Origin of the sequence: Pseudophaeobacter sp. TrK17 (genome assembly GCF_042192375.1) — a bacterium.
Classification (GTDB): Bacteria; Pseudomonadota; Alphaproteobacteria; order Rhodobacterales; family Rhodobacteraceae; genus Pseudophaeobacter.
This window is the reverse complement of the sequence record NZ_CP071700.1, coordinates 570,071-627,741: the sequence shown is the minus strand read 5'-3', so window position 1 is coordinate 627,741 and position 57,671 is coordinate 570,071. Positions and strand designations below refer to the sequence as shown.

General features: G+C 57.4%; 45 protein-coding genes, 3 tRNA genes, 3 rRNA genes and 2 pseudogenes (2 of these 53 running past the window's edge). 25 read left to right on the top strand and 28 right to left on the bottom strand.

Going from position 1 to position 57,671, the window contains the following annotated elements:
• The 3 genes in view from JZI28_RS03005 to JZI28_RS02995 are tightly spaced (at most 32 nt apart) and all read right to left on the bottom strand, a layout consistent with a single transcriptional unit that may run on beyond the window.
• On the bottom strand, window positions 1-337 hold the start of the coding sequence (locus JZI28_RS03005; RefSeq protein ID WP_375699196.1) for an aldehyde dehydrogenase family protein. It extends 1,094 nt beyond the left edge of the window; the window shows 337 of its 1,431 coding nt (coding positions 1-337); the start codon lies at window positions 335-337; its stop codon lies off the left edge, out of view.
• 32 nt (window positions 338-369) lie between these two features.
• Window positions 370-1,302, bottom strand: a complete 933-nt coding sequence (locus JZI28_RS03000; protein WP_375700069.1) for a proline racemase family protein — start codon at window positions 1,300-1,302, stop codon at window positions 370-372.
• A gap of 2 nt (window positions 1,303-1,304) precedes the next feature.
• The gene (locus JZI28_RS02995) at window positions 1,305-2,255 is read right to left on the bottom strand and encodes a dihydrodipicolinate synthase family protein (protein ID WP_375699195.1); all 951 of its coding nucleotides are present in this window, start codon (window positions 2,253-2,255) and stop codon (window positions 1,305-1,307) included.
• A 233-nt stretch (window positions 2,256-2,488) separates the two neighbouring features.
• On the opposite strand from JZI28_RS02995, the gene JZI28_RS02990 reads away from it, so the two are divergent.
• Window positions 2,489-3,151, top strand: a complete 663-nt coding sequence (locus JZI28_RS02990; RefSeq protein ID WP_375699194.1) for a GntR family transcriptional regulator — start codon at window positions 2,489-2,491, stop codon at window positions 3,149-3,151.
• 95 nt (window positions 3,152-3,246) lie between these two features.
• Here JZI28_RS02990 and JZI28_RS02985 read toward each other — a convergent pair whose 3' ends face one another.
• The gene (locus JZI28_RS02985; RefSeq protein ID WP_027239253.1) at window positions 3,247-3,453 is read right to left on the bottom strand and encodes a cold-shock protein; all 207 of its coding nucleotides are present in this window, start codon (window positions 3,451-3,453) and stop codon (window positions 3,247-3,249) included.
• 352 nt (window positions 3,454-3,805) lie between these two features.
• Here JZI28_RS02985 and JZI28_RS02980 point away from each other — a divergent pair, with 352 nt between their 5' ends.
• From JZI28_RS02980 to JZI28_RS02970, 3 genes are all read left to right on the top strand, one after another.
• Entirely contained in the window at window positions 3,806-4,759 is a 954-nt protein-coding gene (locus tag JZI28_RS02980) for a helix-turn-helix domain-containing protein (protein ID WP_295447421.1), read from the top strand.
• Between the two features lie 135 nt (window positions 4,760-4,894).
• Window positions 4,895-6,418 (top strand): aldehyde dehydrogenase family protein, encoded by a 1,524-nt coding sequence (locus JZI28_RS02975; protein WP_295447419.1) that lies wholly within the window; start codon window positions 4,895-4,897, stop codon window positions 6,416-6,418.
• Window positions 6,419-6,494: 76 nt separating this feature from the next.
• Window positions 6,495-7,361, top strand: a complete 867-nt coding sequence (locus tag JZI28_RS02970; protein ID WP_375699193.1) for an EAL domain-containing protein — start codon at window positions 6,495-6,497, stop codon at window positions 7,359-7,361.
• A gap of 389 nt (window positions 7,362-7,750) precedes the next feature.
• Here JZI28_RS02970 and JZI28_RS02965 read toward each other — a convergent pair whose 3' ends face one another.
• A complete protein-coding gene (locus JZI28_RS02965; protein WP_375699192.1) occupies window positions 7,751-8,680 on the bottom strand; it encodes a LysR family transcriptional regulator in 930 nt (309 codons plus the stop codon).
• Window positions 8,681-8,771: 91 nt separating this feature from the next.
• Between JZI28_RS02965 and JZI28_RS02960 the strand changes: the two genes are divergently transcribed.
• The 5 genes from JZI28_RS02960 (at window position 8,772) to JZI28_RS02940 (ending at window position 14,000) form a co-directional block, all read left to right on the top strand.
• Window positions 8,772-9,731 carry a TAXI family TRAP transporter solute-binding subunit gene (locus JZI28_RS02960; protein ID WP_348153620.1) on the top strand — a complete coding sequence of 320 codons (960 nt, stop codon included), beginning with the start codon at window positions 8,772-8,774 and terminating at the stop codon, window positions 9,729-9,731.
• A gap of 1 nt (window position 9,732) precedes the next feature.
• Window positions 9,733-11,592, top strand: a complete 1,860-nt coding sequence (locus JZI28_RS02955; RefSeq protein ID WP_375699191.1) for a TRAP transporter permease — start codon at window positions 9,733-9,735, stop codon at window positions 11,590-11,592.
• Window positions 11,589-12,887, top strand: a complete 1,299-nt coding sequence (locus tag JZI28_RS02950) for an acyclic terpene utilization AtuA family protein (RefSeq protein ID WP_375699190.1) — start codon at window positions 11,589-11,591, stop codon at window positions 12,885-12,887. Before JZI28_RS02955 ends, JZI28_RS02950 begins: the two co-directional genes overlap by 4 nt.
• Complete coding sequence (locus JZI28_RS02945; protein WP_297340618.1) at window positions 12,874-13,185, top strand: hypothetical protein; 312 nt, start codon at window positions 12,874-12,876, stop codon at window positions 13,183-13,185. Before JZI28_RS02950 ends, JZI28_RS02945 begins: the two co-directional genes overlap by 14 nt.
• A gap of 386 nt (window positions 13,186-13,571) precedes the next feature.
• Window positions 13,572-14,000, top strand: coding sequence for a DUF4399 domain-containing protein (locus JZI28_RS02940; RefSeq protein WP_375699189.1), 429 nt, complete (start codon window positions 13,572-13,574; stop codon window positions 13,998-14,000).
• 363 nt (window positions 14,001-14,363) lie between these two features.
• On the opposite strand, the gene JZI28_RS02935 is transcribed toward JZI28_RS02940, so the two are convergent.
• The 4 genes from JZI28_RS02935 to JZI28_RS02920 all read right to left on the bottom strand — a co-directional run bounded on the left by JZI28_RS02935 (window position 14,364) and on the right by JZI28_RS02920 (window position 17,228).
• A complete protein-coding gene (locus tag JZI28_RS02935) occupies window positions 14,364-15,266 on the bottom strand; it encodes a hypothetical protein (RefSeq protein WP_375699188.1) in 903 nt (300 codons plus the stop codon).
• Window positions 15,267-15,329: 63 nt separating this feature from the next.
• A complete protein-coding gene (locus JZI28_RS02930; RefSeq protein ID WP_375699187.1) occupies window positions 15,330-15,857 on the bottom strand; it encodes a hypothetical protein in 528 nt (175 codons plus the stop codon).
• 25 nt (window positions 15,858-15,882) lie between these two features.
• Entirely contained in the window at window positions 15,883-16,704 is an 822-nt protein-coding gene (locus JZI28_RS02925; RefSeq protein ID WP_375699186.1) for a hypothetical protein, read from the bottom strand.
• Window positions 16,701-17,228 (bottom strand): hypothetical protein, encoded by a 528-nt coding sequence (locus JZI28_RS02920; RefSeq protein ID WP_297341297.1) that lies wholly within the window; start codon window positions 17,226-17,228, stop codon window positions 16,701-16,703. The genes JZI28_RS02925 and JZI28_RS02920 overlap by 4 nt, the downstream gene beginning before the upstream one ends.
• 255 nt (window positions 17,229-17,483) lie before the next feature.
• Between JZI28_RS02920 and JZI28_RS02915 the strand changes: the two genes are divergently transcribed.
• From JZI28_RS02915 to JZI28_RS02900, 4 genes are all read left to right on the top strand, one after another.
• Window positions 17,484-19,217, top strand: coding sequence for a hypothetical protein (locus JZI28_RS02915; RefSeq protein ID WP_375699185.1), 1,734 nt, complete (start codon window positions 17,484-17,486; stop codon window positions 19,215-19,217).
• Between the two features lie 164 nt (window positions 19,218-19,381).
• A protein-coding gene (locus tag JZI28_RS02910; RefSeq protein WP_375697739.1) for an IS3 family transposase occupies window positions 19,382-20,469 on the top strand; the annotation gives its coding sequence in 2 pieces (ribosomal slippage) (window positions 19,382-19,643 and window positions 19,643-20,469; 1,089 coding nt in all).
• Between the two features lie 41 nt (window positions 20,470-20,510).
• On the top strand, window positions 20,511-20,732 hold the full coding sequence (locus JZI28_RS02905) for a hypothetical protein (protein WP_232404765.1): 222 nt from the start codon (window positions 20,511-20,513) through the stop codon (window positions 20,730-20,732).
• A 172-nt stretch (window positions 20,733-20,904) separates the two neighbouring features.
• Complete coding sequence (locus JZI28_RS02900; RefSeq protein ID WP_375699184.1) at window positions 20,905-22,053, top strand: hypothetical protein; 1,149 nt, start codon at window positions 20,905-20,907, stop codon at window positions 22,051-22,053.
• Between the two features lie 437 nt (window positions 22,054-22,490).
• Here JZI28_RS02900 and JZI28_RS02895 read toward each other — a convergent pair whose 3' ends face one another.
• Entirely contained in the window at window positions 22,491-23,042 is a 552-nt protein-coding gene (locus JZI28_RS02895) for a 2OG-Fe(II) oxygenase (RefSeq protein WP_375699183.1), read from the bottom strand.
• A gap of 482 nt (window positions 23,043-23,524) precedes the next feature.
• Here JZI28_RS02895 and JZI28_RS02890 point away from each other — a divergent pair, with 482 nt between their 5' ends.
• From JZI28_RS02890 to JZI28_RS02875, 4 genes and pseudogenes are all read left to right on the top strand, one after another.
• On the top strand, window positions 23,525-24,910 hold the full coding sequence (locus JZI28_RS02890; RefSeq protein ID WP_375699182.1) for an IS1182 family transposase: 1,386 nt from the start codon (window positions 23,525-23,527) through the stop codon (window positions 24,908-24,910).
• 380 nt (window positions 24,911-25,290) lie between these two features.
• Window positions 25,291-25,890, top strand: a complete 600-nt coding sequence (gene pnuC / locus JZI28_RS02885; RefSeq protein WP_375699181.1) for a nicotinamide riboside transporter PnuC — start codon at window positions 25,291-25,293, stop codon at window positions 25,888-25,890.
• Entirely contained in the window at window positions 25,854-26,876 is a 1,023-nt protein-coding gene (locus tag JZI28_RS02880; protein WP_375699180.1) for an AAA family ATPase, read from the top strand. Before pnuC ends, JZI28_RS02880 begins: the two co-directional genes overlap by 37 nt.
• A gap of 520 nt (window positions 26,877-27,396) precedes the next feature.
• Window positions 27,397-28,358, top strand: a pseudogene (locus JZI28_RS02875) (IS256 family transposase); the annotation flags it as partial.
• A gap of 40 nt (window positions 28,359-28,398) precedes the next feature.
• Here the strand turns inward: JZI28_RS02875 and JZI28_RS02870 are convergent.
• The gene (locus JZI28_RS02870) at window positions 28,399-29,622 is read right to left on the bottom strand and encodes an IS256 family transposase (protein WP_107818396.1); all 1,224 of its coding nucleotides are present in this window, start codon (window positions 29,620-29,622) and stop codon (window positions 28,399-28,401) included.
• Between the two features lie 67 nt (window positions 29,623-29,689).
• Between JZI28_RS02870 and JZI28_RS02865 the strand changes: the two are divergent.
• Window positions 29,690-30,034 (top strand): annotated as a pseudogene (locus JZI28_RS02865) (transposase); the annotation flags it as partial.
• 714 nt (window positions 30,035-30,748) lie between these two features.
• Here JZI28_RS02865 and JZI28_RS02860 read toward each other — a convergent pair.
• From JZI28_RS02860 to JZI28_RS02820, 9 genes are all read right to left on the bottom strand, one after another.
• Window positions 30,749-30,825 (bottom strand) — tRNA-Met (locus JZI28_RS02860).
• 94 nt (window positions 30,826-30,919) lie between these two features.
• Window positions 30,920-31,034 (bottom strand): 5S ribosomal RNA (gene rrf / locus JZI28_RS02855).
• 262 nt (window positions 31,035-31,296) lie between these two features.
• Window positions 31,297-34,124 (bottom strand): 23S ribosomal RNA (locus JZI28_RS02850).
• Window positions 34,125-34,575: 451 nt separating this feature from the next.
• A tRNA-Ala gene (locus JZI28_RS02845) sits at window positions 34,576-34,651 on the bottom strand.
• Between the two features lie 21 nt (window positions 34,652-34,672).
• Window positions 34,673-34,749, bottom strand: a tRNA-Ile gene (locus tag JZI28_RS02840).
• A gap of 259 nt (window positions 34,750-35,008) precedes the next feature.
• Window positions 35,009-36,468: ribosomal RNA gene (locus tag JZI28_RS02835) — 16S ribosomal RNA — on the bottom strand.
• The 16S, 23S and 5S rRNA genes sit together here with 3 tRNA genes alongside, the layout of an rRNA operon.
• 805 nt (window positions 36,469-37,273) lie before the next feature.
• Window positions 37,274-37,999 carry an NAD(P)-binding domain-containing protein gene (locus tag JZI28_RS02830; protein ID WP_375699179.1) on the bottom strand — a complete coding sequence of 242 codons (726 nt, stop codon included), beginning with the start codon at window positions 37,997-37,999 and terminating at the stop codon, window positions 37,274-37,276.
• A gap of 1 nt (window position 38,000) precedes the next feature.
• Window positions 38,001-40,046, bottom strand: a complete 2,046-nt coding sequence (locus tag JZI28_RS02825) for an FAD-dependent oxidoreductase (protein ID WP_375699178.1) — start codon at window positions 40,044-40,046, stop codon at window positions 38,001-38,003.
• 90 nt (window positions 40,047-40,136) lie between these two features.
• Complete coding sequence (locus JZI28_RS02820) at window positions 40,137-41,699, bottom strand: trimethylamine methyltransferase family protein (protein WP_375699177.1); 1,563 nt, start codon at window positions 41,697-41,699, stop codon at window positions 40,137-40,139.
• A gap of 105 nt (window positions 41,700-41,804) precedes the next feature.
• On the opposite strand from JZI28_RS02820, the gene JZI28_RS02815 reads away from it, so the two are divergent.
• Window positions 41,805-42,446, top strand: coding sequence for a TetR/AcrR family transcriptional regulator (locus JZI28_RS02815; protein ID WP_375699176.1), 642 nt, complete (start codon window positions 41,805-41,807; stop codon window positions 42,444-42,446).
• Here JZI28_RS02815 and JZI28_RS02810 read toward each other — a convergent pair.
• Complete coding sequence (locus tag JZI28_RS02810) at window positions 42,433-43,344, bottom strand: LysR family transcriptional regulator (RefSeq protein ID WP_375699175.1); 912 nt, start codon at window positions 43,342-43,344, stop codon at window positions 42,433-42,435. The two genes, JZI28_RS02815 and JZI28_RS02810, sit on opposite strands and share 14 nt — an antisense overlap.
• A 60-nt stretch (window positions 43,345-43,404) precedes the next feature.
• On the opposite strand from JZI28_RS02810, the gene JZI28_RS02805 reads away from it, so the two are divergent.
• Window positions 43,405-43,686 (top strand): DUF1330 domain-containing protein, encoded by a 282-nt coding sequence (locus tag JZI28_RS02805; RefSeq protein WP_375699174.1) that lies wholly within the window; start codon window positions 43,405-43,407, stop codon window positions 43,684-43,686.
• Window positions 43,687-44,016: 330 nt separating this feature from the next.
• On the opposite strand, the gene fdhF is transcribed toward JZI28_RS02805, so the two are convergent.
• From fdhF to JZI28_RS02785, 4 genes are all read right to left on the bottom strand, one after another.
• Complete coding sequence (gene fdhF / locus JZI28_RS02800) at window positions 44,017-46,791, bottom strand: formate dehydrogenase subunit alpha (protein WP_375699173.1); 2,775 nt, start codon at window positions 46,789-46,791, stop codon at window positions 44,017-44,019.
• Between the two features lie 3 nt (window positions 46,792-46,794).
• Window positions 46,795-46,932: a hypothetical protein gene (locus tag JZI28_RS02795; protein ID WP_295447372.1), complete on the bottom strand. Its 138-nt coding sequence runs from the start codon at window positions 46,930-46,932 to the stop codon at window positions 46,795-46,797.
• Between the two features lies 1 nt (window position 46,933).
• Entirely contained in the window at window positions 46,934-48,622 is a 1,689-nt protein-coding gene (locus JZI28_RS02790; protein ID WP_375699172.1) for an NAD(P)H-dependent oxidoreductase subunit E, read from the bottom strand.
• Window positions 48,623-48,720: 98 nt separating this feature from the next.
• Window positions 48,721-49,620: a LysR family transcriptional regulator gene (locus tag JZI28_RS02785; RefSeq protein WP_348156306.1), complete on the bottom strand. Its 900-nt coding sequence runs from the start codon at window positions 49,618-49,620 to the stop codon at window positions 48,721-48,723.
• A 568-nt stretch (window positions 49,621-50,188) separates the two neighbouring features.
• On the opposite strand from JZI28_RS02785, the gene JZI28_RS02780 reads away from it, so the two are divergent.
• The 3 genes from JZI28_RS02780 to JZI28_RS02770 all read left to right on the top strand — a co-directional run bounded on the left by JZI28_RS02780 (window position 50,189) and on the right by JZI28_RS02770 (window position 53,588).
• The gene (locus JZI28_RS02780) at window positions 50,189-50,758 is read left to right on the top strand and encodes a hypothetical protein (protein ID WP_348156310.1); all 570 of its coding nucleotides are present in this window, start codon (window positions 50,189-50,191) and stop codon (window positions 50,756-50,758) included.
• Between the two features lie 49 nt (window positions 50,759-50,807).
• Window positions 50,808-52,652 (top strand): methyl-accepting chemotaxis protein, encoded by a 1,845-nt coding sequence (locus JZI28_RS02775; protein WP_375699171.1) that lies wholly within the window; start codon window positions 50,808-50,810, stop codon window positions 52,650-52,652.
• Window positions 52,653-52,898: 246 nt separating this feature from the next.
• Window positions 52,899-53,588 carry a DsbA family protein gene (locus JZI28_RS02770; RefSeq protein WP_375699170.1) on the top strand — a complete coding sequence of 230 codons (690 nt, stop codon included), beginning with the start codon at window positions 52,899-52,901 and terminating at the stop codon, window positions 53,586-53,588.
• Between the two features lie 41 nt (window positions 53,589-53,629).
• On the opposite strand, the gene JZI28_RS02765 is transcribed toward JZI28_RS02770, so the two are convergent.
• Window positions 53,630-54,523, bottom strand: a complete 894-nt coding sequence (locus JZI28_RS02765; RefSeq protein WP_375699169.1) for a LysR substrate-binding domain-containing protein — start codon at window positions 54,521-54,523, stop codon at window positions 53,630-53,632.
• 97 nt (window positions 54,524-54,620) lie between these two features.
• Between JZI28_RS02765 and JZI28_RS02760 the strand changes: the two genes are divergently transcribed.
• Window positions 54,621-55,325: an SDR family oxidoreductase gene (locus JZI28_RS02760; protein ID WP_375699168.1), complete on the top strand. Its 705-nt coding sequence runs from the start codon at window positions 54,621-54,623 to the stop codon at window positions 55,323-55,325.
• A gap of 180 nt (window positions 55,326-55,505) precedes the next feature.
• The gene (locus tag JZI28_RS02755; RefSeq protein ID WP_348156325.1) at window positions 55,506-55,895 is read left to right on the top strand and encodes a hypothetical protein; all 390 of its coding nucleotides are present in this window, start codon (window positions 55,506-55,508) and stop codon (window positions 55,893-55,895) included.
• Here JZI28_RS02755 and JZI28_RS02750 read toward each other — a convergent pair.
• Both JZI28_RS02750 and uvrB read right to left on the bottom strand, forming a co-directional pair.
• Window positions 55,885-56,418, bottom strand: coding sequence for a YdcF family protein (locus JZI28_RS02750; protein ID WP_375699167.1), 534 nt, complete (start codon window positions 56,416-56,418; stop codon window positions 55,885-55,887). The genes JZI28_RS02755 and JZI28_RS02750 overlap by 11 nt on opposite strands.
• A protein-coding gene (gene uvrB / locus JZI28_RS02745; RefSeq protein WP_375699166.1) for an excinuclease ABC subunit UvrB crosses the window boundary here: on the bottom strand, window positions 56,415-57,671 show its 3' portion. Its footprint extends 969 nt past the window's final position; only the last 1,257 of its 2,226 coding nucleotides appear in the window; the start codon falls outside the window, past its right edge — the gene reads right to left on this strand; its stop codon occupies window positions 56,415-56,417. Before uvrB ends, JZI28_RS02750 begins: the two co-directional genes overlap by 4 nt.

Here is a 57,671-nt window from a genome sequence, read left to right as displayed (position 1 = left end):
CGCCGGCAAAGAATTTAAAGATCTGTCCCGCACGCGCAGCCTCGCCAATACCTTCGGGCAGGGTCTTGCCCTCTTCGCGTGACAACAGCTGCCCCAGCTCAGCCTGGCGGGCCAGGATCTCGCTGCCGATGAAATCCAGCACGTCAAACCGCATCTGCGGCGTGGCCTGCGCCCAATCGGCGGCGGCAGTTCGGGCACTGGCAACGGCGCGATCCATGTCGGCTGTCTCGCTGAGTGCCGCCATACCAATAACGTCGGTAATATCCGACGGGTTTACATTGGCGCTGCCATCACTGGTGTTTTCCCAGCTACCGGCAATCAGATTTGTGTAGTCCATAGTCATACGTCCTTTGAGTTTTTGACCTGTTTTCAGAGCTGAATGCCGCTGCGATAGGGGTCGTTTTCTGCAAAAATCAGGGTTGTGTCAGCGGTGACATGCGCCGCGCCCTCGATCTGTGGGATCACCTGACCCGCGCCATTGCGGCGATACCTGAGGGTGTAAGTGCTGCCGATGATGCTCTCTTGAATCCAGGCGGTTCCTGGTTCCAGCAGGCCATCCTCAGCAAGACAGGCCAGTTTGGCAGAACAGCCGGTCCCGCAGGGCGAGCGATCATAGGCCCCACCGGGGCACAGCACAAAGTTGCGCCCATGGCTTTGCGGGGATTGTGGCGCGGAGATAAATTCCACATGGTCGATCCTGGCGCCCCTGGCCCCGGTGATCCCACCCGTCCAGAGGGCGTCGCGAATAGCCAAGGCCGCTGAGGTCAGCGCTGCGATGTTTGTCGCCTCCAGGGCCACCGGGCAATCAGGGGTGAGAAAAAACCAATTGCCGCCCCAGGCGACATCCCCGATGATCCACCCCAGCCTTGGCAGCTCTAGCGAGACGGATTTGAACTGGCGATAGCTGGCGACATTTTCCACCACCGCCCGATTTGGGGAAATCAGGTCCACCTCGACCACGCCGACCGGGGTTTCAAGACGGTGCAGGCCCAGATCAATCCGTCCCAAATGGTACAGCGTCACCAAGGTTCCAATGGTGGCATGGCCACACATGCCCAGAGTGCCAGCCGGGTTGAAGTAGATCACCGCCGCGACACAGTCCCGGTCCTGTGGAGGCAGCAACAGCGCCCCCACCATGGCGTCGTGGCCGCGCGGCTCCAGCAGGACGGAGGCGCAGAAATCGCTGTGGTCTCGCCACAACCTTGCGGCGCGATCCGCCAGCGACCCGGATCCAAGCTCCGGGCCACCGCTCAGGATCACACGCGTTGGTTCTCCGGCGGTGTGACTGTCGATCACCCGCATGGTCAGGCGGCAGTATCGGGCTGCAGGGCCCAGTCTGCATACCATGTCTTGAACAGGGTATATTGCGTCTCGACATAGCTGCGCTGGCTCTCGGTGAGCGCGTCGCTCTCGTTGAAGTGCAGGCCGTAGGCGCTGTCACCGTTCAGCACCATGAGGTGTTTATAATAGAGCACCAGATCCGGTCCTTCATCAAAGGACGACAACACGCCAAGCGCCGCTTCCAGCTCTTTCGCCCGCTGCCGCGCCCCGACATCGCCCGCAGCGGCCCGCTGACACAGCGCCACCAGATGCAGCACTTCGCGCGGCAGGGCGTTGCCAATCCCGGTAATGGCCCCGGCGGCACCGCAGTTCACAAACCCATGGAAAACGGTGGTATCCACCCCAATCATCAGAGTGACGCTGTCATCATGTCCGGTGATGTTTTCAGCCGCATAGCGCAGATCATCTGCGCCGCCAAATTCCTTGAATCCCACCAGGTTGGCGTGCTCTGCGCGCAGAGCAAAGAACAACTCCGCCCGGGTGGCAAAGCCGTAGTAGGGGCTGTTGTAGATCACCGCCGGCAAGTCCGGGGCCGCTGCAAGAACCGCCTTGAAATGGGCCTTTTGTGCAGCGCTGGAGGATCCCCGTGACAGAACGCGCGGGATAACCATCAGCCCCTGGGCGCCAACCTCCGCCGCATGGGCGGCATGCGCTGCTGCCAGTTTACTGTTCACCGCGCCGGTGCCGACGATTGTGGGCACCCCGGCAGCCACCAGACGCGCCACACCCTGCATGCGGTCCGCATCCGTCAGCAGTGGCCAATCGCCCATGGAACCACAATACACCACCGCCGACATGCCTGCCGCAATCAGCTCCTGCCCCGAGCGCACCAGCGCATCAAAGTCCGGGCGGCGATCCGCAGTACAGGGGGTCATCAGGGCCGGGATACAGCCGGAGAAGATATTTTTGCTCATGGTCTTTTCCTTTCAGAACCAGCCTCTGCGGCCGAAGAGTGACAGGCACCAAAGCCCCCCTGCCCTGCTCTGGCCCCAGCCTTGAGGGCCGTGAATGGAGCAGGAAAGCGACGGTTGCTGTGGTGGCGCCTGCGCGGTTCTATTTCATATTGGATCCAATTTACAATATATTTTCTTACGCAACTTTCCTCAGCAAAGAAATAGCGCTATGAACACTGCAGGAGGAGTGCCCTATGAAGTTGAATTCCGTCGATATTTCAAAAACCGCTTCGGTGTCCTCGATCGTGTTTGAGGCCCTGCGCAAAGCCATCATCGAGGGCGACGTCAAAGAGGGGGAGCCCCTGCGCCAGGATGAAATTGCCCGGCTGTTCAACACCAGTCGAATCCCCGTGCGCGAGGCGATCTCCCGGCTGGAAGAACAGGGTCTGGTCAAAACCCAGCGCTACAAAGGCGCTGTTGTTTCTGGGCTTTCTGCCACCGAAGCCGAGGAAATATTTGATTTCCGGGCCTTGATCGAACCCGAGGTGATCCGCCGCGCCGTGCCCTTGATGTCGGCAGAAACACTCGAAACCGCCCGCGCCTCCTGGGCGGCGTTTTCGGCCTCGGCGGACCCGATGAGCTGGGGAGATCTCAACCGGGATTTCCATTCAACCCTCTACCGGGCCAGCGGGCTGCAATACCATCTGGATGTCATCGACAATGCCATGGACCGGATTGACCGCTACCTGCGGGCGCAGCTGGTGATGTCGAACGGGATGGAACGCGCCAACCAAGAACATATCGCCATCTGGGAGGCCTGCCTGGCCGGCAATGCCACCCAAGCTGCCGAACTGACGCGGCTTCATATCTCCGGCGCCCGGGAATCGCTGATTCAGAACATAAACAGCCTGCGCTGAACCCGCCGACACTGAATGGCCCGCGCAAAGAAAAACGCGCCCCCTGTTCCCAGAGAGCGCGTTTCACAGTCTTCACCCCTTGGTGGGGGATCAGGTCAGAGCAGTGCCAGATTGACCGCAGCCTCACGACCATCCCGGCCGGGCTCGATGTCGAAGGACACTTTTTGATTGTCGGCCAGACCAGTCAGGCCAGAGCGCTCAACCGCAGAGATGTGCACAAACACATCCTTGCTGCCGCCATCGGGCGCGATAAAGCCAAAGCCTTTGGTAGAGTTGAACCATTTTACGGTGCCAGTAGCCATTCCGTATACTCCCTAAAAATTGCTGTCCGCAGGAGTGCGACAGCCCGGCGTTGTTGAGTCTGGATCGAAGACTGAACGCCGTTATTCCGGAGGCAGCAGGTCGACATAGAGAAACACAAGCACTCAAAATATGCGACTGCTCTCGTTTCGTTTCAAGAGTACATTTCCGGTTTCACTCGATAGAGGCAATTTTTTGCAAGGCCAGCACCCCGCCCCATGTGCAATCTATCCGTGCAGGCCAAATCCCCCTTTCCCCCGCTCAAATGTAGCCGCGGGCACAGAGATTGTCGCGGCGGGCAAGTTGACGTAGTTTATAAAAGAATTCCGACATTCCGAGGGGGGGGGAGGCACCATGCTTGGCAAGTTGGCACATGTTGAAAAAGTCTTGGGCGTCACAAATTCCGCCTCGGCTGCTGCCCGCTCTCGGCTGGCGGCAAGCTGGAGACGTTCGGCAGACAAACACGGACTCGACCCTGCTGAAAACCGGGGGCCAGAACGCATTGATAGCACCCACCTTCGCGAACGGCAGGAAGTGCTCGAGACATTCATGACCGTATCAGCGCCAAGGCTGGACAGTCTGTTCTCGCTGGTTGGGCAATCCGGCTGCGCTGTGCTGTTGACCGATGATGATGGGGTGGTTCTGGATCAGCGGGTTGCCGAGGCAGACGCCCCGGTCTTTGAATCCTGGGGGCTGTGCATCGGCGCCGATTGGAGCGAAGAGCGCGAAGGCACCAATGGCATCGGCACCTGTCTGACAGAACAGCGGCGGGTGATTATCCATCGCGACGAACATTTCTATGCGCGAAACACTGCCATGAGCTGCATTGATGCCCCGATCTATGGGCCAGAGGGGCAGATTGTGGCGGCGCTAGATGTCTCCTCTGCCCGGGCCGATCAAACAGAGGCCTTTAACCGGCTGATCGCAGCCCAGGTTTGCCAGACTGCACGGGCCATTGAAGAGGCTAATTTTCGCGCAGCCTACGACCGCACCCGCATCATTGTTGCCGAAAGCGACGATGCCGAGGCTGCGACGCTGTTGGCGGTTGATGCCCATGACCTGATTGTCGGCGCCACCCGCGAGGCCCGCCGGGTGTTTGGTCTGGCGATGACAGGCGCCCTGACACCCCGCCCCGCCGCAGATATTCTTGGACGCGAGGACGGGCCCACAGGCTTTGAAAAAGCCGAACACGCCGCTGTGGTGCGGGCACTGGCGCGCTCTGACGGCAATGTCTCACAGGCGGCCCGCCAGCTAGGCATTGGCCGCGCGACGCTGTATCGGCGAATGAAACGGCTGGGTTTGGAGTAAAGTATCGCCAACCTGTCTCACTCCTGAGACACCTTTGGTCCTCCGGCTTTTCCAGCTGGCAGACAAACGCCCCCCAGCAGGGGCAGTGTCCTGAGCAATCCGGGAGGAGGTCCCGGTATTTGTGGAGGATACCAAATGAACGACATGACCCATACCGAGAAAGGCACCTATGTCTCGCCTTTCAAACCGCGCTATGACAACTTCATCGGCGGTAAATTCACCCCACCTGTAAACGGTCGCTACTTTGACAATGTGACCCCGATCACCGGCGAAATAATCACCGAATGCGCCCGCTCGGATGCCGCCGATGTCGATTTGGCCCTGGATGCGGCCCATGCCGCCAAAGACAGCTGGGGCAAGACCTCAGCATCTGAGCGCTCCAACCTGCTGTTGAAAATTGCCGATGCCATTGATGCCAATCTAGAGCGTCTGGCGCAGGCAGAAACCTGGGACAACGGCAAACCAATTCGCGAAACCATGGCCGCTGATATTCCTCTGTCCGCTGATCATTTCCGCTATTTTGCCGGGGTCCTGCGGGGCCAGGAAGGTAATATGAGCGAGATCGACGCCGACACGGTGGCCTATCACTTCCACGAACCCCTGGGCGTTGTTGGCCAGATCATTCCCTGGAACTTCTCCATTCTCATGGCGGCCTGGAAGCTGGCCCCTGCCCTGGCGGCGGGCAACTGCATCGTGCTGAAACCTGCGGAACAGACCCCGGCTGCGATCATGATCCTGGCCGAAATCATGGCGGACTATCTGCCCGCAGGTGTGTTGAACATCGTCAATGGCTACGGCGCCGAGGTCGGTGCGCCTTTGGCCAGCTCCCCGCGCATCGCCAAGATCGCCTTCACCGGCTCAACCGCGACCGGGCGCAAGATCATGGAAGCTGCGACCGCCAACCTGATCCCGGTGACGCTGGAACTGGGCGGCAAAAGTCCAAACATCTTTTTCTCTGATGTGATGGCCAAGGATGACGCTTTCCTGGACAAGGCCGTCGAAGGCTTTGTGCTGTTTGCCTTCAACCAAGGGGAAGTCTGCACCTGTCCCTCGCGTGCCCTGATCCAGGAAGACATCTACGAGGCCTTCATCGAGCGCTGCATTGAGCGGGTCAAAGCCATTAAACAGGGCGACCCGCGCAATCCGGAAACCATGGTGGGGGCGCAGGCTAGCACCGAGCAACAGGAAAAGATCCTGTCCTACCTGACCATTGGCCGCGAAGAGGGCGCACAGGTTCTGGCTGGCGGCGGCGCGGCGCGCTTCAATGGCGAATTGTCCGGGGGCAACTACATCCAGCCCACCATCCTCAAGGGTCACAACAAGATGCGGGTGTTCCAGGAAGAAATCTTTGGCCCGGTGGTCTCGGTCACCACCTTCAAGGACGAAGCCGAAGCCTTGGCGATTGCCAATGACACCATGTATGGGCTTGGCGCTGGCGTCTGGTCCCGCGATGCCAATACCTGTTACCGCTTTGGCCGCGCAATCGAGGCCGGTCGCGTCTGGGTCAACAACTACCACGCCTACCCGGCCCATGCCGCCTTTGGTGGCTACAAGCAGTCCGGCATCGGCCGGGAAAACCACAAGATGATGCTGGATCACTACCAGCAAACCAAAAACATCCTGATGAGCTACAACCCAAACAAGCTCGGTTTTTTCTAGACCTCACCCCCGGCGGTGGCAGCTCGCTGCCATCGCCTCTTCCCAAGCCATCCCGCGTTGCGGTTGGCATGGTCTTTTGGGAGGCACTGTTGCCCAAAAAGAATTTTTTCACAATTTGCACTTAGAACTACCGGGAGTAAGCAAGAAGGCAATTACAGTGGCTGATCTGGAAAAGTGTAAGGCTTGTCGAAACGGTAACGGCTTTGAAATCCCCATTTCGATGGCGTTCCAGCCTATTGTTTCCGTTGGATCTGGAAAAGTGTTTGCCTATGAAGCACTTGTGCGGGGACAAGATGGATGCGGCGCGGGCCAGGTGTTCGAGCAGGTAACCGATGACAACCTCTATGCCTTCGACCAGAAATGTCGAAAAACCGCTATTGAACACGCCAGTCGTCTAGATCTTGGTGAAACTGGGTCGCTGTTGTCGATCAATTTCCTGCCCAACGCGGTCTATGATCCAAAGGCCTGCATTCGCCTGACACTGGAAACGGCCAAGAAGACAGGCTTTCCGCTTTCGCAGATCATGTTTGAGTTCACCGAGGTTGAACGCATTTCTGTGCCGCATCTTTTGAACATTCTCAACACCTACCGCCGCCTTGGCTTCTTGACCGCGATTGACGATTTTGGCGCCGGATATGCAGGGCTTGATCTGCTGTCGCGGTTCCAGCCAGATGTTGTGAAGCTGGATGCTGAGCTGATCAGGGAGATTGACAGCTCAAGTGTCAAACAAACGATTGTGCGGCATGTGGTGTCGATGTTGGAGCAACTTGGGATTATTGTTGTTGCGGAGGGCATCGAGACTGAGGGCGAATTCTCCTGTCTCTACGACCTTGGAATTGATTTGATGCAGGGTTGGTTGTTCGCCAAGCCAGGTTTTGAAAGCCTGCCCGGCGTTCGCTGGCCGCAAGCACTTGTAAAGCCAGACAGCAGTCGGTCCGCCTGACGCAGGCACTGCATCAGGTGTAAAAACACTTCACTGGTGTAGAGACACAGCCACATGAGCTACCGCCCAAAGTTGGGACACTGGCGTAAGCTGAGATTTGTTATCTGCTGGTCTTCAATACGAAGAAGGAGGTCGACGCTGACCGGCCCCCCCCTTGCGTCCGCTCACTTAGGTTCTGCTGCATTTGTTTGCTGTGGCGCGTAGCATCATTGTAGCACTGCGCATAGTCTCTGCGATATTTGCGACCTTGACCCTAGCGGCTTGCTGCGACAGGTCAAAGGGGTTCGCTACGCTGATCGTGGGACCACCTTGCGATCTGCGTTTGGCTGTAAGGAATTAGACTTTAGTGGCTATGATCTGGTTAGAAAGACATACTCGGTAAGGCCGTGTTACCCGAATGTCGGCGCCGAAGGTTTGGATTTGACCGGCGTTTCCGACAGAACCTCCAGAAAAGCCTTGGCTGCGGGGGAGAGTGATCTCCCGGTTTGACGCACCAGCCCAATGCGCCGCCGGGCCCCGAACCCTATGATTGATCGCTGGACCAGGCGTTCAGTTGGCAAAACCGGAAGTGTCAGTTCCGGCAAAGCCGTAATGCCCAGCCCCTCGGCCACCAGTGCACCCGCAGTTGCAAGATGTGCGACTTCAAACCGCGGCGAAAGCGGCCGATTTAACCGAAGGCAAGCGCTGTCCAGTAATTCACGTACGGACGTGCCATGTGCCATTGCTATGAACGGCATCTCCACCAGTTCTGACCAATCATATGCCCGATCTTCCTGAAGCGGTCCGTCGGGTGCGCCTATCGCAACAAATGCATCATCCATCACCGGTTGAAAGGCAAGCCGTGACCGCGTCGACAAAGTCCCCGACGTAAACCCGATTTCCGCACGCCCCGTTTCAATAACCTCGATCACACTTTCGGATAGCGCATCAATGATCTTCAAGTCGATGTCCGGATACTTGGCGGTGAAACGGCGCAAAATTCGCGGCAATAAGGCCGCCGTGACAGAAGGCAGGCCGGCGATTGTCAGCTGTCCATTGCGCGCAGACAGATGAGCGTCGAATTCCGCATGTGCGTCCTGTGCCGTGTTGACCATCCGCGCCGCGATTCGGGCAAGCACTGCGCCGCTGGCCGTAAGTCTGACGTTTCGGGTGTCACGGTCAAAAAGCCGTGTGCTAAGTTGGTCCTCAAGGGCCGATACCTGGCGCGAGAGCGCCGATGGCGACATGCGCAAAGTTTCAGCGGCTGCGCGGAACGATCCGGCGTCCTGCAATGTGAGGACGGCCATATAATCAGCCAAGGACATATTGTTGCGTTTCATGCATCAATTATCCCAAAGTCAAATATTTTCGCAACAAGCAATCCGTTGCATGCTCAACGCGTCCCCAAAAGGGCATCCAAGGGAGGAAAACATGAAACATACATTCGCCGCGCTTTTGGGCGCAACTTTGCTCGCATCGCCACTGGCAGCGCAGGAAACCGACCTACTCATCGGCTCGACCTCGGCATCGTCCAGTCATTACGGCTATTTCGTTGCGGTAGGCCAACTGATCAACGAAAACAGCGAAGGGCTGAAAGCCTCGGTTGTCGAGACAGGCGCAACGCTGGACAATATCCGGCGCATGGGGCGGGGCCAGATTGACCTTGGGCTTGTGACGACGAATGCCGTTCAGCATGCCGTGTCCGGCACCAACGCCTTTGAGGGCAACGCACAAGATCTGCGGTTGCTCTGGGTCTACACCAACGCGCCACAAAACGTTGTCGTTCGCGCTGATTCCGATGTGGCCAACCTCGGCGGGTTGGCGGGAAAACGCTTTAATCCAGGTATCAAAGGCGGCTCTACAGAAGCCACGACCGAGGCGGTGTTCAACACACTCGGCCTCAGCGCCGATTATGTCCGCGGCTCGACAACGGATATCGTAGGCGCAATCAAGGACAATCGCCTTGTTGGCTATGTCAAATCCGGCTCGGGCCTCAAGCTTGACGGCTCCACAATGGATATCGCGGTTTCGACAGATATTTCGGTTCTTGGACTAAGCTCGGAACAGGCCGAGACGCTGCGCGCAGAAATGCCAGACATTTCCGTCGTAGATATTCCCGCAGGCGCTGCTGATGGTATCCCGGCTTACAGCACCTGGGCCTTTGGTGTTGGTGTTGCCGCACCGGCGTCAATGGATGATGAAACGGCGTACCAAATCGTTTCGGCCATTATGGCCGACGATACGGCACAGGCCAATGCAATGGCCGCGCTCAAGGGGGCCAACTTGGCTCAGATGACTTTGGATTATGGCACTGTTCCTCTGCATCCGGGCGCTGCGCGCTGGTTCGAAGAACAGGGCATGGAAATCCCTGCCAAGCTGAAAGCCAACTAAAATGAGCCTCGCGAATATCCAAAAAGGGCTTGCCATATTGGTCGGAGCCTTCGTTTTCTATACAGCGGCAAGCGGGCCGTTCGAAGGGCTGATTCAGCGCGCGCTTTTCCTTGCGCTTGTGTCCTCTTTGGGTTTCGCACTCTACCCTTTGGGCGCTGGCAGTCGCTGGCGCCCGATCGGCATCGTAATTGATCTCGTGCTTTGTGTGCTTGTCCTGATCGCTTGCGGCTATGTCGTCTGGAACTACGACGACATAATGACATCCCTGCCCTGGGCCACATCCATAGACAAGGCGCTGACCGTAGGGCTTGTGCTGGCGGTGCTTGAGCTAGGGCGGCGCACTGTGGGACTGATCTTTCCGGTCCTCGTTCTGCTGGGGCTAAGCTATGCGCTGTTCGGAAATTTGCTGCCCGGAGCCCTACGGCATCGCGGCTTTGACACTGCCTTTGTGACCGAAACGATTTTTCTCGGGGATCTCGGGATCTGGGGTATGTTGACGGGCGTGGCGGCAACGGTCATAGCGGCATTTGTCTTGTTCGGGGCGCTCTTGCTTCACACCGGCGGTGGCCAGGCCTTCATGGATCTGGCCATGCGCCTTGGCGGACGTCAGCCCGGTGGCGCTGCCAAGATCGCTACCATTGCAAGCGGATTGTTCGGGATGATTTCGGGCTCTGCGGTGGCGAATGTCGCGACCACAGGCAACTTTACCATCCCGATGATGATCCGGTTGGGCTATCCCCGGCCCTTCGCTGCAGCGGTCGAGGCAGTGGCATCGACAGGCGGCCAGATTGCACCGCCAATCATGGGGGCTGCTGCCTTTGTCATGGCTGAAATTCTGGGCTTGCCCTACACCACAATTATCCTTGGGGCGATCATCCCGGCTGTCCTGTTCTATGCCTCTGTCTTTGTGACCGTGCATTTTGTGGCACTCCGCCGTGGTCTTGCCGTTGTCCCTGAGGACGAGTTGCCTGCATGGGCAACCATCGTGTCACCGCGACGCGTCGCACCGATCCTTTGTGCGCTTGGCGGGCTGGGCATCGGCATCTGGCTTGGCCGCTCTATTGCCACCGCTGCGTTTTACGGCGTCATTGGTCTGCTGATCGCATTTGTTGCGACCGAAGCGGGCAGACTGTCACCACGTGATATGATCGGCAAGATCATCAACGGGTTGGAAGACGCCGGAAAAGGCATGGTCATCATTGGCGTGCTTTTGGCGGGGGCGCAAGTGCTGGTGTCGATGATCAACCTGACGGGCATTGGCGTGACCCTGTCATCGCTGATTGTGTCGATGGCTGGCGATAGTGTGCCTCTGGTTGCGTTTATCGTGGGCTTTGTCTGCCTGATCATGGGCATGGGCCTGCCGACCACTGCCGCCTATGTCCTGGTTGCAGCGGTGCTGGCCCCCGCCATGACAGCCGTCGGTGTTGACCCTCTGGCCGCGCATCTTTTTGTGTTCTACTTCGCCACGATTTCCGTGATCACGCCGCCCGTCTGCGTGGCAGTCTTTGTCGGTGCAGGTATCGCGAAAACGAACTGGCTGCCTGCGGCCGGGCATGCGGTTCGCCTCGGAGCGGTGACCTATCTGGTGCCATTTTTGCTGCTGCTCTTTCCCGGCATGCTGCTTCAGGGTGGGCCCTTGGCAATCGCCGAAGCGATATTGGCCGGGGCGGTGCTTGTGCTTGCGGTGCCGACATTGCTCACTGGGTCGCCGCTTGTCGGAAACCGGCTGATCGACACGGTTTTGCTTATTGCTGTGATCATTCTGGCGGTCTGGCCGCACCCGATCACCCCTGTCATTGCCTTTGCCGTGTACTTCGGCGCCCGCAAACTGGGCCAAAATCACAGGGAGGTCGTAGCATGAACCCGTTCAGAATTGGCTGTGGTGCCGGGTTTCAAGGGGACCGGATCGAACCGGCTGCCGATCTCGCCAATCGCGGAGCGTTGGATGTGCTGGTCTTCGAATGTCTGGCAGAACGCACCATCGCACTGGCGCAAAAGGCACGGCTTGACGATCCCAACGGTGGGTATGATCCACTACTTGAGCGCCGCCTTCGCGCGACCTTGCCAGGCTGTGCAAGACACGGCACTAAGATTGTCACGAACATGGGGGCGGCCAACCCGCGCGCAGCTGCACAAAAAGCGCGCGCTATTGTGGCTGACCTTGGCTTGTCATTAAAAGTCGCAACGGTGACGGGTGACGATGTTTCCGACCAGATCGCGGATTACGTGCTCGACGAAATCAATCAACCCGCCTCTTCCCTGGGGCAACGCATGGTTTCGGCAAATGCCTATATCGGCATTTCAGCCATCGTTGAAGCCCTCACACACGGGGCTGACATCGTAATATGTGGACGTGCGTCCGATCCTGCCTTGTTCTTGGCACCTTTGGTGCATCATTTTGGCTGGGCAATGGACGACTACGAAAAACTCGGACGCGGTACATTAATCGGGCACCTTCTTGAGTGTTCCGCGCAAATTACAGGCGGGTACTTTGCGGATCCCGGCGTCAAGGATGTGCCTGATCTCGCCAATCTCGGCTTTCCTATTGCCGAGGTAACGGCAGACGGAAATGCCGTCGTGACCAAGCTTGAAAACACCGGCGGGATTGTCACGCCGGCCACCTGCACCGAGCAACTGCTGTATGAAATACACGACCCCGCGCGGTACTTCCAGCCGGACGTTGTAGCAGATTTCTCGCAGGTTACGTTCGAAGCCATTGGCAAAAACCGTGTGGCCGTGCGCGGTGCCACAGGCCAGCCCCCGACCGGGCAGCTCAAGGTCTCGGTTGCTTATCGGGACGGCTGGCAAGGAGAGGGACAAATCTCTTACATGGGTGTCAATGCCCGCGCCCGCGCCGAACTGGCGAGATCTATTCTGGACCAACGGCTTCAGGCATCGGACATCGGCGAACGTCTGGGCCAGCTGATCGGCAGCGCAGAAGATACCCGCCTGCGCTACACCGCCCGCTGCACCAGTGCCGCCACGGCCCGTTTGATCGGCGAGGAAGTAGAGTCGCTTTACCTATGCGGCCCGGCAGCAGGCGGCGGCGTTTCGAAATCAGTGCGGGAAATCATCGCCATTGCTTCGACATTGGTGCCGTCTGATAGCGTCCTCTTGCGCTCTGATATCTTGGGAGAGACCCATGAAGCTGCATGAACTTGCCCACGGCCGAACCGGCGACAAAGGCGATACCTCCAACATCTCCGTTATCGCCTATCATGCGAAGGATTTTGATCGGTTGCTTGTCGATATTACAACCGACCGTGTCGCTGCCCACCTCAACCAGCCGGCCAGTGCGGTGACTCGCTACGTGCTACCTCAGCTTTACGCTATGAATTTTGTTCTTAAAGGTGCTCTTAAAGGGGGGGTCACAAGATCCTTGGAACTGGACGCCCATGGCAAATGCTTATCTTCGGTCCTTCTTGAAATGTCGGTGACAACCGACCGCTCATAGCCCCCACATGAGGCACATATAATACAGGCTTTGTGTCAAAATTCTTGAGGAAAAGGTCGGTTGTTCTTGCGGGGTTCTACAACGTCGTCATAGTGATCAGAGCATATGTATCAGCGCTCTCTGCTGGAGGCATTTCGCCTCGGCCATGTTGCTGTATCCAATAGCCGTCGACCAGCGCCGCCCCCGTTTGGTGGAGCCCCCGTTGAGGTCCGTGAAATGCTGCAAGCCGCACCAATGTCGGGTTGGGGACAGCGGGATCAGGGCTGCCCTCGGTCGAAGGTCCTCTCCGGGCCGACCGGGCTGGTAAATAGCGTTTTTTGGCTAAGGGGACTGGTGTGCTATACTGTTAATAGTGGCCAATCGGCTATTTTTTTTGGGAGAATAAAATGAAGCATTTGATAATCGCTGCTACAGCAGGACTTCTGATTACCGGGACTGCGTCCGCTGACTCTCACCGGAGCCCGGCGCCCGAAGGGGCCAGCGCGTACATTGTTTCGCCGGCGGATGGATCAACAGTGTCAAATCCGGTTACCATCGTTTTTGGATTGGAGGGTATGGGCGTCGCCCCGGCCGGAACAGATGCGGACAACACCGGCCACCATCATCTTCTGATCGACACCGACCCAAGTACACTGGATATGGATTCCGGACTGCCCGCAACCGACCAGGTCGTCCATTTTGGGGGTGGCCAGACACAGGTGACCAAAGAACTGCCTGCAGGCACGCATACGCTGCAACTGTTGCTTGGTGATTGGAGTCACGTTCCACACAACCCACCTGTGATGAGCGAGGCGATTACAATCACGGTGGACTAACCGCTCCTCGAACCGCGGCATTACCCAACCGAGCACTCGTCTGAGGCCGACGAAGGTCGAACAAGTGCTACGAATGCTGGCAGCGCAGCATCACCGGCGCGTGGTCAACGATGGCTATGGCTGCGCTGCCGCCCGCAACAAGGGGGCGAGACCCGTCTCAACAGTGAATTTCAGCCCATCAAAGCCAAAATGCAGGATATCCGCGTTCATCTACTTTTGCCTACGTTTTTGTATTCGTGGAAGGCGGGAGTAGAAGCCCCCCCCCTTAATTTCGCCGTCTTGGGCAGTGGTTTGGGGAATGTTTATTGGATGTTGCCCGCCGATTATTGGTGCCTCCAGTATCTTTTGGCATAAGTTCAGCGCCTATTCCTTTGTAAGGAGGGAACTGCAATCTGTGATGTCGGCTGGGCTTTGGGGTTTGCGGATCAACCAAACTGGCCGTTCTATGCGCAGGTTTTGGTCCGCCGTGACGAGGCGACCGCGCAGGTTGAGATCTTCGTCGCATTGTAAAACAAGCGTGCGCATGGCGCCGTCACCAAAATCAAGCCCACCGGAATAGCTGCGAGGTGTTTCCCCTTGGCTGAGCAAAACGGTTTGCCCTTGGACGTTGAACGCAAGGGTATTGCGGCAATCTTGCGCGGTGACCCGACTGTCTGAAACCATGTAGTCGCCAAAGGGCATGGCAAAGCCCACGGCCGTCCCCACACCCCGCCCGATATGGGCATCGAAATCGCCAACGCACCATTGAGCTATGCCTTGCGGGTCGGGGTCTGTGTCAGGAGACGTGACCGTACCTGTCGTTGAGGCTGTGTCGGGTTGATTTGCCGTGGTCTTGCCTGTTGCAACCGTTAGCTCGCTCGACAGCGGCGCATCAGGCTCTTCGGCGCGCCTGGCGACGATGGTCAAATCCGGAACATCGATAACAACATCTCGCGGCGCCGGTTTGGTCACGATGATCAGATCCGGGACCTCAATGGTCATATCTTTGGGAATGGGCCGCGCCACAATAGTGAGGTCTGGTACGTTGATCACGATGTCCTGCGAAACGGGTTTGGCCGCAATGACGAGGTTTGGAGCATCAATGGTAATCTCCACCGATACAGGCCGCGCGATGATCGTCAGATCAGGCGCGTCTATCTCGATGGAACTCGCCCGATCGGGGATGATGGGTCGAGCGACAGGACGGGCCTCTAGGTCGCGGCGGTCTTGCGCATGTGCCGGCATCACCACCAGCGCCAAAAGGGGACTGAAAGTCAGCAATGCCACCAAAGGCAACATACAGGTTAATTGAGGTTTCACGCGACCTGGATGGTGGAATGGGGAAGCCATTTAACCACCAAGTTTTGCGCAGCGCTGTACCGGCTGATCGGTGGAGCCATCAGGACGCATTTGACCTTGGGCCGATGGGCAACTGCCAGCCTCTGCGGGCCGTATCGCAGTGCTACCTCTAACGAAATAGGGGGAGAAGGACGCGTCCACTGGCATCGCCTCACATCGCCAATAACCGTTGGTGTCGGAACTCTCTTTCAGATTTTCCGCCACATCGACATCATCAAGGACGATTGTGGCCTCTATGAAACCATCAGCAGTCTGGGGGCTGAACGTGGCACCATTCGGCACGAGGGTTACTTCCTTTTGGTAGGTGAAGGGCGTGCCATCCCACTGAACAAAAACCATTTCGCAACGTACTTTGATGCCTGTGGTAATCGTACTCGGATCACCCTCTACAGCGACCCGCACATTGAACGATATATCAGCCCGCTCGACGATACCGGGGGGCGTGTCCTGGGCGCTGATGGGGGAGGCAAGCATCGCGGTTGCAACGATAAGACCGAAAGTTTTGGATAATGGAGTCATGTTTCAAATTTCCATGTGATGGGGGTCAATCGCAGACAGCGCGGCGCTCATTGAACAGTGAAAGCGTGAAAGGCGCTGCGGAATAGTCGGCGGCACTCAGGCGGGAGCTGATGTCATCACCCGGACTGCGCGAAGCCATATAGGGAACAGCGTTATATTTAGAAAGCCCTGCCAATATGGGCCACGCGCAAGCGCAACTCGCCTCGGTGCCGCCACCGGATCGGCAGTACAAATCGAACAGCGACGCGAAGTCATCTATCTCCCATGCGGTGATGTCGCGGCCGTGGATGCGGGCCAGTTCGGCCTCATAGTCCGCAGACAGCGCACTGCGGTTGATATCGGCTCGGCTTTCTGTCGCCGCTATGGCGCCTTGCTCTGCGGCACGTTCGCGGGCTTTGCGTGCCTCAACCAAGGCCGTGTAGCGGTTCATTTCAGCGATGGTCGCGCTGGGGCCGGTGATACGCGCATAAAGCAGTTGTTCCTCAATGGTATCACCTGTCTGGGGGATCGGTGGTGGGGCGTCCCGCGCGGATAATTCCAATTCGCCCGATGCGCATTGCAGCAACACGGATGTCATGTCCTGTAGCAGCACCGTCGCGGCCATCATTTTCTGTGGGTCTTGTGGCATCTCCCCCAAAAACATCGTGATCGCAGTCGATGCGAGCGGATGCTGATCCTCGGGTAGATTGACGCGCCAGTTGTCGAAGAGGCAACCGCAAATCGGGGCGTCATTGCCACCGTCCACGCAACCCGCAATAAAATCAGGCCGCAGTTCATCTAGGCTTTGCGCGACAGCACCGAGTGGGGACAAGCCAATCGCAAGAACAAACATGACAAAACGGATCATTGAGAAGCGACCTTTTGCAGGGCTTCCATCATGCCACTTTTCATCATAGCGTCTTGGGACAATTGCTGCACGCCGCAGTCTTTGAGCAACGTCAAATAGGCCGAGCTTGGCGTGACGCTATCCATGTATTCAGGATGCTCGGTCATCGTCATGAAATTCAAGTCAGGATTGTCCCTGAGATACTGTAACGACACCAACCCGCCTTGGGTGTAGGCTTTTAGATCGTCATAATTCCCGACGCCAGCTGTCTGGTCATACATGCAGCCAAAGGCTTCTTCATAGGCCTCAGACCAAGTAAAATCCGGGGCGTAATCGTTCAACTCTGGTCGCGCACGGGTGAACAGCAAAAATGCCGCGACGGACAAATCTGGAAAAATGTTTTCCATTTGATCGAGGTATTCACCGCGGTTCATGTGCGCGGCATCAAACTTTTCAAGTTGTTCAATCAGGTCAGAAAAATCTTCTTCTGCGTTGACGATAAAGGGGGCGAGAATGAGGCTGGTCGCCAAAAGAAAGGGTTTCATTAGGTCTCTCTTGTAAGGGGATAATAGTTAAAATCGGGGCACGCAAAGGCCGAGACGGGCAGAAGCATCAAAAAGCAAAAGAAAGCCGACCTAGTCACAGGAACTCTCCAAGCTGTTGCAAATTCGGGCAACGCGAGCACGATAACGTCTCTATGTTCTGTAGCATCCGTCATTTGACGTATGCGGACCAAATTATTATGATTTCCAGATAAATGATTTAGGTCTTAGCTTCAGTCTCTCACTCGAAAGCTCTCGATGTCCGCCTCTCACGACGACAAGATCAATACGCCTGACCAGACGGCTATCCGTGTGTTGGGAGGGCTGTACGACATGGTCGCGGATGAGACCAACTTTGAGCCGATGTTTCACGCAATGGACGACTTCATTGACCAAGCACTGGACCTTCAGGAACCAGCCGCCTTACCTCCCGTCTGGCGCAAGGTATTGGCCGAGCATTTCGAGAAAGCGGACCGGCTTTTTGATGTTGTGCAAAAAGATGAACCTCCTACAGCTCAGGATTTTGTAGCCCGTCACACTTTGCCAGCCGCCGTGTTGGCGTCGGACGGGTCACTGTTGGCAGAAAATGAGGATTTCAGGGTTTTGGCCCGACGGGACGCCGGGCGTTCTTTGCAAGATTGCCTTGCCCACCCCAATGACCGCAAAAGGTTGCACGCCCTGTTGGGGCACGCGCAGGAAAGGCGACAGGCCTTGCTCACTTTCCAATTTGACGGATCTGACAAACCCTCTTCGTTTCTGGCACGCCGTTCCATACAATCAAACGATGCCTCACACGAGGTGATCCAACTGACATTGGTACACCCTTACTGGACCGGGCAGATCGAAGAGCTATTGCAATCCGCCTATGGGCTCACTGCCACCGAAATTGCCATCTTACGAGCTTTTGTGGCGTCTGGATCGGTTGCGGAAATCGCAAAGGCTCGTGGAAGGTCGATCCGGACAGTACGCACGCAATTGTCGCAGGTTTTTGGCCGCATTGGCGTCGATGGCCAGACGGAACTTGCGTTCTTTCTCTCGTCATTGGGGGTTTTGGCGGCCTCTACACCTGTTAATTCCACTGAAGATGGATCTCGCGCTTTAGCGCAGCATGTGGCACGCAAGACACTTCAAATTGACGACCGCGTGCTTGAATACCTTTTCTACGGCCCTGAAACGGGGACACCGGTGCTTTTGATCCAGCCGACCCACCCGCCTGGACTGACGCCAGACTTGCGCGCCGCGCTGGCAGCGGAGGGCCTTAGGATATTTGCCCCTCTGAAGCCCGGATCAGGCAAAACCACGTCGCAACCTGCTTCGCAAAGCATGCAAGACATGGTTCGGGACTATCAGTCGCTTCTGGACGCAGAGGGGGTCAGCAAGGCCATCGTGGCCGGGCAAGCGTCGGGGGGGTTATATGCATTGACCTTTGCCCGCCTTTTCCCCGCCCGCAGTGAGGCGGTTTTTCTCGTAGATACTGGCGTACCCTTTAAAGGGCGTGCCGAACTCATGGCCCTGCCGAAATCCGTTAGCCGGACGTTCATCCCAGCACGCTATTTCCCCGAAGTTCTAAAACTGCCCCATCGTCTTATAGCCGCAAACTTCCATCGCTCTGCCAAGGGAGAGGCGCGTGTCATCGATTATTTTTTCGAAAGCAGCTCTCTGGACCGTGCGCTGACCCGTACTGATCCTAAGTATTATGACATCACGCGCGACATCATTCGGTTCTCATTTGAATCTACCGACCGTCTGGTCAAGGACGTTTCACGCTGGGCAAGCGATTGGCAAGAGCTCTTGGACAATGTCGCCCATACCCATCACATCCGGTTTTTCCACGGAGCGCAAAATACGATGTTTCTGGCCAAGAACATCCAAGCCTATGTAGAAAACCACGCGACATGTGACGTAGTTCTGATCGACGGTTGCGCACAACTCGCCAGCTTTCAGCGTCCCGAAGCTTTTGCAGCCGCGCTCGCAGGTTTAAAACATGGGTGACAGCCCCATGAGGCAAGGAATCTGAATGATCGCGAGCAGACGCTGCCCTAATGTGACGGCTGCCTACAATCTCAAACCCGCCCACAGTTAGAGGGTAATCCCCCCTAAAAATAGTGGTGTTCCAAAGTAGAATTTTCTCGGCAAGATATCTGAGGAGATTTATGATGAAGAATGGACGATTTAGCGACGCGCAAATCATGGCAGTGTTGAAGCAGGCGGAGGGCGGTGTGCCGGTCTCTGAGCTTTGCCGCGAGCACGGAATGAGCAGCGCGAGTTTTTACAAATGGCGGGCCAAGTTTGGCGGCATGGACGCGTCCTTGATTTCCGAGATGAAGGATATGGCGGAAGAGAACCGTCGTCTGAAGCGCATGTATGCCGAGATGAGCATGCAAAACGACCTGCTGAAAGAAGCGCTTGGAAAAAAGCGTTAAGGCCGTCTCATCGGCGAGAGATGGCCATGAATGCAGTTGCGCAATATGGGGTCAGCATAGCTCTGGCCTGCCGTGCGTTCGAGATCAGCGAGACCTGCTATAGATACAGCCCTGTGCTGAGCGATGACAACGAAGAGATCGCAGATTGGCTTGAACGCTTGACGGCTAACAAGCGGACCTGGGGCTTCGGCCTGTGCTTTTTGTATCTGCGCAACGTGCAGGGCTATGGCTGGAACCATAAACGTGTCTACCGGGTCTACTGTGAGCTGGCGTTGAACCTGCGTATCAAGCCGAAGAAACGCTTGAAGCGGGACAAGCCGGAACCACTGGCTGTGCCTGAAAGACCAAATGAAACTTGGTCCATGGACTTCATGGCGGATCAGCTGGCGGATGGCCGGTCGATCAGGGCATTAAACGTCTTGGATGACTTCAATCGCGAAGGACTGGCTATTGAGGTCGACTTCTCGCTGCCTGCTGAACGTGTCGTGCGTGCGCTGAACCAGATCATTGAGTGGCGCGGAAAGCCCCAAGCTATTCGTGTGGACAACGGCCCAGAATACGTCAGCGGGAAGCTCATGGAATGGGCTGAGAAACGCAATGTGCGGCTCGAATATATCCAGCCCGGTAAGCCCCAACAGAATGCCTATATCGAGCGCTACAACCGCACCGTTCGTGGCGAATGGCTGGGGCAATACATCTTCGAAACCATCGAGGAGGCACAGGACCAGGCAACACAATGGCTCTGGACTTACAACAACGAGCGACCCAACATGGGCATTGGCGGCATGACACCCGCCATGAAACTGAAAACGGCTGCGTGAATTCTACGGCTGGACCCAATTAAAAATGGGGGGATTACCCCATGTCCAATCTTCCCGCCCATAAAATCAAACTGGGCCTGACCACCGCCACCATCTGGAAAAATGATGGGTCGTATTCTGTCGATATTACCCGCGCTTACAAAAACGCGGATGGCGAGTGGAAAAACACATCCGGGTTCTTCCATTCTGACCTGCTGAATATCGCCAAATGCGCGGAACGCGCAGAAATCTGGATCAGCAGACAACTGAGCGCCCAGCACTAACTGCCAAGCCGGGCACCGCCCGGCCCCAAAACACAAGCTGCCCCGCCGGAGGCACCATTACCGGCGGGCAGCATCCAATCAACACTTCCCAAACCGCAGCGCCAAGACGGCGAAATTAAGGGGGGTCTTGTAACACCCCCCTCCACGAATACGAAAACGTAGGCAAGAGTAGATGAGCGCGGATATCCTGCATTCTGGCTTTGACGGGCTGAAATTCACGGTGGAAACCGGTATTCCGCCCGCCCTGCGTGAAGCCCTGGCAGAGGCTAAGGCCCTGGCAATCAAGACCAATGCCGAGACCGTTGTGGAATTTGGCCCTGTAGCCCTCTCAGTGCGCCGTACAGGCGGATCCGCCTTTTCCGCCCATACTGGAGAGTACGGGGCGGAATGGTACTTTCTCGACCCGGAAAACCGCCCTGCGAACAATCCCGGCATTACCGTAGACTTTCGCGCCTTCCTACTTGCCACTGGTGGCCTGGACGCCGCCGAAAAACACTTTCGGGCCTGCATGGATGCGTTTGACATCCGCTACGCCGATCATCTGCTGCGTGTGACCCGCGTTGATTATGCCATCGACTTTCTGGCCCCCTGGTTTGAACCAGACCGCGAGGCGCTGGTGGTGCCACCCGGTACCCGCGTGCAGGAATATACCGGGGTCCATGAAACCGAGACCCACGCCACAGGCGCACGCGTCACCGGGCTGCGCGCCGGGGCCGTCGCCAACCGGCAATTGGCGATCTATGACAAACGACAAGAGGTCATGCAAAAGGGCAAGCTGGGTTGGCTCACCATCTGGAACGACGCCCGCGCGCAACTGAACCGCCCGCCCCTGGATCTGTCCGACCGACTGACAAGCCAAGTCTGGCGCTTTGAACTACGCATGGGGGCCAAACAACTGCGCAACCGCTGGGAAATGCGAAGCTGGCAGGATCTGCGCGACATGGTAGGCGACGCCTACAGCGAGTTCTGCGAAAAGATCCGCTACACCTGCCCCACCATCGACAGCAACCGCGCCCGCTGGCCCACACATGATCTTTGGCAGTCTGTCGCCAGCGTCATTGCCAATGATCTGCACGAAAACTGTTCCGGCGTCCTGCCTAGCGAGGTGATCGAGACCAACCGCGCTGAACACATGCGCATGCTGGACCGGCAAATCCTTGGACTATTTGTGTCACGGGCTGCCGCGTCAGAAGTTCAACCAGCCGAATACCAAGACTTCCTGGATAGCCATATCGAAACACTGAAGCGGCTATCCGAAGAACACCCCACGCCCCTGCCAGAACGCCTCAGCAAGGCAGCGGCGCGGTATCGGTTTAAGTAAAACGGGCGGTTTCCGGACCTTGGCTGCGTCTGCGAAGGTTCCGTGCCAGACAGGCAAAAACGGCCATTCAAGCCCTGACCGAGCGAAATCCACATGCTGCGCTGCGCACCAAGGTCAGCAAAGCGAAGAAAGCACCATTTGCAAAGTCTCAGGATCCGCCACTTGGGCAGCGGTCCCATGCTGCACGAGCAATGGAGGGAGCAGACCTTCGCTGCAGATGTGCCAGAATATGCTTCTTCCTGTCGCGCTGTTTCGCGCGTGCCACCGAATATACCGCCCCAGAGTCTAGAGCCAAAAGAGCGGGTATTGGGGCATCACGCAGCATCGGTCAAACTTGGGCTCGGTCCCACCGTTCGCCGCGATCCGCATGAAGCTCCGGCTTTTGCTTCTGGGTCAAAGTCATCTGACGTTCGACAAGTCGGGTGTTTGCCCCCCTTTCACCTAAACGCAGGCCCATGCGCCCATACAGTCAGCGAATGACGCACACCGCTGCGCACTGGGGTCACCTGATGCAAGGTAAAGCTTGGAAAGACGCTGACGCAGCCCTGCGCCCGACTGGCTTCCAGCACCTGCGCGCCGGGCATTACCTCCAGCGTGCCACCCTTATAGCTCTCTGGCGGCGACAGTTGCAGCACCAGCGTCAGCTTGCGCTTGGCCGAAATCGGCCCACCGCCAATGTCAGAATGCCATGCGAAATGCCCTGCAGCGGTGGCGCGGTAGATCGCCACCTGCGGGCTTTCCTCGAAGGCTGTTAGATCAAAGCCGAAGTGATCACGGTTCGCCACCCGCACCAGATCAATCAGACGGTCCATCACCCAGCCTAGACCGTCCACTTCGTCGGTCCAGACCAGATCGGCCCTGCGTGTGTTGTGGTCGCGGTTGCGTCCGACCAGCAGGGCAGGATCGGTAGGAGCCTGCGAGATCGCGGCAATGATCGCGTCGCATTCCCCGACGCTAAAGGCATCAGGCATCGCATGGAGTGACAGCATTATTCGGGTCTTTCAAAAAAGAGTGCTTCGGCCCCGATGCCCGTCAACGCGGGAACGGCAACCGGTCGCGCAGCCTAGCACCGCGCCGCCGCCTTGTCTGACAATTTAATCGCCCCAATGGCGCGCGGCAGGCGAAGTCCTGCGCATCTTTGGGGGGGCTTGCTCTATGTGGAACGTCACACAGCTTTGAGACGGCGCGGCGTATTTCCTGAGTACTATCAGCGATCGGCGTCACGTAATGTTGGTAAGAAAATTAAGCATACCTGCCCCGAACCGGGCCACGAGTCCATGGCGGGCGACAGTCAGCAGAGCGCAACATCTGGAAATCTGGTCAAGGACTGCAGGCAGCCCGAAGCGGACATGATCGGGTCGACGCTCGCAGCGTAGATGATCCGGCAGTCCGGGCGTATTTTGTTGAAAAACTCTTCCTTGATTGCGACCTGAACTACTGATTCAATTCCCATATTGTGGGGGATTTGGCGATGTTGGGACCGAGGCAAGAAGCGCAGGCGGCACTGTTTTACGAGTTTTCGCTGGAAGATCATGTCCCACAAGATCACCTGCTGCGATCCATTGATCGTTTCGTCGACCTGAGCAGCGCTCGCGCCTATCTGGCAGATTTCTACAGCCACACGGGCCGCCCTTCCGTCGATCCTGAACTGCTGATCCGGATGCTGTTGGTTGGCTATTGCTTTGGCATCCGGTCCGAGCGGCGGCTCTGTGAAGAGGTTCATCTGAACCTCGCGTATCGTTGGTTCTGCCGCCTCGACCTAAGCGATCGCGTTCCCGATCATTCAACGTTTTCCAAGAACCGGCATGGGCGTTTTCGCGACAGCGAACTTCTGCGACACCTGTTCGAGACGACCGTCGCCCGCTGTATCGAGGAAGGTCTCGCCAGCGGTCAGCGCATGGCAGTCGATGCCAGTTTGATCGAAGCCGATGCGAACAAGCAAAACTCAACACCGAAGGAAGAATGGGATGCGTCGTCCATCGATGCCGTAGATGCACCCCGCGCAGTCCGAGAGTATCTCGAGACGCTCGACGAGGCCGCGTTTGGAGCGGCGAGCGATGTCCAACCCAAGTTCACCTCGCATTCCGATCCCGCCAGTCAGTGGACAGCAGCCCGCAAAGGCCCTGCATTCTTTAGCTATTCCGACAATTATCTCATCGACACGGATCACGGTGTCATCTTGGATGTGGAACCCACACGCTCCATCCGGCAAGCCGAGGTCGGATCGACAAAAACCATGCTGACGCGGGTGAAAGAAAAGTTCGGCTTGGTCCCTGACTGGATGATCGCCGACACAGCCTATGGTTCAGGCCCAATGCTCGGCTGGCTCGTGGAGCGCAAGATCGATCCTTACATCCCTGTGATTGACAAGGCCGGACGCCCCGATGGGACATGGACACGCACAGATTTCGATTGGGATGCAGAGAATAATCAATACATCTGCCCCGAGGGTCGCGCGCTCAAGCAGTTCCGCCGGAATTACTCTGATCCGAACCGGGGACCGACGGGCAAGGGCACAGCCCGCTATCGCGCCTTGAAAGAAGTCTGCCAGGTCTGCCCGTCCAAGCAAAAATGCTGCCCTAACGCTGATGCTCGCAAGATCACCCGCGAAGAGCACGAAGATGCGCGTCAGGTCGCCAGGGATCTGGCCAAGACCGAAGAATACCAGATCGCGATGAAGCTCAGAAAGAAGGTCGAAATGCTCTTCGCCCACCTCAAACGCATTCTCGGGCTGGGACGACTACGGTTACGCGGGCCTTGCGGCGCAAATGACGAATTCCTCCTCGCCGCTACCGCCCAGAACCTCAGAAAACTGGCCAAGATCTTTCCTGCACCGCAGCAAACGAGAAAAGCCTGATAAGAAAGGCACTCGCGCGCAGATCAAAACACCAATTTCTGCGCTCGCAGCACGTTGTTTTTCAACAGAATCGGCGGAAAGCGGCCGTTAGCTGCATGTGCGAGCCAGACATGGAGCGAAGGTGAGAGCTGAAATCCAGGCGGCGCCGCAACCGCGCTTCGCTCTGCACTGCCGCAAGACCGCTCCGAGCCCACTTTACCGATTTTCTGCAATGCAGCTAATGTCTGCTTGTGCGGGAGAGCCAAAATTCTGCACAATTTTTTTGCTGACTGCTGATGGCCTTGAACATATCGGAGCTGGAAGGGTCGGATGATGTTGGTTGCGTCACCCCAATGGATTGCTGTTTATATCCGGTACGTGAAACGAGCAGGATGAGAGATGTGTTGGAGTTTTTCTGGGGGATGGTTGGTAGCCGCCCTATCGAGTGGATCGCGGTTGCATGTGGAATACTGAACGTAAGTCTGATCATCCGACGTTCGATATGGAATTACCCGTTTGGCTTTGCCGTGGTGACGCTATATTTTTTCATCTTCTGGGAATATCGGCTCTATAGTGACGCGCTGTTACAAGTCTATTTTTTCTTTATTCAGTTCTACGGCCTCTATGTCTGGCTAAACGGACGTGCGCGCGACGGTCGGATCATCGTGGCACCTTTGGGAACTGGCATATTCGCGTTGTATCTTGGGGGAACCGCCATTGTGTGGTTGATCGTTGCGAGTCTAATGGCAGCCTATACCGATGCAGCCGCCCCTTACTGGGATGCGGCAGTGGCAGCGTTAAGCATAACTGCACAATTCTTATTGTCGCGAAGATACTTGCAAAGCTGGTATTTGTGGATTGCCGTGGATGTGCTGGCGATTGGCCTTTTCTACACGCGCGGATTGGAGCCGACGGCAGCACTTTACGTCGTGTTCCTAGGCCTTGCTATCACAGGATTTTTCCAGTGGCGTCGGGCCGCGATGCAGCCTCTGACGACATGAAAACACACGGCTTTCTACTGGGGAAGTTTATGCCGCCCCATGCAGGCCATCTCTATTGTGCCGAGGTCGGGAAGGCGCGGTGTGATGTGATGACGGTGCTCGTGTGTAGCCATGACGCAGAGCCGATCGACGGATACCTAAGGGCCAAGTGGATGAGGGAATGCCTGTCGCGGCCCGGCTATCGCGTGCTGCATATGCATCGCGACATTCCGCAGGCACCAGAGGATCATCATAACTTTTGGCCTATCTGGCGTGCAGCAATTGCGGAGTTCCACCCCGAACCGATTGATTGGGTCTTCGGCTCGGAAGGCTACGTCCACCGCCTTGCGCAGGAAGTCGATGCGCGGCCCTTTCCAGTGGACCCGGAGCGACAGGTTGTGCCGGTGTCGGCCACGGCAATCCGAGAAGATCTGACGCGCAATTGGAGCCATGTGCCAATTCCAGTGCGGAGCCACTACCAACGCCGCCTTGTTCTGGTGGGAGCGGAAAGCACCGGCAAGACGGTATTGTCCGAAGCTTTGGCCGCACGGCTTAAATGTGTGCCGATCCCTGAATATGGGCGTGATTACGACGCCGTCTTCCGGCATGGGCAAGATTGGGTCGCGGCAGACTTCGAGGCGATCATGGAGGGCCACAAAGCGTTGGCCGATACGATGGCGGCCCGAGGTGGACCGATTATTATTGAGGATACGGATGCCTTGCAAACGTTGGTTTGGGCCGAGGCATTGTTAGGCAAAGTGTATAAGCCGCTCGTAGACAGGGCACGTTCTGCGATTGAAGGGAAGACTTACCTTCTGCTCGACCACGCGACACCTTGGAAAGATGACGGAACACGACATTTCTCTGATCCGGCGCGCCGAGCGTGGTTCACCGGCAGATTGCGCTCTTGGTTGGGTGAGTTGCGGGCGGAGTGGAAATGCATAGAGGGTGAAGATTGGGCCGAGCGGACGGCAGCGGCCAATGTCCATTTGGATACGTTTAGCTAGCCTCCCCAAACGGCCGTTTGTTGAACGGTTCGCCGAAGCGGACCTTGGCGCACTTTGATCCAAGGTCCCAAAAGTCCGCTCAGCCGACCTTGACTAATTGCCTCAGTACCGTGTTGGTGTGCTGGTGCGGAGAACGGCGACTGTGAGCCCAGAATGCTGAATGCTGCACTTGGCACGAAGGCCAGCTTTGCGGATCGTGACTGCGAGAAAAATCTGTCCTTCAAAAGGAACCGCAACACTGACCAACCGCTCCTAGATGCTATTTGATATCTGCAAATTCTTCGATACTTTGGATGCCGGGAGTGTTTCTCAAGAAATTAAAAACAGCTTGGGAAAAGCTTCGCACTTCTCCACTGATATCCTTTTTCCACCAAAGCGCGCCTTTGGTTAGCTTCTGGGGGTGAATTGCTATCATTGCTTCTACAACGTTATTATCGTCGTCTTCTGGGTCGGCCAGCGATGAGACGAGCTATGCGGGAGTTTGGGTGATGGCGTGATTTGAAGGGCGGCGTATTGTGGCGGTGTAAAAGCCAGCCAGAACCTCACAAGGAGCAATACGCCATGAAGAACGATACAGACATTCTGCCATTTCGCCAATCGGATTCGATCACAGATCCATTGACCGAGCTTGCGCGGGAAGGGGCGCGGCGCATGCTGGCGGAGGCATTGAAAGCCGAAGCTGATGCTTTTGTCGCCAGTTTCGCCGATGACCGACTGGAGGATGGCCGCCAACGGATTGTGCGGCATGGATTTGGACCAGAACGTCAGATCCAGACGGGGATTGGCGCACTGGATGTGCAGCGACCGAAGGTGCGCGACCGGAAGGCGACCCCTGATGCAGCCTCAAAAGTCCGCTTCACGTCGAACATATTGCCCAAATGGGCGCGCCGCTCGGTCAGTCTGGATGCGCTTTTGCCGGTGCTTTACCTGAAAGGTATCTCAACCGGCGATTTCCAGGAGGCGCTGTCAGCCATTTTAGGGGCTGATGCACCCAACCTGTCGCCCAGCGTACTGGCCCGCCTGACAGCGGGTTGGCAGACAGATTATGACAGCTGGGCGCAGCGAGATCTATCGGCTCGTCACTACGTCTACATCTGGGCGGATGGTGTCTATCTTCAGGCGCGGATGGAAGAAAATGCCGAGTGTATGTTGGTGATCATTGGCGCGACACCGGAGGGTAAGAAGGAACTGCTCGGCTTTCAGGTCGGCCTTCGAGAGAGCACGCAGAGCTGGCACGAGTTGCTGACTGACATCAAGAAGCGCGGACTGTCCGTCGCGCCCGAGATCGCGGTTGGCGATGGGGCCATGGGCTTCTGGAACGCGCTGGATAAGGCGTTTCCAAGCACAAAACACCAGAGATGCTGGGTACATAAGGTGAAAAATGTGCTGAACTATTTTCCCAAGCAAATGGGACCCGGCGTGAAGTCGGATCTGGACAACATTCAGCACGCCGACACCCGTGCTGCCGCAATATTTGCCTTGGATACGAGACTGTGCCGAATTTTGTGCCTGACGCGTTTTTTTACGCCATTGGGAAGCGGTCTTCGAACATGATGGCAAGCTGACTTCTGACAGCGTGCCATTCGCGCACCGAACGCTTCCATTCGGTGGATGTAGCATTGAGCGCCAGATAGATCAATTTCGCTGCTGCCTCATCGCTTGGGAAGTGACCGCGGGTTCGGACGGCGCGCCGGATCTTCGAATTCAATGCCTCAATGGAATTCGTGGTGTAGATCAGCCTGCGCACCTCGGGCGGGTAGTCGAGGAACGGGATCACCTCGTTCCAGGCCCGGCGCCAGCTCGGTGCGATGGCCGGATACCGCCTAGCCAGATCGCTCTCCTCGAACTCTGCCAGAGCGGCCTCGGCCGCGTCGGCATCCACCGCCGTGTAGATCGTCTTTAGCGCCGTGGCGACGGCCTTGCGGTCCTTGTAGCTGGCAAAGCTCATGGAATGGCGCAGCAGGTGAACGATGCAGGTCTGGACCTGGGTCTGGGGAAAGGCCGCTTCGATGGCCTGCGGGAAGCCCTTCAGCCCATCCACGACGGCGATCAGGATGTCCTGGACGCCCCGGTTGCGCAGATCGTTCAGGACCTTGGCCCAGAACTTTGCGCCCTCATTGGCCTGGAACCACAGGCCCAGAACGTCGCGTGTGCCGTCGGGCAGAACCGCGAGGGCCACGAAGACCGCCTTGTTCGAGACGGCTCCATCGCTGCGGATATTGACCCGGATCGCGTCCATGAAGATGATCGGATAGCAGGGTTCCAGAGGGCGGTTCTGCCAGGCGGTGACCTCCTCCATGACCGCGTCGGTAATCGCGGAAATCAGGCTGGGCGAGGCTTCGATGCCATAGATTTCCTCGATATGCCCCTGGATCTCGCGGGTCGTCATGCCCCGGGCATACATGCTGATGATCTTGCGATCGAACTCGGGAAAGCGGCGCTGATACTTAGCGATCAGCATCGGATCGAAGGTGCCGTTCCGGTCGCGGGGGATGTCCAGAACGACCTTGCCGCTGTCGGTGGTCACGGTCTTCTGACTGCTGCCATTGCGCCGATTGGCCGGCTGATTATACCCCTCAGGGGCTTCCTCGGCGCGTTCTTCACCGAGATGGACGTCCATCTCCGTGCTCAGTGCCCGTTCCGCCAGCGCCTTTGTCAGCTCGGACAGAATGCCGTCCTTGCCAAACAAATCACCAGGCGCGCGGCCTTCCATCAATCGGTCCAAGATCTCTTTATCGATGCTCATACGTGGGTCTCCTCTTCGAGCAGTTACCACGTCAGCGCACAAAATTCAGGATAGTCCCTTGGATACTTTCAAAGACAAATATGGCGTGAAATACGAAAAAGGTGTGGCCTGTCTGATCAAGGACAAGGACGCGATGCTGGCATTCTTCGACTTCCCGGCCGAGCATTGGGGCCATCTGCGCACCTCGAATCCCATCGAGAGCGTCTTCGCAACGGTGCGGCATAGAACGGTGCGCACCAAAGGCGCACTCTCGCAAAAGACCGCAAAACTGATGGTCTTCACCCTCATCCAGTCCGCATCGAAAACATGGCTGCGCCTCAAAGGCAGAAATCAGTTGCCAAAAGTCATCGAAGGAATCAAATTCAACGACGGCGTCGAAGTGAAGAATGACGCCAAAAACCGCGCCGCCTGATGACGCGCGTCACCCAAATTCAAGCATAGCTCCGATGAGACCATGACGCGTAATTCAGTGTTTGACGCCCGGTTGAAAGCAACGACGAGCCATCCCCAGTCCTCGTCAATGAGTTGCAGGCCGTCGTATCCGCGTTCCATGAGTTCGGACTTAATCGCGTCGGCAAGTGAGAAACCAGACATGAAGTCGTTGACCAAATCATCATCTTTGGGATGACGAGGGAAGCCTGGGGCTTTGACGTGCATATGGCTCGTGATCATCTGAAATATGCCTTTTTTTTGAATCCTGCAGGGCTTTGCTTTAGTTAAGCTAAGTTTAGTTAAGCTAGGGCGGAGTGCCATCGTAGTGAATAGGAAAGGTGCAGACATTTAGGTGGCAGAAGCGAAAGGCAGCAAAGTCCGCTCTGCGGTCATCTAGGCGGTGGCAGTGCTGCGCGATGCACGAACGTCCGGTTCGGTGAAGCCGCTCTGCAGCGATGAACCGACCGGCGAACGGCAAGTCTGGGCCGTTGTCTCTCGCCACATCCCCTCCTACCTCTTGTCTTTGTGATAGTTTGAGCGCGGTGATCGCCTTTCCTGGCGCTACGGCAGTGTTGCGTACTCAGCACAGCACTTTTCCGCTCCTATTGCTTCCACAGTGCTTCCAGTTTGTTTGGCGCAACGCAAAGCACCGCCCGAAGGCGGTTAGCAAGTCGTTGTTCTGATTGTGTAATATTGGTTGCGGGAGTAGGATTTGAACCTACGACCTTCAGGTTATGAGCCTGACGAGCTACCGGGCTGCTCCATCCCGCGACAGTTATGATGTCCTAGCGCTTTGCTACTTGAGGACGATTTGTCCTAGTAGTTAGCGTTTATGTTATCGTTTTTGAGTTTTGGATTTTACTAGGTTTGGCAGTGACCTACTCTCCCACGCCTTAAGACGCAGTACCATTGGCGCAAAGGCACTTAACTTCCGGGTTCGGGATGGGACCGGGTGTTTTGCTCTCGCTATCGCCACCAAACCAAGAAAAATCCAAGAACCTGCGGTTCTTGGATTTTTTTGGTTGGCGGTCGGCAGGGTATTTGCATGGCAAATGCCCGAGAGACCGCACCCCAGTTATGTCACGAGGACATTTCCAAGATCGCAGGGAAACAATCAACACTGACGACTTTACGTTAGTAAAGTCTGTCACGCAGCAGGCAGTGCAAATGCACGTTGCTGCACCTTTGTTATGTCACAAGTCATGTGGTGCTTATTTGGTTCTTGGCTGTCTATTACTAGATCAGATCAAGCCAATCGGGCGATTAGTACCAGTCAACTGAACGTGTTACCACGCTTACATCTCTGGCCTATTGACGAGGTGGTCTACCTCGGCCCTCAGGGATACCTTGTTTTGAGGGGGGCTTCCCGCTTAGATGCCTTCAGCGGTTATCCTGTCCGAACATAGCTACCCAGCACTGCCGTTGGCACGACAACTGGTCCACCAGTGGTTCGTTCACCCCGGTCCTCTCGTACTAGGGGCAACTCCTCTCAAGTATCCTACACCCACGGCAGATAGGGACCGAACTGTCTCACGACGTTCTAAACCCAGCTCACGTACCTCTTTAAACGGCGAACAGCCGTACCCTTGGGACCTGCTCCAGCCCCAGGATGAGATGAGCCGACATCGAGGTGCCAAACACTGCCGTCGATATGGACTCTTGGGCAGTATCAGCCTGTTATCCCCGGCGTACCTTTTATCCGTTGAGCGATGGCCCTTCCACTCGGGACCACCGGATCACTATGGCCGACTTTCGTCTCTGCTCGACTTGTCAGTCTCGCAGTCAGGCTGGCTTTTGCCATTGCACTCAACGAGCGATTTCCGACCGCTCTGAGCCAACCTTCGCGCGCCTCCGTTACGCTTTAGGAGGCGACCGCCCCAGTCAAACTACCCGCCACGCAGGGTCCCGGATCCGGATAACGGACCGCGGTTAGACATCAAGAGTGCGAAGGGTGGTATCTCAAGGGAGGCTCCACCGAGACTAGCGTCTCGGTTTCGATGCCTACCACCTATCCTGCACGTCACAATCCTGATGCCAGTGCGAAGCTGTAGTAAAGGTGCACGGGGTCTTTCCGTCTAACCGCGGGAAGCCTGCATCTTGACAGGCAATTCAATTTCGCTGAGTCGATGTTGGAGACAGCGGGGAAGTCGTTACGCCATTCGTGCAGGTCGGAACTTACCCGACAAGGAATTTCGCTACCTTAGGACCGTTATAGTTACGGCCGCCGTTTACCTGGGCTTCAATTCAGAGCTCTCACCCCTCCTTTTAACCTTCAGGCACCGGGCAGGCGTCAGACCCTATACGTCGTCTTGCGACTTCGCAGAGCCCTGTGTTTTTAATAAACAGTCGCCACCCCCTGGTTTGTGCCCCCGGATTCCACTTGCGTAGGACCCGGGCCTCCTTCTCGCGAACTTACGGAGGTATTTTGCCGAGTTCCTTCAACATCGTTCTCTCAAGCGCCTTGGTATTCTCTACCAGTCCACCTGTGTCGGTTTAGGGTACGATCTTATAGAGGGGCTATTTCCAGGAACCGCTCAGCTGCTCATTCAATCCAATAAGGATGAACAACACCTGCGATCCGTCACCACCTCATGGCCCAGGAATATTAACCTGGTTCCCATCGACTACGCCTTTCGGCCTCGCCTTAGGGGTCGGCTTACCCTGCTCAGATTAGCTTTAAGCAGGAACCCTTGGACTTTCGGCGAGAGTGTCTCTCACACTCTTTGTCGCTACTCATGTCATCATTCTCGCTAGTGATCTCTCCACGGGATCGCTCACGCGCCCGCTTCATCGAAAGCTCCGTGTCTCCAATCCTACCGAAGTAGGTAAGGAGACATGGAACTATGTCACACTACGCTCTGCTACCATGCACTATGTGCATCCTCAGCTTCGGCTCATGGCTTGAGCCCCGTTACATCTTCGCCGCAGGACGTCTTAATTAGACCAGTGAGCTGTTACGCTATCTTTAAAAGATGGCTGCTTCTAAGCCAACTTCCTGGTTGTTTTGGACATCCCACCTGCTTTCCCACTTAGCCATGAATTAGGGGCCTTAGCTGGAGGTCAGGGTTGTTTCCCTCTCCACTACGGACGTTAGCATCCGCAGTGTGTCTGCCGTATAGTACTCCCGGGTATTCGGAGTTTGGTTAGGATCAGTAAGACGGTGAGTCCCCATTACCCATCCAGTGCTCTACCCCCCGGGGTATTCGTACGACGCTCTACCTAAATAGATTTCGCAGAGAACCAGCTATCTCCGAGTTTGATTGGCCTTTCACCCCTAGGCACAGCTCATCCCGATCTTTTTCAACAGATGTGGGTTCGGTCCTCCAGTGCATGTTACTGCACCTTCAACCTGGCCATGCCTAGATCACTCGGTTTCGGGTCTGATCCCACGAACTCATGCGCCCTATTAAGACTCGCTTTCGCTGCGCCTACACCTAACGGTTTAAGCTTGCTCGTGAGACCAAGTCGATGACCCATTATACAAAAGGTACGCTGTCAGGCCGCAAGGGCCCTCCAACTGATTGTAGGCGTTCGGTTTCAGGTACTGTTTCACTCCCCTCGTCGGGGTGCTTTTCACCTTTCCCTCACGGTACTGGTTCACTATCGGTCAGTAAGGAGTACTTAGCCTTCGAAGGTGGTCCTCCGATCTTCAGACAGAATTTCACGTGTTCCGCCCTACTTAATACGTCCTATCATGTTTCGAATACGGGACTATCACCCGCTATGGTCCTGCTTCCCAACAGGTTCTTCTCACACTCAAGGCTCGGCTGGTCCCCGTTCGCTCGCCGCTACTAGGGGAGTATCAATTGATTTCCTTTCCTCCGGGTACTTAGATGTTTCAGTTCCCCGGGTTTGCTCTTATAAACCTATGTATTCAGTTCATAAGTACCTGGTTAAGAACATTATTGGCTACCGAAGTAACAATAATGAACTTTCAGGTGGGTTGCCCCATTCAGAAATTCATGGATCAAAGCTTATTCTCAGCTCCCCATGACTTATCGCAGAGTATCACGTCTTTCATCGCCTCTTACTGCCAAGGCATTCACCAAACGCCCTTCTCGCGCTTGATCTGATCCAGAAATAGATAGCCTAAACCATCAGGATCCAGCCGCTGGTAAGTAGCCGGACCACAATCTCTGAACCAAAAAGCATACTTTCCCGCATTTATGATGCGAAAGTCGCTTCACTACTAAGGCTGTGATGTCGGTCGCAGCCCCTTCGCAAAACAAACATCATAAATACAATTGGTTCCAAAACCTTGCGGAATTAGAACCGGGTTAGTGTACTTGACTTGGACAACTCTGTCGTTTCAAACCGGCATACCCTGGGACGTCCGAGGAAACAGACGTATTCCAAAGCTCGCTGTGTAAAATCCGAAGATCTCACCCAGCACCAATCTGAGATCATCCCCACACTCGGGGCGATCAACAGTGTTGTTGATTGTTTCTCTCTTTACGATATCAATTCGTCCAATTGGACGGTTAAGAACTGCGCACAGTGCTTAACGATCTAATTGTTTAATGGTGGAGCCTAGGAGGATCGAACTCCTGACCTCCTGAATGCAAATCAGGCGCTCTCCCAGCTGAGCTAAGGCCCCATCTTAATCCCGAAGGATGAGTGGTGGGTCGAGGAGGACTTGAACCTCCGACCTCACGCTTATCAGGCGTGCGCTCTAACCACCTGAGCTACCGACCCGGTTTTCGATTTGCAAAGCAAATCAAAACCCGTGTGCGACAGGGTATTGCAAAGCAATGCCCGAGAGCAGCACTCAGTGGTTATGTCACCAGGCAGCGCCAGATAACGGCTGCTGCCGCGACTTGTCTGAAGAGATATGAGGACGGCTCGGTCCAAAGGACATCCAGTAGATGTCCCGATGTTGAACAGTTTTGATTACTGTTCATTGCTAAGTGTATCACGAGGAAGAACAAGTTCTTCTTGCTAGATACATCCTTAGAAAGGAGGTGATCCAGCCGCAGGTTCCCCTACGGCTACCTTGTTACGACTTCACCCCAGTCGCTGAACCCACCGTGGTCCGCTGCCTCAAAAGTTAGCGCACGGCCTTCGGGTAGATCCAACTCCCATGGTGTGACGGGCGGTGTGTACAAGGCCCGGGAACGTATTCACCGCGTCATGCTGTTACGCGATTACTAGCGATTCCGACTTCATGGGGTCGAGTTGCAGACCCCAATCCGAACTGAGACATCTTTTGGGGATTAACCCATTGTTGATGCCATTGTAGCACGTGTGTAGCCCAACCCGTAAGGGCCATGAGGACTTGACGTCATCCACACCTTCCTCCCGCTTATCACGGGCAGTTTCCCTAGAGTGCCCAGCCGAACTGCTGGCAACTAAGGATGTGGGTTGCGCTCGTTGCCGGACTTAACCGAACATCTCACGACACGAGCTGACGACAGCCATGCAGCACCTGTCACTTGGTCTCTTGCGAGAAAGCTAGATCTCTCTAGCGGTCCAAGGATGTCAAGGGTTGGTAAGGTTCTGCGCGTTGCTTCGAATTAAACCACATGCTCCACCGCTTGTGCGGGCCCCCGTCAATTCCTTTGAGTTTTAATCTTGCGACCGTACTCCCCAGGCGGAATGCTTAATCCGTTAGGTGTGACACCAACAAGCATGCTTGCTGACGTCTGGCATTCATCGTTTACGGTGTGGACTACCAGGGTATCTAATCCTGTTTGCTCCCCACACTTTCGCACCTCAGCGTCAGTATCGAGCCAGTGAGCCGCCTTCGCCACTGGTGTTCCTCCGAATATCTACGAATTTCACCTCTACACTCGGAATTCCACTCACCTCTCTCGAACTCAAGACCAGGAGTTTACAAGGCAGTTCCAGGGTTGAGCCCTGGGATTTCACCCTATACTTTCTGATCCGCCTACGTGCGCTTTACGCCCAGTAATTCCGAACAACGCTAACCCCCTCCGTATTACCGCGGCTGCTGGCACGGAGTTAGCCGGGGTTTCTTTACCAGATACTGTCATTATCATCTCTGGCGAAAGAGCTTTACGACCCTAAGGCCTTCATCACTCACGCGGCATGGCTGGATCAGGCTTGCGCCCATTGTCCAAGATTCCCCACTGCTGCCTCCCGTAGGAGTCTGGGCCGTGTCTCAGTCCCAGTGTTGCTGATCATCCTCTAAAACCAGCTATAGATCGTAGACTTGGTAGGCCATTACCCCACCAACTATCTAATCTAACGCGGGCCGATCCTTCTCCGATAAATCTTTCCCCCGAAGGGCGTATAAGGTATTACTCACCGTTTCCAGTGGCTATTCCTTAGAGAAGGGCACGTTCCCACGCGTTACTAACCCGTCCGCCGCTCACTCCGAAGAGTGCGCTCGACTTGCATGTGTTAAGCCTGCCGCCAGCGTTCGTTCTGAGCCAGGATCAAACTCTCAAGTTGAAAGCATCTCGCGATGCTATCCTTGACGTTCGAACCTCTGCACATCTCCAATACTCAGGACCGCTTTTGGGGGCAGATCCATATGTCCACCCGGCTAAGGATTGGACACGTATCGGAAGTCATCTGTTTGATTGTGCTTCAGTTTACAAAAGTAAACAAAAGTCCGTCAAACAGTGAAGCTGACACTAGATCATCGAACAGACCAAATGGCCCACCCTACTAGCGTTGATATACAGACGTTGATCCATCGAAACGAACCAAACCGCCCACATATCTCTTCAGTTATCATCAATGTCAAAGAGCAACACCTAAAGGCCAAAAACAAGACCACCGCGCCAATTCCTTAGCGCAACCGCCTCATAACATCCTCCAGATGCCCCAGTCTCTCCTGAGCGTCCAGCAGCCTTTCCTGCCAGTCAGCGACCTCTCAGCCGCCCCACCGTGCCGCGTCTCCGCCGCCGGTAGAGGGGGTTCTAAGTATAACCCAGAGAACCCGCAACCCAAAAACCAATCAAATCACAACTTTCTGCAAAAGAAATGTGAAATAAAAACAAAATCAATATCTTACCACACAAACCACCCCCACACCCACACCCCAGACATCCTCAAAAACAGCCCCCACAATCCACAAAACAACCAAAATCCAACTTACCCACAACATTACCCACAGACTCACCAAAAGGAATCAAAACAAACAACACAAACCCCCAGAGAAAAAAACGAAAGAGCAGCAAGTACTGCACCAGCGCTTGCAACCGGGCTGGGCAGCCAGAAGCGCATCACCTGCATCGCCCAGGGAACAGGGTCAGCCCTGCAAAGCGTCCAGACCGGCGGCAAGATCTTTGTGCATGCCTACCGCTTCCATATGGTGGCGCAGGCGTTGGTTGTAGCCGCCGGGCGTATTCAGGGCCGTGAGCAGATCCTCAGCAACGCTGCCAGCCAATGAACTGGAAATCAGCATCCGCAAAAAGGCTTCTCCCTGGGCCGGGTCCGAAACACGTTGCCCCAGCCAGTTGGCCGCCTCCGCCGTTAGCCGCGCCACAGGCGACAGGACAGCCTGGGCACAGAGGTAGGCGTCCAGCTCGCCTGCATCGCGCAGCATGAACAGGGTATTTTGCGGCGCAAAGATCCGGGTCAGCAGCTCAGCATCCCCCAGCGCCATGATGGCGGACCCGCCTTGAGCAATGCCCGGGAAAGGCATCATCACCGCCGCAGCCTGAGCCGGGGCAACCAGCGCAGCGACCTGCTCCAGGTCAGCACCCGCCATAAAGGAGACCACATGCAGATCTGCTGGGAAGGTCAGGCGATCAAGGATGGCAGGGGCGGCTTGCATCATCAGGCCAAGGAAGACCACCTCGCTGTGATCCAGGATCTCTTGCAACTCGGCGATCTGCACTTCTGGGATCTCCGCAGCGAGGGCATCTGCGCGCGCCTTGCTGCGGGCACTGATGCGGATGTCATGGCCCTGACCGGCCAACCCACGCACAACAGCAGAGGCAATGGTTCCGGTGCCGATAAACCCAAGACGCATGTCAGATATCCTTTAGCAGGCGCAGGGCATCATAGATGGCCGCATGGGTATTGCGCGCCGCCACCGCATCGCCGATGCGAAACAGCTGAAAGCCGCCATCCGGGTTGTTGGTAATGCTTTGCGGGCGTCCATCGATCAGGGCGCTTTGATCTACTTCACCCCGGTTGGACGACAGCTCTTTAAGATCAAAGTACAGCTCGTCCAGCGGCAGGGTGCCGTAGTTCACCACCACCTGATCATACTGTGCCTCGGTTGTGTGGCCGCTGTAGTCGGTGCCAATGGTCGCCGTCAGCTGGTTGCCGCTAGGTGTGACCGAAAGCAGTCGCCGGGTGACGGTAAAGCGCACGTCCTTATCTTGCAGCGCCCGCATGTAGGGCACCAGGTTCATCGCCATGATATCAGGTGCAAAGGTGCGATCCGGGGTCATCAGCTCTACCTTGGCACCGGCATTGGCGGCGACCTCTGCCGCCATCACCCCAGGGTGATCGCCGCTTTCGTCATAGATCAGCACATTTGTCCCCGGCTTTACATCGCCCGAGATAATGTCCCAGCTGGTCACCACATTGGCGGCCTCCTCTCGGGTTTCGTGCAACATGCTGTTGGGCATGCCGCCGGTGGCGACGATCACCACATCCGGGTTAAGCGCCGTGACATCCGCCGCCTCGGCCCAGGTGTTGAAGCGGAACTCCACATCGCGGGCCGCACATTGCGCCATGCGCCAGTCGATGATCGAGATCATCTCGGCGCGGCGCGGGTTCTGCACCGTCAGGCGGATCTGGCCACCAGGATCGGGCTGTGCCTCAAACACTGTCACCGCATGGCCACGCTCTGCTGCCACCCGCGCCGCCTCCAGCCCGCCGGGGCCGGCACCGATGACAACGACTTTCTTTTTCTCCGGGGCTGGTGGAATGTCATGGGGCATCGTCACTTCGCGCCCTGTGGCTGGGTTGTGAATGCACAGGGCCTCACCCGCCTGATAGATCCGATCCAGACAATAGGTGGCGCCAACGCAGGGGCGGATATCATCCTCGCGGCCTTCGATGATTTTGCGCACCACATGGGGATCCGCCATATGCGCCCGGGTCATCCCCACCATATCCAGCAGCCCGGCCGAGACCGCGTGGCGCGCCGTGGCCACATCGGGAATTTTGGAGGCATGGAACACCGGCATCCCGGTGGCGGCGCGCACCGATCCGGCGAAATCCAGATGCGGCGCATTCTTCATCCCCTGTACCGGGATCATATCGGTCATCGCCGGATCGGTATGGATACGCCCACGGTTGACGTTGAGAAAATCCACCTGGCCAGTCTGTTTCAGGATCTTGGCAATCTCCACGCCCATTTCAGGGGTGATGCCGCCGTCATGGGCCTCATCCGGGGCAAAGCGCACCCCAAGTACAAAATCGTCGCCGACGCGCTGTCGCACGGCGGCAATAATATCGGTGGTGAGCCGCATCCGGTCCTCCAGGTGGGCCCGTCCATAGGGGCCATCCAGATCATTGGTCAGCGGCGAAATGAACTGGTCCAACAGATGGCCATGGGTCATGATCTCAACCCCGTCCATACCACCGGCCTTCATGCGTTCTGCCGCATCGGCAAAATCAGAAATGATGCGGGAGATATCCCAGTCTTCCGCCAATTTGGGGAAAGCATGATGGGCCGGCTCGCGGTGGCGGGTGGAGGACACCGCCGGCAGCCAGTCGCCCTTGTTCCAATGGGTGCGACGCCCCAGGTGGGTGAGCTGGATCATCACCGCCGCGCCGTGGTCATGCACCTGATCGGTCATGTTGCGGATCCAGGGCACCACCTCGTCCTTGTAGGCGAGGATATTGTTGAACACCGGCGGGCTGTTGCGCGACACCGCAGCCGAGCCCGCCGTCATGGTCAGCGCGACCCCGGCCTTGGCCCGTTCTGCGTGATAGGCCGCGTAGCGCTGTTTTGGCATGCCCTCTTCGGGATAGGCTGGTTCATGGCTGGTGGTAATAATCCGATTGCGCAGGGTCAGGTGTTTCAATGTGTAAGGCTGCAAAAGCGGGTCGTTGGACATCGGGTCTTCTTTCTGGGGTAACGGCCTTGAAGTGGTCTCAGTGAACTGGCATCCGACGTATAAGTACACCCCGGATGCCAAAAAGCAGGGTCAATACCAAGCGTCTGGCATCGCGGTTTTGGTTTTGGTGATGAACTCCCGCAGCGCCTCATCGGTGCCGGGGTCCAGATCGGGGGCTTGATAGCTGGCCAGCTGCGCCTTCCAGCGGCTGTTGGCGCGGGTGGCGGCATCAACGCCCCCCTGCTCATCCCAGGTCTCCCAGGGCTGCTGGTCATCCATGGCGCTGTCCCAATAGGCGCTCTGGTAATGGCGCAGGGTATGCTGAGTGGCAAACAGATGCTGCCCCGGCCCGCCTTCGGCCAGCGCCTCAAAGCCCAGCGTGTCCTCATTCACCTCAAAGCCTTTGAGGTAGGCGTGCAGGGCACCGCAGAGATCCGCATCCAGGATGAATTTCTCGTAGGACATCGACAACAGCCCGTCGAGAAACCCGGCTGAGTGCAAAATGAAGTTGGCGCCACATTGGACCGCAGACATCATCGACATCATCGCCTGCTGCATCGCCTGCCCGTCTGGCAGTTTTGAGGTTGAAAAGTTGCCTGCACAGCGCAGCGGCAGCTGCAGGCGGCGCGCCAGTTGCCCCATGGCAAGCGAGCCCAGCGCGGGCTCTGGCGTGCCAAAGGTGGGCGAGCCTGTGCGCAACGACATCGAGCTGATGAAAGAGCCCAGCACCGCAGGTGATCCGGGGCGCACCAACTGGGTAATGGCGCAGGACACCATGCTTTCTGCCAGACATTGCGCCACCGCCCCGGCAGTGGTCAGCGGCGACACCGCGCCGCCCAGCAAAAACGGCAGATGGATCGACCCCTGCCCCGCCGCCGCATAGATACGGATACCCCGCGTTGTCACCCCGTCCATCACCATCGGAGAGGTGGTATTGAAGTTGCCCATGATCACGCAGTTCTGGTCGACAAAATCGGCGCCAAACAGAATGCGGCACATCTCGATACTGTCCTCCGCCCGCTCTGGCGCGGTGATGGATCCCAGAAAGGCGCGATCGGAATAGCGCATATGGGCGTAGACCATATCCAAATGGCGCTTGTTCACCGCCACATCCGTTGGCTCGCAGATTGTCCCGCCGGAATGGTGCAGGTTGGGACTCATCTGCGCCAGCTTCACGAAGTTCTCAAAATCCCCGATGGTGCCGTAGCGCCTGCCCTTATCGAGATCCATCACAAAGGGCGATCCATAAGAGGGCGCAAAGACCATGGCATCACCGCCGATCTCGACTGTGTTGGCGGGATTGCGCGCCACCTGGATAAACCGCGCGGGCGCCGTCGACAGGATATGGCGGATCATCCCCGGCGCAAACTTCAGGTTCCAGCTCTCTGCGGTGATGTCTGTGACCTGGGCCCCGGCGGCACGAAACAGTTCCACCACCTCCGGGTCGTCGCGAAACTCGATGCCAATCTCCGCCATGATCCGCTCTGCCGTGGCTTCGATCTGCTCCAGGCTTTCCTCAGACAGGATATCATAGGTCGGGATGTTACGGCTGATGAAGGGTGTCTTTAAATACGCATTCTGACCCGGTTCGGCAGAGCGGCCCTCGCCACGACGGGACCGGCGCCCCCGTGTTTTTACCTGCGCGTCACTCATGCCTTTGGCCTCCCGAGAACTGTACAACTCGACACATGTGTCGATGAGGCGGTCATACCTGTCAACTCTATTGCGACAAACCGATGTCGGTGTTAGGACATTGGCATGAATATTCAGAACCCTTCCCGCCCGCCGACCTCGGAAGAGGCCTGGCTGACAGCCGCGTATGACGAGCTGACCAACAATGGCGTGGAGGCGGTGAAAATCATGGCGCTTGCCAAACGGCTTGGGGTCTCGCGCACCAGCTTTTACTGGCACTTCAAAGACCGCGAAGCACTGCTGGAAGCGATGTTTCAACACTGGGAAGACAAGAACACCGGCAATCTGGTGGCCCGCACCGAGGCCTATGCGGCCAATGTCTCGGAGGCGATTTTTAACCTGTTTGACTGCTGGCTGGATGCAGACCTGTTTGATGCCGCTCTGGATCTGGCGATCCGCAACTGGGCCCGCAATGACGCGGCGCTGCAACTGCGGCTGGATCAGGCGGATGCGCGCCGTGAAGCGGCAATGACGGCGATGCTGCAGCGGTTTGGCTATAGTTTAGACACCGCTCTGGTGCGGGCGCGGACCATGATCTACACCCAGATCGGCTATATCTCGATGCAAATCCAACAGCCCGAAGAACGACGCATGGCGCGGATGCCTGACTATATCGAGGTCTTCACCGGCCAGCGCCCGGCGCAGGTGGATATTGATCGCTTTATGGCGCGCCACCAGAGCACAGAAACGCCGCCTACAGCTGAGTAAAATCAGCCTGGCGGGTCCGAAAGAACCGCTTCAAAGCCGCCTTCAAGCTCCGCACCTTGGCAGATTGCAGCAGATCCTGATGGCTGAGCACCCAGATCGGGGCATAGTCCTGCGGCTCCAGCCCCGGTAGCGGCTGCAGCTCTGGATCGCTCCGCCCCAGATACACCGGCATGCGTACCACCCCCATACCGGCCTTGGCCGCTGCGATTAGCGCGGTCATGTCGTCAAACCGCGCCCGAATGCGATAGTTCGGATAAAGCGCTAGCGCCGCCTTGGGTGGGGCCTCCTGCTCACTGTAAATCACCCAATCCAGCAGGGCTTGCGGGTCCGATTTGGCCTGCGCGATGGTTTCAGGCCGGGCAAAACAGGTGGTTTTCTGGTCCGCCAGACGCACCCCCACCAGACTATCCCCAGGGGATTTGCTGATACGGAGCGCCAGGTCCGCCTCGCGCCGGGTCAGATCCAACACATCATTGGTGGCGCGCACCGTCAGCGCGATCCTGGGGTTCTGTCGGCAGAACTCTGCCAGAAAAGGCGCCAGATGGGTCTGGATCAGCAATTGCGGCGCGGTGAGCGTCAGGGGGCCAGACAGCCCCTGGTCCCGCCCTGACAACTGACGCAATGCTGCCTGTTCCTGCTGTTCCATCCGAGCGGCGGCTCTGGCCAGGTCTTCGGCTTCGGGACTGGCCAAGTAGCCTTCGGGGCGGCGCTCAAACAGTGGGCGGCCCAGCATTTCTTCGGCGCGCTGCACCCGGCGCGCCACCGTGGTGTAGCTCACCGACAGCGCCTCGGCGGCCCCGGCCAGTGTTCCGGCCCGTACCAGCGCCAGGATCGTGCGCATGTCATCCCAGTTGATCTGCATACCATGCGTTTTTGCATGGATAACACTCAAATGCATGTGTTTTCTTGCGCCCGCCCTTCCCCCATCTGTTTGCCATCACTGAGAAAAGGAAAAAACATGGCATATGTATATGTAAACCTGGTGCTGGAAGATCCCGAGATCATGGCAGCCTACCGCGAGAAGGCTGGGGCGGCTTTGCAAAAGCACGGGGCCAAACCACTGGTTTCCACCCCCAACCAGACTGTTATCGAGGGCAGCCGCGACAAAACCGGCATTGGGGTGATTTTGCAATTCCCCGACGTTGCCGCCGCCAAGGCCTGGATCAATGATCCTGAGTTACAGGAAACCCATGCCCTGCGCCGCGCCGCCGGTCAGTCAACCATCACCCTGTTGGCTTGACCGCAAAAGCGCGCGCTCCCGCCCGTCGGGCGCAGGGGCAAGCCCCGCCCCCTCCCGTTGGGCCCAGCGCCGGGCGTTGCCCGGCGAAGAAAAGAAAATGTGCTGAGATGCGATTGAGGGGCAAATATGCCGCTCAATGCGCCTGATCAAATTTAAGATCTGGAGCTTTGCCCTCAAGGACAAGCCGCGCAACGCGCGGGCCCTGCCGGGCTCCTTGACCGCAGGTCTCCACAGTGGGCACAGACAGTGGGCACAGAGGGTACGGCTAAAAGAAAGGGCGCGACATCCAAGATGTCGCGCCCAATGGTATAAGCTGCAGAAAAACGCCCGCTATTGTGCTGCGATCTGGCCCTCGGCTTTTTCGATTTTCACCGCCGCAAATTTGAACTCAGGGATTTTGCCGTAGGGGTCCAGCGCCGGGTTGGTCAGGATATTGGCGGCGGCTTCGACATAGGCGAAAGGCACAAACACCATATCCTCGGCGATGGCCCGGTCTGCACGGGCCATGATCTCAATCGAGCCGCGACGGGTGGACAGACGGACCATATCCCCAGGCTCCACCCCCAGAGCGCGCAGGGTTTTGGGATGCAATGAACAGTTGGCCTCGGGCTCAACCGCGTCCAGCACCAGCGAGCGCCGGGTCATCGACCCGGTGTGCCAATGTTCCAGCTGCCGCCCGGTGGTCATGATCATCGGATAGTCCGCATCCGGGGCCTCATCCGGTGCAATCACACTGGCGGGCGTGAAGCGCGCACGCCCGTCAACCCGGGGGAAACCATCGCCAAAGACAATCGCCTGACCAGGGTCCGTTGCATGCAGCGACGGATAGGTGATGGTCTCGGTTTCCAGGCGCTCCCAGGTGATATTGTCCAGCGACTTCATGTTGAGCTTCATCTCGGCAAAGACTTCGGAGACATCGGCGTAGTCCCAGGGCAGGCCAATGCGCTGCGCCAGCTCGACGGTGACTTTCCAATCTTCGCGTGCCTCACCCGGAGGCGCCACAGCGGGACGAACCCGCTGCACCTGGCGGTTGGTGTTGGAAACGGTGCCGTTCTTTTCATAGAGCGCCGAGGCGGGCAGGATGATATCGGCAAAGTTTGCCGTTTCCGTCAGAAAGATATCCTGCACGATCATCAGGTCCAGCTTGGCAAAGGCCTCGCGGGCGTGATCGGCATCAGGGTCGGACATGGCCGGGTTTTCACCCTGGATATACATACCCTTGATGTTGCCCGCATAGGCCTGGTCCACGATTTCGGTCACGGTGAGGCCTTTCTCGTTGGAGAAATCCCCCCCGCCCCAGACATCGGTAAAGCTTTTGCGGATGCCGTCATCCATAACCGACTGATAATCCGGCAGGAACATCGGAATGAGGCCGGCATCAGAGGCACCCTGCACGTTGTTTTGTCCGCGCAGAGGGTGCAGACCAGCGCCCGGTTTACCGACGTTGCCGGTCATCAGCGCCAGACTGATCAGGCAGCGTGAATTGTCGGTTCCGTGGATATGCTGGGAAACCCCCATGCCCCAGAAGATCATCCCCGCATCGGCCTTGGCAAAGAGACGCGCGGTACGGCGCAGCTGCTCTGGTTCGATGCCGCAGATTTCGGACATTTTTTCCGGGGTGAAGTCTTTTAGATGGGCCTTCTCGGCCTCCCAGTTTTCGGTGCGCAGCTTGATGTAATCGGCGTCGTAGAGCTCTTCTTCGACGATGACATGCATGATTGCGTTCAACATCGACACATCCGCACCGGGGCGGAATTGCAGCATCTCAGCTGCGTAGCGGCGCATGCCGACGCCGCGCGGATCCATCACGATCAGCTTGCCACCGCGTTTGGTGAACTGTTTGAAATAGGTCGCCGCGACGGGATGGTTTTCGATCGGGTTGGAGCCGATGATGATCGCCACATCAGCGTTTTCGATCTCGTTGAAGGTCGCGGTCACCGCGCCTGAGCCGACGTTTTCGATCAGCGCCGTCACCGATGAGGCATGGCAGAGCCGGGTACAGTGATCGACGTTGTTGTGCTTGAACCCCTGGCGGATGAACTTCTGGAAGAGATAGGCCTCTTCGTTGGTGCATTTGGCCGAGCCAAACCCGGCAACCGATTTGGGGTCTTCATCCCGCAGAGCTTTCAGGCGGGTGCCTGCCAGCTCCATGGCTTCTTCCCAGCTGGCTTCGCGGAAATGGGTGGCCAGATCACCGGGATCGACGTTCAGCCCCTTGGCAGGGGCATCATCGCGGCGGATCAGCGGTTTGGTCAGGCGGTGCGGATGGTGGATATAGTCAAAGCCAAAGCGGCCTTTGACACAAAGGCGGCCTTCATTGGCGGGGCCGTTGATGCCCTCCACATGTTTGACCTTGCCATCCTTGACCTTGAGGCTGACCTTGCAGCCCACCCCACAGAAGGGGCAGACGCTTTCGGTCTCAGAATCAAAGTCCTGCAGATCGCCAACGCCCTGATCATCCAGCACGGCGGCGGGCATCAAGGCCCCTGTGGGGCAGGCCTGCACACATTCACCGCAGGCCACGCAGGACGAGCCGCCCATGGGATCCGCAATGTCAAAGGTTGGATAGGCGTCGTGACCCCGGCCGGCCATGCCGATGACGTCATTTACCTGAACTTCGCGACAGGCGCGCACACAAAGCCCGCAGGAGATACAGGCATCCAGGTTGACGCTCATCGCCACATGGCTTTCGTCAAGCAAGGGAATGCGGCCTTCTTCCAGTTTAGGGAAACGCGACTCGGAAACCCCGTTCAGCGCCGCCATATCCCATAGGTGCGAGGACTTATCATGCGCCTCTTCCTGCTTGGGCTGGTCCGCGACAAGCAGCTCCATCACCATTTTACGGGCGCCTTCCGCGCGGGCGTTATTGGTGGTGACCACCATGCCTGGGCTGGGTTCGCGAATGCAGGACGCGGCCAATGTGCGCTCGCCCTCGATCTCGACCATGCAGGCGCGGCAGTTGCCATCGGGGCGATAGCCCGGCTGTGGCTTGTGGCACAGATGCGGAATTTTCAAACCCCGGCCATTGGCGACTTCCCAGATGGTCAGGCCTGCTTCGGCTGTGACCTGCTCGCCATCGAGGGTGAATGTGATTTTATCGCTCATGGCTCAGACCTCTTCCATCTGGTGTGTCACGCGGAGGGCAGCGCCCGTCCCGGGGTGGGCGTGAAGCGCCCGCCCATGGGGGCGGGTCGGGCGCTGCCCGGCGAAACCCGCCGGGCGGAAGATCTCAGTTACGCTGTACATCTCAGACCTCCTCGGGGAAGTGTTTGATGGTCAGACGGATGGGATTGGGCGCAGCCTGGCCCAGGCCGCAGATCGAGGTATCAACCATGGCAGCGCTCAGCTCTTCCAGCAGACCCTGGTCCCATTTCTTTTCGCCCATCAGTTTGACGGCTTTTTCGCAGCCCACCCGGCAGGGGGTGCACTGGCCGCAGCTTTCATCTTCAAAGAAACGCAGCATGTTCAGCGCCGCATCGCGGGCCGAATCCTGGTCCGACAGCACCACAACAGCAGCAGAGCCAATGAATGTGCCATGGGGCTGCAGAGTGTCAAAATCCAAGGGCACATCATGCATCGAGGCAGGCAGTAGACCCGAAGACGGGCCACCCGGCTGATAGGCCTTGAAGGTGTGACCCTCGAGCATGCCGCCACAGGCCGCAATAATATCAGTGATGGTGGAACCCGCAGGCAGCAGATGTACGCCGGGGTTCTTGACACGACCGGAGACCGAATAGCTGCGCAGGCCCTTGCGGCCGTTCTTTTCAACCGAATTCAGGCACTCGGGGCCTTCGCGGTTGATCTTGCAGACCCAGTACAGGGTCTCGACGTTATGCACGAGCGTTGGTCGGCCAAAGATCCCCACCTGCGCCACAAAGGGCGGGCGGTGGCGTGGCTCGCCGCGTTTGCCCTCAATCGACTCGATCATGGCGCTCTCTTCGCCACAGATATAAGCTCCCGCGCCACGGCGCAGATCAATATATCCGGGCTCGACAAGGCCAGCCTGTTCCAGCGCCTTGATCTCGGTTGCCAGAATCGCCAGCACAGCAGGGTATTCATCGCGCATGTAGATAAAGGCTTTTTCAGCCTCAACCGCCCAGGCCGCCATCAGCATGCCTTCCAAGAAGACATGTGGGGTGCGCTCCAGATAGTAGCGGTCCTTGAAGGTGCCCGGCTCGCCCTCGTCACCGTTGACGGCCAGATAGCGCGTGCCTTCATTGGCGCGTACAAAGCCCCATTTGGTGCCCGATGGGAACCCCGCGCCACCCAGACCCCGCAACCCGGCCTCTTTGATCTTGGCCTGAACCGCTTCCCAGTCGCCGCCCGCACGCAGATCTTTTAGCACCGCGTAACCGCCGTCGGCCTGATAATCTGCCAAGGTTTCATAGGCAGGGACATGCACATGGGTGTCCTCTGCCGCAATGGCCGCCTGCACTTTTTCGACGGTGGCGTGGTCAATGTGGTTATGGCCGATTTCCAGCACCGGAGCGGTGTCACAACGGCCCATGCAGGGCGCCCGCAACACACGGACTTGTGACGCATCCAGGCCCTCTTCCAGGGCCTGTTGCAGCTGCTGGGCGCCGGCCATTTCGCAGGACAGGGAATCGCAAACGCGAATGGTCAGCGCGGGCGGCGGTGTCTCGCCTTCCTTGACCACATCAAAATGGGCATAGAACGAGGCCACCTCGTAGATCTCTGCCTGGCCCGTGCGCATCTCTTCCGCCAAGGCACGGATATGGGCGGCGCTCAGATGGCCATAGGCATCCTGGATCAGGTGCAAAAACTCGATCAACAAATCCCGATTGCGGGGCCGATCACCCAGAAGTGCCAGAACCTCGCTATGTGCCTGATCCTCCAGCTGGCGACCCTTGGGCGTTTTGCGCCCCTTGCCTTTGCCGGATTTCCAGACGCCCTTGCTATTGTCCAATGGTGCCACGCTGACCTCCAAAAATTTCGCACGTGCCTTTTCTCGGCAAATGTCATCAGGAAATCATATCGTCAAATTGTATGTGCGGAATGCGCAATAACGAAAGCTTATTGCATAAAGGCGGCAACAACCCGGCGCAAAGAGGCGACGGTGGTCAGTTCCGGAGTGCGCTGCAGACAGGCGAGACAGAGTGGGCGTGCCTGCGATTCCATGTCTCCAGCGCTCATCAGGTCAAGCACGCGGGTGCCGGCGATCTCTCCCAAGGCATCCGCCAGGGCCCGTGGCAGAATGGTCGCCACCGCGCCTTCGCGCGCCATAATTATCGCTGACATAAAGCCGCTGGATTCAGACATCACGTCAGGTTTGACCTCCAGGCCAGCAAAGATACGGTCGAGAATACGCCGGTTTTGCATCCCCGGCTCCAGCAGGCTGAGGGGCAGAGCGGCGGCAGCCTGCCAGCTGATGCTTTCACCCAGATGCGCCACCATGGGTTCCGGGGCCAGCAACACATAGCTTTCTTCATACAGATGGGTGGTTGCGACCAATCCGGGCGGCACGCTATCGCTATAGGTCACGCCGGCGTCGATGGTACCATCCAGGATGCGCTGCTGAATCGCCATTGAGGTGGTGACATCAATGTGGACCAAAACCCGTGGATGCACCTCGTGCAAGCGGTTCACCACCTGAGCCGCAAAAGCGGTCGCAGTGGGCACCACCCCCAACATCAGGGTTCCGGTCACTTCCCCCCGCGAGGCTGAAACCTCTTGCTCCAGTGCTTTGGCGTCATCCAAAATCCCGCGCGCCCGGCGCACGATCATCTCGCCTTCACCTGTCAAACCCTGAAACCGGTTGCCCCGCCGAACAATCGAGAGGCCCAGCTTTTCCTCAAGGTTGCGAATGCGCATGGAAAAGGCCGGCTGGGACATGCCGCAGTCTTTGGCCGCCTTGGCAAAATGCTTATGCCGGGCCAGAGCCGTCACCAATTGTAAATCTCTGAGTTCTATCATTCTGTGACCATAGGGCCGAGACCCAACCAGAGGCAATCGCGGCAATCTGCCCGGGACTGAAAACCCGCCAGTTTGGACAGCCTGCACCGGCCGCGCCGAAGCGCGGGAGGCCGCACTACAAGCCCCATTTGGCAAGACCGTTCACACCTGGGTCATTTGATCAAGAGTGGTCAAACCGATTCTACGCTCTCTAGGGGTTTTAAATGAGGAAACCCCCACCCTAGGCTGCATTTCACAGGGCTTAGCCGCCAGCGCCGCCGCCGCCTAAAGACCCAAAGTACGAAGAAATGTTCCTAATTTTGTGCAAATACCGCACCAAGTTTCATGCGAAAAACTCACTCCCTGCACCCCAAAATAAATTTAAATGATGCAAAATCAATCACCTATCAAGCCATTGCCACATTGGGACTTAAAACAGGCCGGTTTCAAGACAGGCCCTTTCTAACAGATGGTCCTGCCCCTCGCTGGCTCCGGATCTGCCCGAACTTGGTCAGTTAAGACCTCGGTAAGTCACAAACCATACTCTTGGACCACCCAAAATTGGACGGACACCTCTAAGGAGTGACTAATGCGTACCCTAACGATTGCATCTTTGTTTTCCCTAATCGCCATGCCCGCCTTTGCTGCAGATTATAATGCGGCAATGGAGAGCTATCTTGAAACCAATATCCGCAACTGGGCTCAGACTCCCGTGTTGGTCGAAGCCATTGCCAACCAAAACAGTGAAACGAGTGGCATGAGCCAAGCCGATGTTGACGCTCTGGATCTCCAGTGGCGCGCTGAAGTTGGTACAGACCAATCGGCTTTGATCAGCGACGTCCTGAGTAACGATGCTGCAGACTTCCTGCGCACTCAGATTGAATCCTCAGGTGGCCGGATCACCGAGATTTTCATCATGGATGCACAGGGTCTGAATGTCGCGGCCTCTGGCACGACATCAGACATGTGGCAAGGAGACGAAGCCAAATTTCAGATGACTTATAGCGTTGGCTCGGATGCCGTCCATTTTGGCGAGATTGAGCTGGATGAATCCAGCCAACGATATCAAGCCCAAATTTCCCTGACGATCGTTGATACGGAATCTGGTGCCGCAATTGGCGCCATGACCGTAGGCGTCGACGCTGACTCCTTGATGTAACGTTAATCCAGCAAGCAGCTCTGCGCATTTATCTAATAAAGGTTAAAAAATGAAAGCCCGCATACCCTCGATTCCCCTATTCAAAGGCATGTCAGTCTTCATGAAGTGCTGCTTGCTCATCGTCGCGACCACAATGGTTGTATCTGGCGCGCTTCTGGTAAGGACCGACGCCACATTTGATGCCGCCGTTGAAAAGGGTGTGCATACCCTGGGCAATGGCGTCACCATTACTGTCGCCTCCCGCAGTGGTGGCTCCATCCGCTTTGGTGATGCAGATCGGCTTTCGGCGGATATCCTGAAAATTCTTGAGCTCTCCGACGGGCGTGCCCTGTTTGGTGCGGCGATTAACAGCAAAGGAAAAGTCGTCGCCACTGCCGGGGACGCCAGTGAAGCAGATATCGAGGCCCTGACCCTTTTGGGCATTGCTTCTGCGGAATCCGGTGCATTGGAAACCAGCGCCGACGGCTATTTCATCGCTGCACCTGCGATGGCCGGTGCCAATGCTGACGTACTGGTTGGATCGGTAGCCATGATCTGGTCGCCCGAACGCGCCTTTGCCGAGGCCGCCCCAGGCCAGACAATGACACATATCTTTGCGGGGACTGCTTTTGTCATCATGTGTCTGCTGTCGGTATTTGCCCTGCGCAGAATTCTGTCACGCCCCCTGAAAACCGTTGGCGAGACCATCGATGTGATCGCCGATGGCGACTATACCCAGCCCGTCCCACTGCTGGACCGCCGCGACGAAATGGGCGCTATTGCCCGCACCATCGACAATTTGAAAACCCAGCTCACTGCGGCCCAGGCGGTTGAAGAAGAACGCCAGCAAGCTCAGGAACAGCAAAAACATGTCGTCGACCGGTTGAACCGTGCCCTGCAAAGCATGTCAGAAGGTGATCTGACACAGGCCATCAATACGCCGTTCAAGGGCGAATATGAGAGCCTGCGCACCAACTATAACACCACGCTGTCTACCCTGGTTGGGATCATGAATGCGGTTGTGGAAAGCACTACTCGGATCCGCGCCAATGCAGAAGAAATCAGCCAATCCTCTGCCGATCTGTCGCAACGGACCGAAAGCCAGGCAGCCACCCTGGAAGAAACCGCTGCGGCGATGGAACAGCTCACCGTGAGCGTGAAATCCGCAGCAGAGGGTGCAAAACAGGTGGAAGTCATTGTTGAGGAGGCCCAGAGTGGCGCCAAGCAAAGTGGCCAGGTTGTCACCGATGCGGTCAATGCCATGTCCGAGATCGAGACCTCTTCGAACCAGATCTCGCAGATCATCTCGGTGATTGACGATATCTCCTTCCAGACCAACCTTCTGGCGCTCAACGCCGGGGTTGAGGCCGCCCGTGCAGGCGAAGCCGGTCGTGGGTTTGCCGTGGTTGCCTCCGAAGTGCGCGCCCTGGCGCAGCGCTCTTCCGATGCGGCACAGGAAATCAAACAACTGATCTCCGAAAGCTCGCAGCATGTTTCCAAAGGTGTGGATCTGGTCGGCAAGGCCGGCAGCGAGCTGGAAAGCATCATCAGCCGCGTTGGGACAATCTCCAACCATGTGGCAGAGATTGCCCAAGGCGCCAGCGAACAGTCCACGACACTGCTGGAAATCAACACCGGCGTTTCGCAACTGGATCACGTGACCCAGCACAATGCTGCTATGGTCGAAGAAAGCACTGCTGCCAGCCAGATCCTGCGCAACGATGCAAGCGAGCTGGCCAATCAGGTTTCGGTCTTCAAGACCGGCAACGACCGGACTATGGCACCCGTCCAGTCTGCCTCTCCGGCGCCTGCTCCGGCAGCACATAGCGAGTTCCACGAATCCGAAGATGATTTCTTCGCCGAGGACTCCTCCTCATCCGCTCTGCCAGCGGCTGTCGGCTGGGACGATTTCTGACCCAGGCCAAAGTGCAAATCTACAAGACCGCGCAGGCCCCGGCCCGCGCGGTTTTTTGTTGAACGATCTCGGCAGCCATTTTCAACTTCCAGTGATTTCGCGCGCCTCCTATGGAACTTCGCGCCCCCGCGACCTATCTTGGCCGCACCAAACAATGCCCGCGCGCCACCGCACCGCCATGGGTATTGTCTCACTCCACTGGCGCCAAAAGCCGAGCCTTCGGCAGCCGCACAAAAGGATCCCCACATGAACACGCAAGACCGGCCATCGGCACCTTCAACAGCCCAAAGCCCCACCCCGTTGCGTATCGACGTGGTGTCCGACGTGATGTGCCCCTGGTGCATCATTGGCTACCGCCAGCTTGCCACGGCACTAGAGGCCACCGACACAGACTACGAGCTGCACTGGCATCCCTTTGAGCTGAACCCGGAGATGCCCGCCGAAGGTCAGAACCTACGGGAGCATATCGTCGAAAAATATGGCGCCACCCCCGAGCAATCGGAGCAGAACCGCGCCCAGATGACCAAACTGGGCGAAGATCTGGGCTTTGACTTTCAGTTCGAGCCCGAGATGCGGATGCACAACACCTTTGACGCCCATCAGTTGCTGCACTGGGCAGAAACGCAAAACCGCAAACACGCGTTGAAACAGGCACTGTTCTCGGCCCATTTCACCCATCACCGGGATCTGTCGGATACCTCTGTTCTTGCTGATATCGCGGCAGAGATCGGGCTGGACCGGGACACGGCCCTGGAGGTGCTGCAGGATCAGCGTTTTGCAGGCGCCGTGCGGGAGGTGCAGAATTTCTGGCGCAGCCAGGGTATCCAAGGCGTGCCCGCAGTTATCTTTGATCAAAAACACCTGGTCAGCGGCGCTCAAGGGGTTGAGAACTTTACCAATATCCTGGGACAACTGGCCGAAATCCGTCAGAGCTGAGGTTCCGCCGTATCAGGTCCGAGCGGCGTATCACGGCAAAATCACGGGCCGCGGCGCTCATCAGGCTGGTCGGACATTTCGACCAGCCAGCGCCGGACCTGCTCCACCGCCTTGCTGCGCTTTTTGCGCGGCTCCGCCAGCAGATAAAACGCCTTGTCACCCTGCAGCACTTCGGGGGTGACCTGAACCAATGTGCCTGCTGCCAGATCGCGGGCCACCAGGAACCGGGGCACCAAGGCAAGGCCCTGGCCAGAAATGGCCGCGTCAATGGCCAGCGCCACCTGATTTAGCCGCAGCCCACGCCCTGCCTGATCTTCGACCCCCAGTTGGGCCAAAAACTGCGGCCAAAGATCGTGGCCATCATGCAGTTTTGGCAGCTCCGCCAGCGCAGGCGGCGCGAGCTGTGCTGCCTGCGCTCCGGCCAGATGCGGCGAGGCAACAGCGATCACATCCTGACGGAACAGACAGATGGCCTCCAGCGCGGCCCCAAAGGGCGGCGCCCCCTGTCGGATCGCCAGATTGATCCCCTCGCTATGAAAACTGGACAGTTTTTCCGTGGCCATGATCCGCAGATCGATCTCCGGGCAGACCTCGGAAAACGCGGGCAAGTTGGGGATCAACCATTTTGCAGCAAAGGCCGGCGTAACGCTGATCAGTACTTTTCCCGGCTCGGGTCGCAACACCTGCGTTGCCGCCCGCAGCCCGTCGAAACTGGCGGCCACCGCCGCGTGGTAGCCACGCCCCGCCGTGGAAAAGGCAAGCCCCTTGGCGTGGCGCTCAAACAGCGCCATGCCGAGATGGGCCTCCAACAGACGCACCTGTTGCGCCACGGCGCCCTGTGTCAGCCCCATCTCCTGGGCCGCGAGACGAAAGTTCAGATATCGCCCCGCAACCTCAAAGGCCCGCAGCGCGTTCAAAGGGGGGAGTACATCCATATGCCAGTAGTATTTCTACTGGGAGAAGGGATCAATTCTGAATCGTGGCCTTGGTGCCTCACACCTATGTTGTGACCAGATGAAGATGGAGATCACAATGTCTGTAGGAAAAGTAGCACTGATTACCGCTGGCGGCAGCGGTATGGGCGCGGATGCGGCCCGTCGCCTTGCGGCGGATGGCTTCAAGGTGGCCATTCTGTCCTCTTCGGGCAAAGGCCAGGCCCTGGGCGCGGAGCTGGACGGCTTTGGGGTTACCGGATCTAACCGCGACCCGCAGGCCCTGCAAAACCTGGTTGAGGGCGCTATGCAGCGCTGGGGCCGCGTCGATGTTTTGGTAAACTCTGCCGGGCACGGTCCCAAGGGGCCTGTGCTGGAAATTTCGGATGAAGACTGGCACATGGGCATGGAGGTCTATCTGATGAATGTGATCCGCCCAACCCGGCTGGTCACCCCAATCATGCAGGCCCAAGGGGGCGGCACCATCCTCAACATCTCGACCTTTGCCGCCTTTGAACCCGATCCGCTATTCCCGACTTCGGCAATCTTTCGCGCCGGTCTGGCGGGCTTTACCAAGCTGTTTGCCGATAAATACGGCCCCGAAAACCTGCGTATGAACAATATCCTGCCAGGCTTTATCGACAGCCTGCCCGAGACCGAAGAGCGCAGAGCCCGCATTCCATTGGGGCGTTATGGCCGCACCGAGGAAATCTCGTCGTTGATTTCCTGGCTGGCCTCGGATCAGGCCGGCTATATGACCGCCCAGAACCTGCGCGTGGACGGAGGATTGACGCGCTCGGTCTGATCGAGATGAGGCGCATGCCCCGACAAATCTGGCAGCATGCGCCAACTCCCCTCCCTGACTGCCAGCCCGGCCTCCTGCGCCAAAAGGCCAGCGTGTCGCACCCTTGCTGGGCAAGTTGCACTTGTTCTCAGCTGCGGTTTGCTCAAACATAAGCGCTATATTTTACTGGAGGATTGTGGAATGACCTTTGCAAAAACGCTACTTGGCGCCGTTGCGGTACTGGCCCTGTCTGCCCCGTTAGCACTGGCCGATGAGCTGCTGGCCGACTATGTCGCCTTTATCGGACGCGATGATCTGCACAACTCCAAAGGTGCACGGCTCAGCGAACCCTGGCAAATCCTGCGGCAGGACCGGGCCAATTATCACCGCTTTGGCATTTCGCAGCCTGGCGATGAATGGGATCCGGTTTTTGAGAACAAGAACAATCGCGCGGTGATGGAACGCATGATCCAGCACGGGTCCATCTCTGCCTCCGCCGGGCGGGACATCGTCCGGGGCGGTGTCATGGTCAGGGTCAAGGTCTATGACGGCGGCAAGCGCGACTACGTGCGCGTCACGGTCACCCGCTAGACTGGCCTCTTTCTGAAGGTTGCCCCCTGTCTGAAGGCTGCCCCCCGTCTGAACCGCGCAGGCGCCACAGATAGTAGATAAGGGCTGGAATTTCGCGCAGCCAGAACTTCACCACTCTGCGCCCTGCAGTGCCGGTCATTGCAGGGCAATCAGCCTGCGCCGCATAGCCAAAATGGCGCGCCGTCAGCAGCGCCCGCCATTTGTGATAGAGATCGGTCACAATCACGATCTCCGGCCAGCCCAAATCGGCCAGTATGGGGCGGATATTGCGCAGGTTTTCCAAGGTGGAATGAGACTGATCTTCCAGCAGAATGGCAGCCTCAGGCAGGCCTTCGTCGCGACAAATCTGCCGCATGACTTCTGCCTCGCGCGGCGGGAACCGCCCCAACCCGCCACAGCAGATCACATGGGTGACCCTGCCCTGGCGAAACAGCTGCACTGCATGCAGGCTGCGGCGCCGCAATGTTGGCGAGGGCTGGCCGTCGCTCTGAACAGCTGCGCCCAGAACAACCGCAACGCTCACCCGCCATACTTCTTTTGCGATTTGCCCCGATAGGCCCGCGTTCCGGCCTTACCCGCGCTGGAGCGACCGCGTGATTTCACTGCCGCCTCAGAAGCCTTCTCCACCGCATACTGGCGCGCCATCGGATCGTCCGACACCGCCAGATCCACCGCTTCCAGGCGCTTGACCTCGTCGCGCAGGCGCGCGGCTTCCTCAAATTCGAGGTTTTCGGCAGCCTTGCGCATCTCATCGCGCAGCCCGTTCAGGTGGGCCTCAAGATTGGCGCCATGCATCGGCTTGTCGATATTGGCGGTGACGCGGTTCATGTCCACATCCCCCTGGTACAGACCCGCCAGAACATCCTCGACGTTCTTTTTCACCGTGGCCGGGGTGATGCCGTGCTCCAGATTGTAGGCAATCTGCTTTTCACGGCGCCGGTTGGTCTCCCCCAGGGCCCGCTCCATCGAGCCGGTGATTTTATCGGCATACATGATAACGCGACCTTCCGCGTTACGTGCGGCCCGGCCAATGGTCTGCACCAGGGAGGTCTCCGAGCGCAGGAAGCCTTCCTTGTCGGCATCCAAAATCGCAACCAAGCCGCATTCGGGGATATCCAGCCCCTCGCGCAGAAGGTTGATACCAATCAGCACGTCAAAGGCGCCAAGGCGCAAATCGCGCAGGATTTCGATCCGCTCCAGGGTGTCGATATCCGAATGCATATAGCGCACCTTGATGCCCTGTTCATGCAGGTATTCGGTCAGATCTTCGGCCATGCGTTTGGTCAGGGTGGTGACCAGCGTGCGCATGCCATTTTCAGTCACCTTGCGGACCTCATCCAGCAGATCATCCACCTGCATCTTGACCGGGCGGATCTCAATCTCTGGCTCCAGCAGCCCCGTTGGACGGATCACCTGTTCGGTGAAAACCCCGCCTGCCTGATCCATCTCCCAGGCCGCAGGGGTTGCGGAAACAAACACCGATTGCGGCCGCATCGCGTCCCATTCCTCGAACTTGAGCGGCCGGTTGTCCATGCAGGAGGGCAGCCGGAAGCCATGCTCTGCCAGGGTAGATTTGCGCCGGAAGTCACCTTTGTACATGCCGCCAATCTGCGGCACCGAGACATGGCTTTCATCGGCAAAGACAATGGCATTGTCAGGGATGAATTCAAACAGGGTTGGCGGCGGCTCACCAGGGCCACGACCGGTCAGATAGCGCGAGTAGTTTTCGATACCATTGCAATGGCCAGCGGCCTCCAGCATTTCGATATCAAAGTT

Excerpts from the sequence above, each read along its gene's own strand:
- JZI28_RS03000 (WP_375700069.1), bottom strand. The coding sequence starts at position 1,302 with ATGCGGGTGATCGACAGTCACACCGCCGGAGAACCAACGCGTGTGATC.
- JZI28_RS02995 (WP_375699195.1), bottom strand. The coding sequence starts at position 2,255 with ATGAGCAAAAATATCTTCTCCGGCTGTATCCCGGCCCTGATGACCCCC.
- JZI28_RS02990 (WP_375699194.1), top strand. The coding sequence starts at position 2,489 with ATGAAGTTGAATTCCGTCGATATTTCAAAAACCGCTTCGGTGTCCTCG.
- JZI28_RS02985 (WP_027239253.1), bottom strand. The coding sequence starts at position 3,453 with ATGGCTACTGGCACCGTAAAATGGTTCAACTCTACCAAAGGCTTTGGC.
- JZI28_RS02980 (WP_295447421.1), top strand. The coding sequence starts at position 3,806 with ATGCTTGGCAAGTTGGCACATGTTGAAAAAGTCTTGGGCGTCACAAAT.
- JZI28_RS02975 (WP_295447419.1), top strand. The coding sequence starts at position 4,895 with ATGAACGACATGACCCATACCGAGAAAGGCACCTATGTCTCGCCTTTC.
- JZI28_RS02965 (WP_375699192.1), bottom strand. The coding sequence starts at position 8,680 with ATGAAACGCAACAATATGTCCTTGGCTGATTATATGGCCGTCCTCACA.
- JZI28_RS02960 (WP_348153620.1), top strand. The coding sequence starts at position 8,772 with ATGAAACATACATTCGCCGCGCTTTTGGGCGCAACTTTGCTCGCATCG.
- JZI28_RS02955 (WP_375699191.1), top strand. The coding sequence starts at position 9,733 with ATGAGCCTCGCGAATATCCAAAAAGGGCTTGCCATATTGGTCGGAGCC.
- JZI28_RS02950 (WP_375699190.1), top strand. The coding sequence starts at position 11,589 with ATGAACCCGTTCAGAATTGGCTGTGGTGCCGGGTTTCAAGGGGACCGG.
- JZI28_RS02945 (WP_297340618.1), top strand. The coding sequence starts at position 12,874 with ATGAAGCTGCATGAACTTGCCCACGGCCGAACCGGCGACAAAGGCGAT.
- JZI28_RS02940 (WP_375699189.1), top strand. The coding sequence starts at position 13,572 with ATGAAGCATTTGATAATCGCTGCTACAGCAGGACTTCTGATTACCGGG.
- JZI28_RS02930 (WP_375699187.1), bottom strand. The coding sequence starts at position 15,857 with ATGACTCCATTATCCAAAACTTTCGGTCTTATCGTTGCAACCGCGATG.
- JZI28_RS02925 (WP_375699186.1), bottom strand. The coding sequence starts at position 16,704 with ATGATCCGTTTTGTCATGTTTGTTCTTGCGATTGGCTTGTCCCCACTC.
- JZI28_RS02920 (WP_297341297.1), bottom strand. The coding sequence starts at position 17,228 with ATGAAACCCTTTCTTTTGGCGACCAGCCTCATTCTCGCCCCCTTTATC.
- JZI28_RS02915 (WP_375699185.1), top strand. The coding sequence starts at position 17,484 with ATGTCCGCCTCTCACGACGACAAGATCAATACGCCTGACCAGACGGCT.
- JZI28_RS02905 (WP_232404765.1), top strand. The coding sequence starts at position 20,511 with ATGTCCAATCTTCCCGCCCATAAAATCAAACTGGGCCTGACCACCGCC.
- JZI28_RS02900 (WP_375699184.1), top strand. The coding sequence starts at position 20,905 with ATGAGCGCGGATATCCTGCATTCTGGCTTTGACGGGCTGAAATTCACG.
- JZI28_RS02895 (WP_375699183.1), bottom strand. The coding sequence starts at position 23,042 with ATGCTGTCACTCCATGCGATGCCTGATGCCTTTAGCGTCGGGGAATGC.
- JZI28_RS02890 (WP_375699182.1), top strand. The coding sequence starts at position 23,525 with ATGTTGGGACCGAGGCAAGAAGCGCAGGCGGCACTGTTTTACGAGTTT.
- JZI28_RS02870 (WP_107818396.1), bottom strand. The coding sequence starts at position 29,622 with ATGAGCATCGATAAAGAGATCTTGGACCGATTGATGGAAGGCCGCGCG.
- JZI28_RS02830 (WP_375699179.1), bottom strand. The coding sequence starts at position 37,999 with ATGCGTCTTGGGTTTATCGGCACCGGAACCATTGCCTCTGCTGTTGTG.
- JZI28_RS02825 (WP_375699178.1), bottom strand. The coding sequence starts at position 40,046 with ATGTCCAACGACCCGCTTTTGCAGCCTTACACATTGAAACACCTGACC.
- JZI28_RS02820 (WP_375699177.1), bottom strand. The coding sequence starts at position 41,699 with ATGAGTGACGCGCAGGTAAAAACACGGGGGCGCCGGTCCCGTCGTGGC.
- JZI28_RS02815 (WP_375699176.1), top strand. The coding sequence starts at position 41,805 with ATGAATATTCAGAACCCTTCCCGCCCGCCGACCTCGGAAGAGGCCTGG.
- JZI28_RS02810 (WP_375699175.1), bottom strand. The coding sequence starts at position 43,344 with ATGCATTTGAGTGTTATCCATGCAAAAACGCATGGTATGCAGATCAAC.
- JZI28_RS02805 (WP_375699174.1), top strand. The coding sequence starts at position 43,405 with ATGGCATATGTATATGTAAACCTGGTGCTGGAAGATCCCGAGATCATG.
- fdhF (WP_375699173.1), bottom strand. The coding sequence starts at position 46,791 with ATGAGCGATAAAATCACATTCACCCTCGATGGCGAGCAGGTCACAGCC.
- JZI28_RS02795 (WP_295447372.1), bottom strand. The coding sequence starts at position 46,932 with ATGTACAGCGTAACTGAGATCTTCCGCCCGGCGGGTTTCGCCGGGCAG.
- JZI28_RS02785 (WP_348156306.1), bottom strand. The coding sequence starts at position 49,620 with ATGATAGAACTCAGAGATTTACAATTGGTGACGGCTCTGGCCCGGCAT.
- JZI28_RS02780 (WP_348156310.1), top strand. The coding sequence starts at position 50,189 with ATGCGTACCCTAACGATTGCATCTTTGTTTTCCCTAATCGCCATGCCC.
- JZI28_RS02775 (WP_375699171.1), top strand. The coding sequence starts at position 50,808 with ATGAAAGCCCGCATACCCTCGATTCCCCTATTCAAAGGCATGTCAGTC.
- JZI28_RS02770 (WP_375699170.1), top strand. The coding sequence starts at position 52,899 with ATGAACACGCAAGACCGGCCATCGGCACCTTCAACAGCCCAAAGCCCC.
- JZI28_RS02765 (WP_375699169.1), bottom strand. The coding sequence starts at position 54,523 with ATGGATGTACTCCCCCCTTTGAACGCGCTGCGGGCCTTTGAGGTTGCG.
- JZI28_RS02760 (WP_375699168.1), top strand. The coding sequence starts at position 54,621 with ATGTCTGTAGGAAAAGTAGCACTGATTACCGCTGGCGGCAGCGGTATG.
- JZI28_RS02755 (WP_348156325.1), top strand. The coding sequence starts at position 55,506 with ATGACCTTTGCAAAAACGCTACTTGGCGCCGTTGCGGTACTGGCCCTG.